The organism is Rhodococcus pyridinivorans, assembly GCF_900105195.1.
Lineage (GTDB): Bacteria > Actinomycetota > Actinomycetes > Mycobacteriales > Mycobacteriaceae > Rhodococcus > Rhodococcus pyridinivorans.
Genome location: NZ_FNRX01000001.1, coordinates 57,672 through 115,342, shown reverse-complemented (window position 1 = coordinate 115,342; position 57,671 = coordinate 57,672). Strand labels below are relative to the sequence as shown.

Here is a 57,671-nt window from a genome sequence, read left to right as displayed (position 1 = left end):
GCTCGGTTCATCAGCTCCCGCAGCTTGGCCAGGGTGTCGGCGGGGATGTCCGGTCGGTCGGCGGCGAGATTGCGGAATGTCTCGTCGAGAATCCGGTCGGTCCACCGGGCGTGCACCAGCCCGGTCTGCGCCAAGCGAATCAGGACGTCGCGAAGCACGTTCGGGTACAGCACGTTCGCGTCGTAGAGGACGGTGAAGGTCACGTCAGTATAGTCCGAGGTCTTCGGACAGGGCGGCGAGGTCGTCGGCGGCCCGCCGCGCATCGCCCTGCTGGATGCGTCGGTACTCGAGCAATGAGGATGCCAGGATCCGGCGATGCCGGCCCACCAGCCGATACTGGATGAGGCCTTGGTCGAGGAGTTTGATCACGTGTGGGCGCGAGACGTTGAGCAGCTCGGCGGCCTGCTGGGTGGTGAGCTCGGCATGCGCAGGGACCACGGTCACGCCCTGGCCGGCTGCCATGTTCGCCAGTACGTCTTTGATCAACTCCAGGGCGGAACTCGGCAGGTGCACGGACTCCGACGTCCCGGCGACGGTGACGTCGAACGTGTCGGTACTCGGTGTCACGTCCCGGAGAGCGTTCAACGCCTGTCGTGCCTGTTCCTGCTCCACGGCACTGGGATGTTCGATCGCGGACATACCCACCTCCTCTAAGTGAAATATACGCAGCAAACGAAACAAACGCAAAAGTGGGCGGTGTTCGTTCCGCAAGTCCGCCGTGGTGGAAATCTGCCCGGCCCGCTGTGTTCGGGTTCGCCTTTGGGGTGTGCTGTTTGACGATCCCCAAACAACACACTCGAAACGGCCTGGCACTCGATCACATCCTGCCGAATCGAGTCGCTGGACCGTCCTGTTTAACCGTCCTGCATTTGGATCTCGTATCGCTGACCCAAACAGTGCGGTGGTCGCCTCAGGGTTGGAATCCTGATCGGATATGCCCGATGCAGCACCGCGGGCCAAGATCTGCGAGCCCAACGCACGGCCCTCAAACGCTTCGGAGCCCGCGACGACCGGATCTACACCGACAAGGGCTACACCGTCGCCGACGCTCACACCTACGCCGTCCGCAGCTAGAGTCACGGCGTCGAAGGGGCCGCGACTGCTCGAACCCGGTGATCCCCCAGGTTACCGAGTTCGGGCCGAGGCCCCGCGAGGGATCCTCGGACCGAGTGTTGGGCAGTAGCGGCCCCCGGACTCGCTGGACAGGACTGTAGCGCACCCGCCGGACACCACCGACCATGATCACGACGGGTGGACTTCGGTGTTGTTGGCCCACCTCCGCCGCGCTGCCTCCATGGGCCACCGAGCGGGCTCCGATCCCATCCCCGGCCCCGGCCGCCATTCGAGGGCAAGCCAGCGCGCAGCGGTGGCGCGGCAGCACCGGATTCAGAGGCCGGCCGATCCGAGTCCGCGAACGAGGACGTGCGTGCCGCTCGTGGACGCCGCAGAGCCGCGGCCAGGACGAACAGTGATGCGATCGCCGCGAACCGAGACCTGGGCCGGGTGAGCCGGCCGCAAGAAACCACGCCGCCAACAGTGCGTCGAGCACCGCCAAGACCAGACAGGTACCGAATCCCGCACGACCGATCAGCATCTCTGTACACCCCCATCACTCCCCATCCCGTGGCCCGTGTCCGGCACCTCGATGCCGGACACGGGCCACCTTCGGTGTCCACCGGAACGAGCGTCGCTGACGCGCCGCCCTGCACAACAACACCGAAAAGGTGCCCTTCTGACCATCCGATTTTGACCTGCGGTCCGCTTCGCACAACCCCCGGCGCTGCGCGGCCTGGTGGCCCGGAAAATTCTTTCCCCCGCTTCGCTCCTCGAAAGATTTTTCCGTCCGGGGGTTGCACTCCCGCGGCCCTGTGCAGGTCGTCATCTCCTTGCCAGAAGGGCACCAAGAACAGGCGGGCCGAGCAGGTCCGCCCCGACACTGAGGAGGCGGCTCATGACCGAGCCCATCAAGATTGACAACACCGGCGAGATGATCGCTGCCATCCCGGCCATGCTGGGCTTCGTGCCGTCGCAGTCGGTCGTGCTGGTCTTCCTCGCGGGCAACCGGTTGTCCCACATCGCCCGGATGGACTTCGGCGAGATGGACCATCTGCTCGTCACCGCCGCGATCAGCCGCTCCAATGACACCGAGGGTGTGTACGTCATCGTGATCGCCGACAACCGCACCTTCCATCAGGTGCTCGACGAATCCGAGCGCGTGATCGCGATGCTGCTCGGTGCCGGAGCCGATGTGTGGGGCAGCTTCTACACCCCGAGCATCCGCGGCGGCGAGACCTGGACCGACATGCGCGGGCTGTTCGAGACCGGCACGGTCCCCGACCCCGCCACCACCGAGGTGGGCGCCGCGACCGTCCTCAACGGCCGCACCATCGCCCGCGACCGCTCCGAGCTCACCGCCCGCTACCGCCGCAAGGACTCGGTGACCGTCACCGATCGTCAACGCGCCCGCGCCGCGAAAAAGACGATGGGAGAGGAGTTCGCGAGCAGCATCATCCGCGAGCTGGCCGAGCTGGTGAGCACCCGCACCGACCCCGATGCCGCGCTCGCCGCACGAGTCGGGTTGCTGCTCACCACCGACATCCACGCCCGTGACGCCATCTTGGGACTGGCGGTGATCGACCCGAACGTTGCCTCCGAAACGATGGAAGCGATTGCCAGCAAGCTGCGCACCCGTGAGCGTGTGGCCGCGTTGACCGTCGCCGGGTTCTTCGCCTACGTGAACTTCCAGGGACCGGCCGCCGGAAGCGCGTTCACCGCCGCGCGAGAGGAAGTGAGCCAGCATCCGCTGTGCGACACCCGGATGCTCGGACTGCTCGAGGAAGCACTCACCGCGGGGCTGCACCCGACGTTGATTCGCAAGCTCGCAGGCACCGGGGTCGGTATCGCCCGTGAGAAGTTCCGTGTCGAGCTTCCCGCGCCCAGTGGCGACTGGATCTGACACCACAACACGGGCGAGGCCCCCGGAATCGGTAGTTCCGGGGGCCTCGTCCGTTGCGCAGGAGCGTCGATCAGGCATCGAGCCTGACCGACGCTTGCGCACGTCCTACCGAGCACAGCATAACCACGCGCACGCCGTCAGAACTCGTCGCGCTCCGCATCGTCGGGGAACACGAAATCGACCGCCGGCGACGGCGACCGGGGAACACTCTCGCCGCCCACGATCGCTTCGAGCTCGCTCTCGTTCGGGCGGATGCCGTGCTTGATCGCGTCGTACAACTGCTTTTCGATGTGTGACCGTTCCACCATGGTTATCTCTCGGCTACCCCGCACCCGACCCAGGAATCCGGGCCTCGGTGTGTGGTGGTGGGGCAGCACCGGGACGCCGGTGTTGCCCGGCCACACCGCGACCATGCGAGTGCTGGCCTCATGCAGCGCGTTGAGTTCATCGACGACCAGACGCAGGAACTCGGCCGGCTGCTGCAACGGATCGGGCAACGGCGGGTAGCGGTCGTTGTCCTCGAGGGGATCCAGTGACGGATTCCCCGGATGGGGGATGTCCACTTTCGCGGCCCACGAGAGATACACCTCGCCGGTGACGCTGTAACCGACAACGAACTCGTAGTCCTCTATCCCCACGGTGAAGATCAGCTCGCCCCAGACGGCGTGGTCCCAGGTGATGACCTCAGCTTCAATAGCGTCCTGCACCAGCCAGTGTCCAGTCGAAATACCGGGATGCGGGGTCAGGCGATCGAAGTGCTCGGTGTGCAAGGTCAGCAGCGGCGGTGTGGTCATCTATCGATCCTTTCGCGGGTCGGGCGAACCGTAACCGACTGCGCTGACACGACGAGCGGAGACGTCAACGGCGGCGTACCGCTCATAGCGTGAGCGTCCCTGTCCGTCGAGGAGTGAGTGACCGGATAGCCGGCCGAGAGCGATCGCGTAGCGCACGTTCTCGCTGTGTGTGGACTCCACGAGGTGTCCCGTCCCGACGCGCACGCACAGTGGCTCGTTGCACTTGTGCTCGCACACCACATCCGGTGTCAGAGGCCCGTGCACCAGCTCCACCGAGAAACGATGCGCAAGCATCGTGCGTTGCCGGTTCTCGCGCTGGAAGTTGAACCGCCCGTACCCATCGGGCGCACTGATCGCGCCGACCCAGTACCAACACGTCGGGGACTTGACGACCTTCGACCAGAACGCCGCGATGTTCGTCTTCGACGGTCGCAGCGAGTTGTCCACGACCCGGACCCGCGGCCGCTCCTCCGACTCCTCAGTGACGATCTCGACGTCGAGATCCGGGAACCCGATGTCGAGCGCGGGCTCCACATCGTCACTCATGACCGCAGCATCACGACGCCGCAGGCACCGTCTGCTGGTCGTCCTGCTTGTCGTCGGACGACGGTGCAGCCGACTCGGCGGCACCGGCGACACCGAGATCTGCCTTGGCTTGCATGATGAGCGTCTTCGCTTCGCGGGTGCTCACGCCGAGCAGCGGTGCCAGCTCTGAGGCCGAGGCGCTGCGGCTGAACGTCACGATTGCTTCCGCGTACTCGCGCAGCAGCGATGATTCCTGCTCGCGCTCCTGCGGAGTCAACGTCTCCGTGCCGGCTTCCATCGCCCGCTGGATTTCGGCGATCTTGGCCGCGTACTGCTCTTGGATCTTCTTGATGCGACGATCGCGGGTCTGCTCGAGTCGCTCGATCTTTTTCAGTGGAGCCTGTGCCCGCGAGGCGACCGTTGCTTCGAGCTTGGACAGCTTGTCCGTCGCTTCGTGGATGGGGCCGGCCAACGTTTCGAGCTCTGCCTGACGAGCGAGCAGTCGCTCCCGTTGACGGCGGGCGTTTTCCCGAACGTTCGGTGTCGTGTGCGGACGAAGTGAGCGGCGAGACGCCGATTGGGAAGTCGAGGCCATAGGCCGGAAGTGTAGCGGCTCGCGCCGACCGCGGGGAGGCCGACGACCGGAATCGAGGACGCTCCATCGACGTCCGGATCCGATCACCACACCGACAAACCGTGGCGCTCACGCGCCTAACACACGCAGCTCCGCTGCTCGGACAGGACCATCGAGGTCCTGTCCGACCCTGCACCGAACTCCGTTCGCCAGAAAAGTCTTTACACACCTCATGCACTAAAGGTGCGACATGGCATAATCGGCGCCGTGATGACCGTCCACAAGCTCAATGCTGGGGACGGCTATGTCTATCTGACCAAGCATGTTGCCAAGGGCGACGCCACCGAGTCCCGCAAGCCTGATGCGGTCGAGTACTACCTCGCGAAGGGAACCCCACCCGGCATCTGGTGCGGCAAGTTGGCTGAGAAGGTCGGCGTCGAGATCGGCACCGAAGTCACCGAATCGGCGATGCGGTCGGTGTTCGGTGCCGCCCGCACGCCTGATGCATTCGACACGCGGCCGAACGCGGACGCCCCGCTCGGGGAGCGGTTGGAGTGGTCGCGGCGGACTGCTCTGGGTCGTGCATTCTCGTGGTTCCAGAAGAGTCAGGAATACGTCAACGACGTTGAGGAATTGTGCAGTGCCTACAAGGCGCAACACGGCGACTACCCCGACACTCAGACCAAGAGGGACATCCAGTTCTCCACCGCCCGTAAGCACCTTCATCGCGTCAACGGTGAGCGCGCCGCCCTGCTCAGCGACGACGACATCTGGCAGTTCATCACCGAGCAGTACGGCAAGACTCGCACCTCGGTAGCCGGCTATGACCTGGTATTCACTCCTGCCAAGTCCATCTCCCTGTTGTGGGGCCTCGGAGACCAACGGATCAAGGCAGCGGTCGAGCAGGCACACGCGCAGGCGGTGTCCGAGACGCTGGAGTGGATCGAAAACGAGGTGATCTACACCCGCCGCGGCGCCGGCGGTGCCCGCAAGATCAAGACCGAGGGTTTGCTGGTGGCCCGGTTCGATCACTACGACAACCGCGCCGCGGACCCGAACCTGCACACCCACTGCGCCGTGCTCAACCGGGTCTTCGCCGAGAGCAAGTGGACCACCATCGACGGCACAATCCTCTACAAGGCGAACGTCGCCGGGTCAGAGAAGTACAACACCCGGGTCGCCGATCTGGTCGCCCGGCAGCTCGGTGTCACCTTCGTCCCGAGGCCCGATACACCGGTCGGCAAGCTGCCGGTCCACGAGGTCGATGGCATCCCGCTGACGCTCATCGAAGAGTTCTCGCGCCGCTCCGCGATCGAGGCCCGCCAAGAAGAACTAGCGCGTGAGTACAAGGCCAAGTACGGCAAGAACCCGCCGAAGAAGGTGCAGTACGCCCACGCGCAACAGGCCACCCTCGACACCCGCAACGCCAAGAATCCACCGCGTTCGCTGTCCGAGTTGCGGGCCGAATGGCGCGAGCGGGCCGAGGCGATCCTCGCTGGCGGCGATCCCGGCGAACTGGTCGATGCTGTGCAGGACGAGCGCGATCGCCGCCCCGATCTGTCCCCGGATCAGGTCCCCGCCGTGGTGGAGAAGACGGTCGATACGCTCTCGCGCAAGGTGGGCACCTGGACGGTGTTCTCCCTGTCCGCGGAACTCGATCGGCAGCTACGCGAGTTCAGTTTCGCCCACGACGACGAGCTACGGGCGATGTACGACAACGCCCTCGAACTCGCCCTGCGGGACTACTGCCTGCCGACCTTCACGGAGGAGCATCGCGGACCGGAGCGCATCACCGAACGCATCGAACGCGGCCTGGTACGTAGTCATCTCGTGGACCGCGCCGAGATGCGGTACACCGCACAATCAGTCCTCGACGCCGAGGACTTCGTGCGCCGACAAGCCGAGACCGGTGATGAGCGCACCGTCTCCGACTTCGTGATCCGACGCCAGATCCGCCGCGCCGAGAAGAAAGCCGGCCACAGCCTCGGCGGCGACCAGATCGCCATGATCGAACACTTCCTCACCGCGAAGAAACGCGTCGCGGTCGCAGTCGGAGCGGCCGGCGCCGGCAAGACCACCGCCGCGACGGTGATCGCCCGCGCATGGGAGGCCACGCACGGACCAGTCGTCGCCCTGGGCCCGTCCGCCCGTTCCGCCGAAGTGCTCGGAGAAGAGATTTCGGTGCAGGGCCGCACCATCGCCGACGTGCTCACCCGCCACCGTGCCGGTATCGCGACCGGCATCGAGAAGGGCAGCTTGCTGCTCGTGGACGAGGCGGGCATGGCCTCGGCCCGGGATCTGGCAGACCTGACACGCATCGCGGTCGACGCCGGTGCGGTGGTGCGCCTGCTGGGTGATCCGCAGCAGCTCGCCTCCGTCGAAGCCGGGGGCGTGTTGCGCGATCTCGCCGATCTGACCGGCGCCCCGTTCCTTGAGAAGGTGCACCGGTTCGCCACCGACGGCGAAGCCGACGCGAGCCTGCTGCTGCGCAGCGGCAACGTCGACGCCCTCGACTGGTACAAACGCAATGACCGCATCCGCGAAGGCATGGCCCACGAGCTGGCGGACATGGTGTTCGACGCCTATGTCGCCGACGTCGAGGCCGGCCATGTCACGTTGATGGTCGCCCCGACCAACGATCTGGTGCGCGAACTCAACGAGAAGGCCGCCGCCTACTACCGCGCAGGCGGCACCGTCACCGGCCCCGGTGTCGTCCTCGCCGACGGTCTCGAAGCCGCCGTCGGAGACGTGGTGGTCACCCGCAAGAACAACTCCAAGTACGTCGTGAAGGACTCCGAGGGCAACAAATCTGGTCGAGTGAAGAACGGCGATCTGTGGACCGTGGCCGAGATCGGCACCGACGGATCGCTGCGCCTGCGCAACAACATCAGCTCAGGTGAAGTCACCGTCGCCGCCGACTACATCACCGAGAACGTGCAACTCGGGTACGCGACGACCGTGCACCGCTCCCAGGGCATGACCGTCGGCCACTGCCACGTGCTCGCCGCAGCGAACATGGATCGGCAATCGCTGTACGTCGCACTGACTCGCGGCAAACTCGCCAACATCGTCTACGCCGCCCACGACGAGCTCCCCGACTGGGACTTCGAACATGCCCAGGACGAGCACCCCGGTGCGATCGGATTGCTGGCGAAGATCCTCGAACGCGATGGTTCACAGCGCACCGCCCACCAAATGATCGAACAGGCCCAGCGCAAGGCCGCCTCGTGGTCACAGGTCACCGAGGTCTACGAACTAGCCGTGTCCACGCTGTACGAGGACTACACCGAGCAGCTCCTCGGCCGAATCCTCACCGAACGGCAGTTCGGCTGGGTGCACGACCTCGGGGGCTGGGAAGCCATCGTCAAGTCCGTCGCCCAGGCCGAAACCTTCGGCTGGGACACCGAAAGCCTGCTGTGCGACGCCGTCGAGGTGATGCGTGAGCACGGCCGCGCCGGCCGCCTCGACGACGGCGCGAACGCTCCCGGTCGTGTCCTGGCCGCAGCGCTCAAGGACCGCATCTCCCCCACCGACGGACCGGCATTGCCGCGCACCCGCCGCGACGATCTGGCGCACTACAAGGTGCCGGCCCTGACGGACGCGGCGGCCCAGATGGACCCGATCCTCACCACCTATGCCCGCGCCCACCAGCAGCAGATGCACGCCTTCATCGACTCCTACCTCACGACCGCGATCGAACAGAACCTCCCGTGGCTCGCCGCCGTCGGCACCCCCAGCGACGATCCACGGCGAATCAAGCTGTGGAACACCACCGTGCGCGACATCGCCATCTCCCGCGTCGTCGCCGATGCACCCGACGACCAACACGACCCACTGGCCTACCTACAGGGGACCCGTCGCGAGAAGGCCGGAGCAGCGATTGCCCGGCTGACCACTCCACCGTCCCAGCGCCGGGGTTCGGTGACGCCGGCCGCACCGTATGCCCGCTACAGCGACACTGAACTACGCGCTGCCCGCCAGGCGAGCCTGCAACGGCTCTCCGAGGACCGGATGCTGCTGGCTTTGGCGCAGGAGGAGCTTGACCGCGTCAGCGGCACCGACTCCGCGATCACCGCCGTCGACGAACGTATCGCCCAGGTCGAGCGACAAGACCAGCAGATCCAGGCGGTCCGAGCCTCCCGCGCTGCTCTCGACCGGCTGCGCACCGATCCGGCCGCCACCGCAGAGCAGATCACGGCAGCAACCTCGGCGGTGGCGGCGGCCGAACACGCCGCACCCCTGGAGCGGGACTGGCCGATCATCGAACGCTCCGCACAGTTCAACCGGGCCGCGGCCTCGCGCTACGACCGCGCCCGCGTCCTCGACGACCAGGCGATCGGCCGGGTCCGCGACCGCATCACCCGACTGGGCGACGGCCTGCGCACCGAAGAGAACATCCTCGGCCAGATCGACGCCGAGATCACCCGACGCGACCGCGAAGGAACCCCGTCTGACGCCCGTCGGCGCAGCGAACCCGAGCAGGTATCGCAGCCGTCGGCGAACCCGCACCCCGAGCTGGACCCGATACAGCGAGATTCCGGCCCCGAGGCGCAGATGTGAGACCGACCTACGAGTACCGCGAGATGACGACAAGCGAGGACACCTGCCGATGGCTGACACCGACCGCACCCGCCGATTCCGCCGGACCCGCCCCCAGATGGCCACGGAGGATCCGGCCGCGTACATCGACGCCCGTGCTGGCCGCCATGGAACACCGCGCCAACCCACAACGGCACAAGCACCACGGCCCGCACCGGCACAGGCACGACAGGATGTGGTCGACGTAGCGGCGTTCATCCGCAAAGTCGACACCGAACGCAGCCAGGGCCGGCACGCACCACGGCCCCAGCCGATGCAGACCATCCTCGGCGCCTTCCACGGCTCCCCGGCCACCCAGACCACCGTGCAGATCCTCGCCGCCGCCGCGACAGCTCGACACTTCGGCGGCGAGAACTCCACCGCTGCCCGCAAGTGGGAGAAGCTCGCCCAAAACAACGCTGCCCGCCTCGACGCGGTGCGTGCCCAGCAGTACCGACAGGAACAAACCCGCTACGTCGAGGCGCAGCTGCCTCCCGAGGAGATCGACCGGCGCATCACCGAACGCCTCGCCTCCGACCACGAGACCGACAAGCGTGCCTTCGACGCCGCCGGTGCCTTGGCACTGAGCTACGTCGCGGTCAAGAGCCTGCCCCCGTTCGACAAGCTCGCCGACCTGTCTCGCAAACACCTCACCGCCGACGAGACACCCACTCCCTCCAATGACGTGGCGTCCAGCATCAAAGAGCAGTCCCCTGGAGCCCAGACCGAGGAAGTTGGGGCGGATACCGGGATCGACCTCGCCAAGTCCCCTGACGTCGGCGATACCGCCGACGAGATCGGGCGGGAAGTTCGGGCAGAGACAGCGGTCGAGGCAGAGTCGGACGCGGACGTCTCCGACCAGCTGGAACAGGTAACCCAGCCTGCCCAGAAGACGTGGTCCGACGTGAGCAAGATCGGGTCCGTTCTCGAGTCGGCCAGTCGAGGAATCACCTCAGCGATCGGTCCCGTCAACGGAGACGATGAGGTGGCCCCGGCGCTCTCGCCCGTCGATGTGAATCAGCTCAGTCAAGAACTGTTGTCCGCCCTCGGTGCTGCGATGAGCGGCCATCCTCGCTCGGTGACCGAGATGCTCAACATCGAACGCCAACCCGACCACACCAACGAGACAGTGTTCGAACCCGACCTGGGACTCGAAAGCCGCCAGGAGGCAACCGTCGGGTACTAACCCCTCCTCCGTCTGCGCCCATTCGTCCTGTTGACTTGGCGGTAAGCGAGGGCGTCGTTGCGATGCGCAATGATGTTCTTGCGATGCAGCGGCGGCAACCGGTGTGTCACCCGGTCGGATGGCGCGTACGTGTTCGTACGGGACGTCCGGGTCAATAGTTGAGTAAGCCTTGTAAAGGAGCCTTGTGAGCACCCTCGGTAGCTTCATCTGGTCGATCGCCGACCAACTTCGGGGTCCTTACCGCCCCAACCAGTACGGCAACGTGATCCTCCCGCTCACAATCCTGCGCCGGCTCGACTGCATCCTCGAACCCGACCGGGACACAGTGCGCGAGCTGGCGGCGAAGTACGACAACCCGAACCGTCTCAAGGTCGAGGTCAAGAAGGCTACCGGACGGCCGTTCTACAACACCTCGAACTACTCCTTCGCCAATCTCCTCCAGGACGCCGACGGGTTGGCGGACAACCTGGCCGACTACATCGACAGGTTCTCACCCGATGTCGACGTGTTCGAGTACTTCGACTTCAAGAAGGAGATCCTCGCTCTGGAGAAGGCAGAGCTGCTGCGCGAGATCATCACTTCGTTCAAGGCCATCGATCTGCATCCGGACGTAGTTTCTAACGCCGACATGGGCGATGCGTTCGAGTACATCATCCGCAGGTTCAACGAGGCCGCGAACGAGACCTCCGGTGACCACTACACCCCGCGGGACGCGATCCGGCTGCTGGTGGATCTGCTGTTCGCCGAGAAAGACGTCGATCTGACCGAGGCCGGGATCGTCCGTACGCTGTACGACCCCACCGCGGGCACCGGCGGCATGCTCGCCTTGGCCGAGGAGCATCTACTCGCACAGAACCCCGACGCGAAGCTGAGCCTGTACGGCCAGGAGTACAACCCGCAGTCGTACGCGATCTGCAAGTCCGACCTGTTGGCCAAGGGGCACGACGCGACCAACATCGCCTTCGGCAATACGCTTACCGACGACGCGTTCACGGATCGTCACTTCGACTTCTGCATGTCCAACCCGCCGTACGGTGTGGACTGGAAGCAATACGCCAAGACGGTCACGAAAGAGCGCGACGAAGCGGGTCCTTACGGCCGGTTCGCCCCCGGTCTGCCGGCGACCTCGGACGGGCAGATGCTCTTCCTGCTCCACCTGGCTCACAAGATGCGAGCACCCGAGGACGGCGGCGGCCGTGTCGGCATCGTCATGAACGGCTCGCCGCTCTTCACCGGCGCGGCGGAGTCCGGCCCCTCAAACATCCGCAAATGGCTGCTGGAGAACGACCTGGTCGAAGCAATCGTCGCCCTGCCGACCAACATGTTCTTCAACACCGGGATCGCCACGTATATCTGGATCCTCGACAACACCAAACACCCCGACCGCAAGGACCTGGTCCAGCTCATCGACGGCACTTCGTTCTGGACCAAGATGCGCAAGAGCCTCGGGTCAAAGAATCGCGAGATCAGCAACGCCGACCGCGACCAGATTGTGAAGTTGTACGCCGACTTCACCGACGCCGACCCGCACTACTCCAAGGTGCTGCGCACCGACGAGTTCGGTTACTGGACCGTCACCGTCGAGCGTCCCCTCGTCGACGAGGACGAGAAGCCGATCGTCGATCGGAAGGGCAAGCCCAAACCGGATGCGAAGAAGCGCGACACCGAGAATGTCCCGTTCACCTACGGTGGCTCGACCGCTGGCGCCACAGCCAAAACCGAGGTGATCCAGGCATACTTCGACGCCGAGGTGAAGCCGCACGTCCCCGATGCCTGGATCGAGTGGGGCAAGGTCAAAACCGGCTACGAGATCCCCTTCACCCGCCACTTTTACAAGTACGTTCCACCCCGCCCCCTTGCTCAGATCGATGCCGACCTGGAGAAGCAAGTCGCCAAGATCCTCGACCTTCTCAGGGAGGTCGAGCAGTGAGCGTCCTTGGGCCGTATCCGTCCTACAGGGATGAGAGGCGCCAAACGTTCGCCCGCGTTCCGGAGCATTGGGAAGTTGTCAGAGCGCGTCACCTTGTCCGCATCCGAACAGGGAGTGGCGACACTGTTGATGCGGATCCTGAAGGTGCGTTTCCTTTCTACGTCCGGTCTGACGCTCCGCTTCTGTCAGACAAGTGGGAGTTCGACACCATTGCGGTGCTCACTGCGGGCGATGGGGCAGGAGTCGCCAAGGTGTTCCACCTCGTCGCTGGTCGATTCATGGCGCACCAGCGCGTGTATGTACTCGACAACTTTCGACGAGTGACCCCGGAGTTCTTCTACTACGCCTTCAGCAACCTGTTTCATCTGATGGCCTTGGATGGGAGCGCCAAGTCGACGGTGGACTCAGTCCGCAGGTCGATGATCGCAGACATGCCATTCGCCATTCCTTCGCTGAACGAACAGCGCGCGATCACCGACTACTTAGACGGTGAGATCGCCCGGATCGACACGCTCATCAAAGAGCAGCAGCGTCTGATCGAGATGCTCCACGAACGTCGACGGGCGGTAGTTGAGGAGGCTGTTGCGACTGTCGATACCTCGGGGATGCGACTAAAGCACCTGATCAGGTCAATCAGACAGGGGTGGAGTCCGCAATGTTGCTCTTGGCCGGCCGATGGTGTTGAGACTTGGGCCGTCCTCAAGGCTGGAGCGGCGAACGGTGGTCGCTTTCGTCCGATGGAGAACAAGGAGCTGCCGGAGGACGAAATACCACGCCCGGAGATCGTTGTGGCTCAAGGTGATCTCCTTGTGTCGCGCGCCAATACCCGAGAACTTGTTGGCAGTGCAGCGGTGGTTGATGGAGAGTTCCCGCGCCTCATGCTGTGTGACAAGCTCTACGCCTTCACAATCGATAAGCGCCGAGCCGATTCGCAGTTCGTAGCGGCAGTGCTTGGAAGTCGTAGATGGCGCGATCTGATCGAATTGATGGCCACCGGTGCGAGCCAATCCATGGTCAACATCAGCCAGTCCGACATCGTGAATCTCCCGATGCACCTACCTTCTGTGGAGGAACAGCGCCGGCTAATGGCGTACTTGAAGAGAGAGACAGCAAGGATTGATCAGCTTGTGGCCGAGACGGAGCGATTGATCGAGCTCGCTAGTGAGCGCCGGGCGGCGCTGATTACCGCCGCCGTGACGGGACAGATTGACGTGCGAGCGACGGCGTGATGGCCGATCACAACGAGGTCGTCTTCGAGTCCGAGATCTGCGCGTACCTGGCTGACCATGGATGGCTCTATTCAGCAAACGACACCGGCTACGACCGGGAACGGGCGCTCTTCCCAGAGGATCTATTCGCCTGGCTGCAGGAGACCCAGCAGGCGGCCTATGAGAAGGCGTTGAAGGCTGCGGGTTCGAAGGCGAAGTTCCTCGACGTGCTGACCGCGGCGCTGGACAAGCCACTCGAACATGGTGGTGGGACGTTGAACATCCTCCGCAACGGGGTGCAGTACATCGGCGGTGGCCGGTTGAAGATGGCACAGTTCCGCCCCGAGACCAGCCTGAACGCGACCACCAACGCTCAATACGCGGCCATGCGGGTACGGGTGATGCGGCAGGTACATTTTTCCACCGCCGATCAGCGCTGTATCGACCTGGTCTTCTTCGTCAATGGCATCCCGGTCGCCACCGTTGAGCTCAAGACCGACTTCACCCAGTCCCTTGACGAGGCGATCAACCAGTACCGCAAGGACCGTCATCCGCTGACCAACGGCCGGCCCGAGCCGCTGCTGTCGTTCGGACACCGAGCGCTGGTGCACTTTGCTGTATCCAACGACCTGGCCGCGATGACCACTCGCCTCGAAGGCGAAAAGACACACTTCTTGCCGTTCAACATGGGATACAAGGGTGGCGCGGGAAACCCTCCCGCAGAGGGCGGACGATCGGCGACCGCGTACCTGTGGGAACGGGTCTGGGAAAAACACGCCTGGCTCACCATCATCGGCCGGCTGATGATCGTCGAAACCAAGCAGGAGTGGGACGTCGCGACCGGGACGTCGGTACGGCGAACGAGCATGCTCTTCCCCCGCTTCCACCAATGGGAGGCCGTGACAAACATCGTCGCTGCGGTGCGCGAAGAAGGCGTGGGACAGCGTTACCTGATCGAACACTCCGCCGGATCGGGGAAAACCAACACCATCGCCTGGACAGCTCACCGCCTCGCTCGTCTGCATATCGACGACGAGAAAGTGTTCGACTCGGTGATCGTGGTCGTCGACCGCACCGTGCTCGACGGGCAGCTCCAGGAGGCGATCCGGCAGATCGACGGGTCAGGGAAGATCGTGGCCACGATCAGCCCGGAGGACGTCCGTAAGGCCGGGGCGAAATCGAAATCCGGGCTGCTGGCGACCGCGCTCAAGAACGGGGAGCTGATCATCGCGGTGACGGTGCAGACCTTCCCCCACGCCCTCCACGAGATCCGGGAGGAATCGTCGCTCAAGGGACGACGATTCGCTGTCATCGCAGACGAAGCGCACTCTTCCCAGTCCGGCCAGATGTCCTCCAAGCTCAAAGCCGTCCTGACTGCGGAGGAGGTCAAGGAGATTGAAGAGGGCGGTGAGATCGATGTCGAGACGATTCTCGCCTCGGAGATGACCGAGCGGGCCGAGTCAGAGAACGTTTCCTTCTTTGCGTTCACGGCCACACCGAAGAACAAGACCCTTGAGCTGTTCGGCCGTAAAGGTCCTGACGGGAAGCGAGTCGAGTTCCACCTCTACTCGATGCGCCAAGCGATCGAGGAGGGCTACATCCTCGATGTGCTCAAGGGTTATCAGACCTATGACACCGCGCTGAAGATCGCCGGCAAGGCCGAGAGCGGCGACGGTGGCGACGTGGAAGAATCCGCAGCACGTAAGGGACTGATGCGGTGGGTGAAGCTGCACCCCACCAACATCAGCCAGAAGGTGCAGATTATCGTCGAGCACTTCCATACCAATGTCGCCCACCTGCTCGAAGGCAAGGCGAAGGCGATGGTCGTGACCGACTCGCGCAAGGCCGCGGTGAAGTACAAGAAGGCGATCGACGCCTACATCGCCAAACGGGCCGCTGTGGACGCCTCGTACAACTACCGCACCCTGGTCGCCTTCTCCGGCTCGGTGACGATGGACGAGGACGAACAGTGGGCTTCGGACTGGGGACCGCAGCCAAGCAAGGACGACGAGTTCACCGAAGCCAACCTGAATCCCGGGGCCGGCTCGGATCTGGCCGCAGCATTCAAGGGCGAGACGTACAAGATCATGCTGGTTGCCAACAAGTTCCAGACCGGTTTCGACCAGCCCCTGCTGTCGGCGATGTACGTCGACAAGAAGCTCTCCGGGGTCACCGCCGTGCAAACGCTCTCTCGGCTCAACCGCACCCATCGCACCGCGAGTGGGGAGCAGAAGCGCAAGACGTTCGTCATCGACTTCGTGAACAAGCCCGAGGACATCCGGGCTTCGTTCGAGCCGTACTTCACCAATGCGACTCTGGAGACTGAGACCGACCCGTACGTCGTTGTCCACCTCGCCACGAAGCTCGATCAGGCCGGAATCTACGCCCCGGAGCAAGTACGCGAGGTCGCCGAACTGTGGGTTACCCGCAAGGGCAACAACGCTCTGTCGTCTGCGATGAGCAGTCCCAAGCACGAATTTGCTCGCCGTTACGCGGCGGCGCTTGAGGCCGACGACAAAGTCACCCTCAACACCCTCGACCTGTTCCGCAAGGACGTCGCCACCTACGTCCGGCTCTACGACTTTATGAGCCAGATCGTCGACTACGGCGACCCGTACATGGAGATGCTGTCGATTTTCCTGCGGCTGCTCGACAAGGTCATCGCAGAGTCCTCCTGGGCCGCGGAGGTCGATCTTTCCGACGTGGTTCTGGTTGGGGTCAAGCACACCAAGGCGGACGTAATCGATATCTCCCTCACCGGCGACGGTCAGCTCAAGGGCATCAGTGCTGCCGGCACTGGAACCCGGAAAGAGCCGAAGTACGTTGCGCTCCAGGTCGTCATCGACAAGATGAACGACCTGTTCGGTGCCGAAGTCTTCACCCAGTCACAGATACGGGAGTTCGTGCATGGACTGGTGCAGCGGCTGCTCGACTATCCGGACCTGGTCAACCAGACCAAAGTGAACTCGAAAAAGCAGTTCATGGAATCGCAGGACTTCCAAGCCGCGGTCACCGAAGCAGTCGTCGACAACCAGGAAGCCCACAACACCATGGCCGACTATTTCTTCAGCGACGGACCCGCCATAAATGCTGTCATCATGGCCCTTGCGGATGCCTTCTACGAGGCGGCGATCGATCAGTAGCCAGCCAAGGATCGCCGCCGCGATCGAACCGGGCTCAACGCCGACAACGAGGTGGCCTCGCCGCTCCCTAGTCGCTGATATCCGCAACGTGTGCTTCGTTAAGCAGGGAACAGCGAGGAAACATCATTCATTGTCAGGAGCTTTCCGTGCGAGGGGCTAAGAAATGAGCCCAGCCATCGGGCGTCGGGTAGGCGAGCTTCCACCGCGGTACGAGCAGTACCCCGAGCATCCGCACTGTCATCTTCACAGAGAGAGTCGTACTGGATAATTCGGTCAGCCAGAAGGTCGTACAGCCTGAGTACAGCATCGTGATTTATCAGTGCAATCTTGTCGCGTGCTGCTTCCTGGGCATCAGGCGTCACCTCGGTAGAGGGGGTCAACAGACACCCCAAGACACGAGCGTTCGGTGACCGCGTCGTGTCGACCTGAATCTGCCCAAGTAGTTGATTGACGTCGCCTCGACTCAGGGGTGAAGGGGTACCGTTCGGTACGGTCTTCACTTCCCAGACTCGTCGCTCCGATTTTTTCGTCGTAGACCATGTCCAACGACAGTCGGTGGCGCTCTGTTCGTTCTTGGGAGGCAATTCGCCTGTGGCACCTGCCAACCGCGCCAAGACACGCAACCCTTCACACTGTTGGTTGTGAGTCCCTGCAAGAGAAACACGACCTTGCGAAAGCGTTTTTTGCAGACGTGGTCCTGCTTCACGTCGCCATTCATCCCAAACTAAGAAGAGCCGATCGCTATCGTCGGCCGGGCCGCTCTGACCTTCGAGATCGGCGATAGTACGCCTTAGGCGCAGGAACCAGGTCGTGCGCGGACCATCTCGGGTTGCGTCTTCTAATGCTGCACGCGTAGCGACGTAGTCCTCGCCAACGAAGTGCGCGTGAGCCTCAACGTATCGCCAAAAGGCGGCATGCTCCGCTTCGCCAGCCTCAGCCAACATGGCTGAGGCCTCGCGGGCCTTTTTAGCTGCCTCTTTGTAGTCGCTGAGCCACAGGTCGGCTACAGCGGTGACCTCATGATCGGCACTCGATACGGTGCTGCTTCCTCCGGCGTTTCGGCCTGGCCTTCGTCTACGCGACGGCCCCGATGGTGGAATCATCGGCCCAGTTGTTACGGTCTGGGACCAAAATTCGTTGCACGCCTCTTGCGTACCGGCCCAACCAGTCTCGTAAATTTGCAGCGCTTCTCGCACGATCGGGGAAGCTCCGTCGGGGATCGATTGCCGGACTGTTGGATCAGCGAGGATCTGTGCAAATAAGGGATCTAAGCCTAAGTACATCGATCGGTCCGTAGGTTCTCGGTTTGCTCGTCCGAGAGCCTGGGTGACACGTTGACCCACCCGATGTCGCATGAAACTTGCATCACCGAGGTAGGCGACAACGAACCGCTCGAATTCACTGCTCGCTTGAGGCACAGTCGGGATGATGACCAGCTTGCACAGGTCCCCTGCGAAGTCGAGTCCGTCGTAACGGCCGGCTGTAACGAGGTGCCCGTCAGCGGCCCGAGTCCACGAATCGAACTGCGTGTCATCACCCGGCTTGAGGCGGTAAACGCTCATCCCTTCCTCGACCAGCTTCTCTTCTAAGGTCTCGGCTTCCGGATGGCTGGAACACAACCATGCTGCTCGTCCGCCGGCTTTCTTCGACTGTTCCAACGCCCAGGCGAAGACCTGCGGAGCGAGTGCATCCTCCGAGCTCGGGTTTAACAAGAAGATCCGATCACCAGTTGCACCGCTCTGCAGAGGCTCAACGGTGGACAGACGAGTGATCGGTCGTCCACCCACACGTCGTTGTAAGTCGTCCATAGTTCCGAGAGTCGCCGACAGATAAATCCGTTGCTTCGCCTGCGAGTACCACTTGTTCAACGTTGTTGGTGGGTGGTACGGACGGATTTCAATGCCGGAAGGTCCGATCAGTACGCCACATCGCGAGAGTCGATCCCGAATTATTGGCCAAACGTACTTGACCTCCTTCTTCTCGATGAACGGGGATGACTCGATGGCGGCCCTCGTTCGATCCTCCAGTGTCTTCCAATCCTTGAAAGACAGCAGCTCGGGTGGGGTACCGGGTAGCGCGGTTCCGTCCTGCATAGCACGTAGACCTGGGTAGGAGTCGGTATGAGCGATCACCAAACCGCAGATCATGCGGTAAAGATTGCGGGCATCACCTGCCTTGTCAGGAATGCGAAGTGTTTGGATGCTGCTCACGGGCTGTTCCGCCAGGTGGGCGTCATCAAGGATGACAAGATCCGCAGGCTTTGGAACAGGACTTGCATTGAAGTACACCCAGTAGTTCATGACGCCGACGACTTGGGCTTGGTGATAATCGTCGAGCTTCGCTCCGCCGTAGTCTTTGCCTGCGAAGCGGACTACATCGAGTCCTAATGCCTCGGCTTCGGTTGCGACCCGTTCCGCAAGCTGACGAGTGCCCGTTAAGTAAGCCGCGGAGTAACCTCGATCGAGTGCGTAGTCGGCGATCATCAGGGCGACTAGAGTCTTGCCTTCGCCAGTTGGCATCTCAATAGCTAGGTCTGGCGTATCCCGGTGATCTGCTGCGTAGGCTGCAAGCACCTGACGCTGACCAGGGCGTAGCTCGGTAAACCGCGTCGATTCGAATGCAGCGAGTCGCTCGTCGAAATCTAGTGCTTCGTCAGGTGCCGTCAACTCTGCATAACCTTCCACTCGCTTCAAGAAGTACAACTGTACGGGCAAGTGGAAGTCGAACGTATGACGTGAGGCAGCAAGGCGACGAGGCTCTTTCGAGGAAAATGCCTATGCCAAAACAATCTCTAGTTCCAGGCACTTCCGCAACGGGCCCTACCGGTGCAGGTTAAGGATCTTGTTAAGGACGTTGGGTGGAGCCGGGTCGGCGGGCATGGCCGGCCAGCCCGTGAAGCTGCGGTCTGATTTGGCGTTGGCCATCGGGCCGGTGTCGCCGTCGAGGATGACGCGTAGGTGTGGTTCGAGGTGTTGGATCCACCACACCGACATCGCGGACATCGAGTCCGAAGCTCGTGCTTCCTCCCATGCCTGATGCAGGGCGGTCAGGCGGGCGACGACCTCCGGGTATGCCCACCATCGCGGGTCCCAGGACAGGCCGCCGTCGTTGTCGCTGATCCGGCGTCGGATCACCGGCAGGAAGAATCCGTTGACCCATTCGATGACGTTGGCGAACTTCGGTTCCTTGGTGGGAGCCGCGTCCGCCTCGTCTTCGTACTTATCGGCGGCATCGTCTGTCTCGTGTTCGTGTTGGTCCGGCTGAAGCTCGCTGTCGTAGTCACTCTCCGACTCGAACTCGCCGTCGTAGTCATCGCTATCGGGTGCTTCGTTGCTGGTGTCCCACTCGTCGGACGCCGCGATGTTGACCTCGACCATGTTCAGTCCTTTGCCAGAAATTCGGAGTGGAAGAGCCGGTCGGCGCGAGAAGTCTCGGGCGTGGGCTCGAGGGGAATAGGTGAAGTGTCAGCCTGTTCCTCGGACGGCACCACCATGTTGGCGACTACAGCAGGCCATTCGGATTCACCGACTGTCAGGGCCTTCTGCTGGGTCGGTGCGTGTTGCTTGCTCTCTTGTTTGGATTGGCGAATCGCGTCGGCGAACGGTGAGTTGCCCCAGAACGCTTTGCGGACCAGGATCGGGGTGGAGCCACCAATGGTGACCAACGCACGGGTTTTCGGCAGTGCCCGCAGATCCCGCTTTTCGAAGATGTTCTCCTTCTGCCAGTTGTTCGACACACTCGCCTGGCTGCTGGAGGAGAAGCCGGTAGGGCGGCTGCGGGATTCGGTGTCGACGTAGTGGGTGCCGATGGCATCGACCAGGCCGGACAGGAAGGCGTCGTCTTCGACGTTGCCGCCGTACCAGATGACGCTGCACGCATCGACCATGGACTTGAAGGCTTCGCGTCCCCAGACCTTCTCGCCCTGGGAGGGGGACTGGAAGAAGGTGATGAGGATGATGCCGCGGCCACCGAAGTGCGAGTACCAGCGCGGCAGGTCCTCGATCTTGCAGATGTTGGCGGCCTCGTCGAGGACCGCGGTCAGCGGGATCGGCATCCGCTCTGATTCCTGTTGCTCGGAGTATTCCTCGGCGCAGGTGAGGATCTGCCCGACCAGGGCACTCGAGATCGCTGAGGACGAGCCGGGGCCGTCCTTGGATAGCGCGTACATCGTGTCGGTGCGGCGGGCGAACTCGGCGGAGATGAACTCCGGCAGGTCGTGGACGTGCTGGCCGGGGGTAATGGTGACTCGGCCGTGGGTGTCGGTGCCGATCACCACCCTTCGGTTCGGCAGAACTGCTTCGGCGTATCGGGGCTCGTCGAGCGGGGAGAGGAAGCGGCGGGCCATGTCGTAGAAGCCGTCGCGTTGTTTGGCGTTGACGGACTGCTTGCCGCGCATGGTGCGTGCCAGCTCCGGGTAGCCGTGCTGTTCGAGCACGGCCGGGGGGATCTGTGACTGGGTGTTGGTCAGCCACTCGACCACATGCCGGATGTCCCCGCCGGCCAGGGCAGCGGCGAGCAGGTAGGAGGCGAACAGATCGCGGGCGTTGCCGTCGAAGTAGGCATCGACACGGGCACCGGCGTCGGTGGCAGCGGAGATGAAGTAGCCGCACACTGCCGCAGCAGAAGGCAGGTCGGTGACGCCCCGCAGCGGGTCGAACCAGAAGCTCGCCCGCTGCTGCCGGTTACCGGTGCTCACCCCTTGCAGGTCGAATACCCACACCCGCCCCGTTTCGCGGCGGATACCGACGGTGTGCGAGTACACATCGCCGCGATTGGACGCCACCAGCGCCGCTCCGGGGGCGTGGCAGATCGCGGGGATAGCGAACGATGCGGACTTGCCCATGCGGGCGCCGGCGAAAGCGATCGCTACGAATTCCCAGGTCATATACAAGGTGCGACCCCCGACCACGGTGTTGCCGAGGGGGATACCGAGATAGCCGGGATGAGTCTGCGAGATGGCGGGGGCGAGCCGGTCGGTGGAGGCGGCGAGGTACTTCGGGTCGGCCTCATCGACCTCCTTCGGGTCGACCATCGTGCGGGCGAGGCGGTCGATGCGCTTTTCGAACTGCTTGCCCTGCACTGTCTCGATGACCCCGAACCGGCGCAGCGCCCACCACACGAGTACGGCGAGCACCGCGAGCAGGACCAGCTCGACACCGAGGATGATGGTTGCCCCGGCCGGCCAGCTCGTCGAGCCGAACCCCAGGGCGAAGAACAAGCCGATCGGGTTCCAGGTGGGGTCTGCTCCCCCACCGGTGTTGTAGGCGATCGTCGGCAGATAAGCCGCCACCAGCAGGGCGGGGAGCGCCTTGAGGAACATCTCGTCGGCGCCCGAGGAGGTGCGGGGCCGGTCGCGTCTCGTGTGTGCCATCGTGTGTGTGCCCCTTCTACGGCTGGAATCGGTAGTCGGTCAGTCGCCACCCGTCATCGGTGCGGACGATGGTGGTGCGCCACAGCTGCGGGGTCAGGCGGGTGCTGCGCCCGCTGGCGTGCAGCACCGTCTGGGTGCAGATCACGTCGATGACCACGGTGCGCATCCCGGCCGGGGCGACCGGGGTGGTGTCCGAATGGGCGCACACCGCTGTCACGGCGTCTTTCGCCGCCGCCCACTGCTGCCAGTCGGCATCGGGCCGGACGTCGGCACGGCTGCCGGATTCGGCGACGGCGAGCAGGTCTCCGCCGAGATACGGTGTGGCTCGGATCAGGGCGTCGGTCTTGCTCTCGTCGATCGCGGGTTGCCAGGACAAGATCATCTGCATCGCGGTGATCGCCGTGTCGTCGGCGTCGATCTGCTGGGGTGAGAGCGGCTCGATCACCTCGTGGGCGTCGCTGCCCACGTGGACGTGCTGCTCAGGTGCGGGGCCGCTGTTGCCGCAGCCGGCCACTGCGACGGCGGCCGCGGTGCATACCGCCGCGACGGTGACTCGTGTGATCTGCACGGGCGTGCCTTCTTTCACTGGTTGCTCATCGCCCGGTACTGCGGTTCGGCGGCGATGATCTTGTCGGCGTAGGGGCGGGTCTGCACCACGTAGTCGGTGTGCCCGGTCGGGAACCCGCCGGAGTTCAGGACGGCGCCTTCGCCTGCGTTGTAGCCGGCCAGATACAGCTCGGTGCGCCCGTTCGGTGCGGAGACCACCCCGTCGGCGATCCAGCCGTCGATGGTGGCAGCGATGGTGCACATGTAATGGCCCTGGGCCATGACGGCATCGCCGATGCTGTTCACATCGACCCGGCCGTCGCCGTCGTAGTCGCGGCCGTAGCTCGCCCAGGTGCCCGGCATGAACTGCGCCGGTCCCATCGCCCCGGTGACCGACACCGGAGCGGAGTCTCCGTGGCGGAAGCCGTTCTCGGCGGCGAGCTGGGCAGCGAGCAGCGACGGTCTGATCTGCGGGCAGATCGACCCGGCCCGCTCGATCCACACCGCGTACTCGTCCGGCACGGTGCCGTCGGCGAGGTAGTCGCCCACCCCGTCCCCGGAGATGAGGCAGTCCGCCGCCATCGTGGTGGTGTTGCCGCTGCCCCCGGGCAGCGATCCCCACGACACCACCCTCTCGTCGGTGCCCTGACCGTGGACGCTGATGTGCACGTGGTCGTAGTGGTTCTCGGTCTCGCTGCCGCGGTCTTCCATCAGACTCGGGGCACCGCCGACGGGGTAGTAGGTCTGCCGCCAGATCACGTACTCGACATTGAAGAACTCCGCATTGGCCAGCACGTAATCGGTGATCTCGTCCCCGAGAGCCACCCCGTCACCAGAGCGATAGTTCGCGATCATCAGATCCACAGCCCGACCTTCGGTGTGATCGCTGGCGTAGCCACCGTCGGCGCGCCACCCCCCGATGCTCGCGATCCGGTCGCCGAAGCGCAGGTGCAGAGCGCGGGCGAGTTTCTTCGCATCGACCTGCAGGCCCTGCTCGGAGCCGGCCGACGGCGGCAACGGCTGCGCCAAGTTCCCTTGGGGCGGGGTGGACGGCACCGGCGTGATCGGCCCGGCCGACGTGTCCCCGGGTGCAGGGGCGGATTCGTAGTACGGCAGTGGGTCCACCGCCGCGGTGCCCCAGCCGCCGGGCCAGATTTCCCAGTGCAGGTGCGGGCCGGTCGATTGACCGCGATTGCCCAGGGTGGCGATCTGCTGACCGGCACGGACCTGCTCGCCGACGGCGACGGTGTAGGTCTCGATGTGCCCATACACGGTGGATACGAGCTGCCCGCCCTGCACGTGGTCGAGCACCACCCACTGCCCGAACCCGGAGGCGGGGCCGGCATGACGCACCACCCCGTCGGCCGAGGCGTAGATCGGAGTGCCGATGGCCCCGGCCAGGTCGATGCCCTGATGCTCGGTGCCCCAGCGCTGGCCGAATCCGGAGGTGAAGGTGACGGTGGAGGGATCGACCGGCTTGATGAACGAGCCCATCGGTGCGAGCTTGTCGCCGGATCCGAGGCCGGAGCCGGGTCCGAGGCAGCTCGTGCCGGCGCGGCGGTCTTGTTCGTCCTGAATCCCCATCACGAGGACGAGGATCAGGAAGAACGGAATGAGTGTGAGCGCCAGGATGAGCGCGATCAGGCCGGTGCCCCCCTTGGAGTTCACCGCAGGCTCAGATCCTCGATCACGACTCCGTGCTTGCGTGCCAGCGCCCGGTTCAGCTCCTGTGCCAGTGCCAGCTCCGCTTCCAACGCGGCGACTTCCTGCGGGGTACGGCGAGGGCGACGGCCGGAGCGGTTGACCCAGCCCCGCACCGTCGTCTCCGCGACGTCGAGCTGCGCCGCTGCCGCTCGCGTAGCGGCGGTGAAGCTGTCCCCGGCCTTCATGCGCCCCAGGACCGTCTCGATCGCAGCCTCACGAGTGAGGTCATCGACCACGGTGTACCGGCGACGGCCGCGACGCTCCCGCCGGCTCATGCGGCGAACTCCTTGGCTCGATCCTCATCGGCGGCCCGCAGACGGGCATCGGTGTCGTGAATCCCGGAATCCTTTTCTGCCTGGGGCACCCACACCTTGAACGGGGTGCCCGGTGTTGCGCCTTCGCCGAGCTTGAGCAGGAAATGCCCGACACCGGCGGCGGTGCGCTTGCTCTCGACCGCGCCGGTGCCGTTGTCGCCGGCGATCTTGCGACGCGCCTGGCGCAGTGCCTTCTTCTCCTCCACCGAGGACGTGGTGTCGTTGGCCCAGCCGGTCACCATCACCCGCTCAGCGCGGGAGAACTTCATGAACCGGCCGAGCCGGTCGAGTTCGGCCTCGGGAACCGGGCCGACGATCCGGGCGCGAGAGCGCTCGATCATGCCCAGCGCCCCGACCTTCTCGAAGTCCGCGAGCGAGTGGGTGACCATAGTCATCGCCACGCCCATCGACCGCTGCAACCGCTGCACCGCATCCAGCCGCGCCACGGCCGAGCTGCCGGTCTGGATCACCTGCCAGACTTCGTCCAAGATGATGTGGGCGGCAATCGACTTCGCTCCAGGCACCTTGTTGTCGGCCAGGATGTGCGCCGCCTCCACCGCCGCGAACGCTTCGTTCCACCCGGCCAGCAGCACCGCAGCGCGCATCAACTCATCGCCGGGCGGGACCGAGGACATATCCAGGTCCACCATCGGCTTGGTGATATCGATCCGCACGGTGCTGTGCCGGTTGAAGGTCTCCCCGAACCGGCCCTTGACCAGCGCTCTCAGCGAGCGCAGCAGCGGCTTGATCTGACCCCGGTATTCCTCGTCGGTGTCGGCCACCGCATCGTCCTTCAGTTCCTCGGGGCCGGCCGCGATCAGCGTCAGCAGGTCCTCGATCCGAGCTGCGTGCGTAGTGGTGAACTGCGAGTCCGGGGCGTAGAGCAGCCGGATCGCCGAGGCGAGCAGGGTTTCCTCGAAGTCCTTCAGGGGGCCGCGGCGGACGATCTCGAGCAGCGCACAGATCATGTTCAGCTGGCGGGCGTGCAGCGCGAACTCGGCCTTGTCCCGTTCGAGGGAACCGGCGGGCAGTTGCTCGATCGCATCGCCGATCGGGCCGCGGTCGAGCGGGTTGATCGCGCCAGTGCCGTAGCCGACCTCGCTGACCTGCCCGCCGACCTGCTCGGTAAGCACCCGCAGGTCCGGCTTGACGTCACCGGGCACGAGCACCAACGTGCCGCGGGCGATGTCGCCGAGGGCGATCCGGCGCAGCAGCGTCGACTTGCCGAAACCGTTGAGCGCGCAGATGAAACACGACGGGGCGGTGATCGCCTTCATCTTCCAGGCATAGAGCGGATCGAACCCGACGGCCGCGCCGGTGGTCAGATGCCGCCCCAGCGGAGTGCCCAGCAGCGGCGCTTTCGCGCCCACGATCCACGGATAGATCCCGGCGACCTGAACCGAGGTACCGCGGTATTCGACCGGGGGCATCACCGTCGACATCCGGCCCCCACCGGCCCCGTCGAATCCGCGGGCATCGAGCTCGGCGAGCGGGCGGTCGAAGCCGTCGGAGTTGATCCGAGTCAACCGCTCGACCGTCGCCCGACGGCTGTACTGGCGGTTGACCAGGCTTTTCTTCCATGCCTTCTTGATGCCGGTGGCCGAGGCCGCCTGCTCCTCGAGAGCGGACAGGTCCTCGTCCGACAGCAGGGTCTTGGCGATCTTCTCGGCTTGCGCGATCCGGGTCGAGGTCGTGGCTTTACCCATGACAGCGTCCCCCTCCTAGTTGCTCAGGAACGACGGGATGGTGGTGTGGTCGGGGGCGATGACCCCCACACCGAGAGAGGCGGCGAACGCTGCGCCCTGCCAGCACCACGAGCGGCGGATCGTCAATCGGCTCTGCCGTGAGAGGTCCTCGACCAGGGCGTCGATCTTCGGCACATCGGAGCTGCCGGCCGGTTCGGTCACGGTCACCAGCACCCCGAAGCGCACCATCCCGGCACCGCGGGCCTGTTCCATGCGGGCCTGGGCCGTGGCCGCCAGCTCGATCTGCGACTTCGCCGAACCGATCGATCCGTTCTTGAGCGACCCACCGTGCGCTTCGGCCATCGCGTTGCGGTAGTCGCTATCAGCGATGTCGGTGGCTTCCCCGGCCGAATGCGGGCGGTAGATCACCGAGACCCGCTTGAGCGGCACCGCCTCGTTCGGGGCCAGCAGTCGTTGCAGTACCCGTTCGGTCACTGCTCCCTTGGGGGCTTCGCGCATCTCCCAGGTCACCGACACCGCGCCGTCGTGGACGTATTTGCCGCCGTCCGGGCTTTCCAAGGCGGTCCGCGGACCGCAGTCCTCCCAGGTCAGCCCGGTGCCCTCGCCGGAGTACACGCCGGCTTCGACATCGACGAGCGAGGCCGGGTCGTAGGAGCGGCGCACGAACGCCATGATGTCGTCGGCATCCATCGGCGAGCACGGCACACCGGCCCGTGCCGCGGCCGCGGTCAGACCGGGCAGACGCCGGCCGAGTTCGACGGCCTGTTCGGAAGGGTCCTGTTTACGTTCGGTGGTCTTGGCCTCGAAGGTGATCGCGATCCTCGCTGCGAGGCGGATACCGCCGGAGGTCAAGCCGGTGGCGAGCTGGTAGGCCGCATCGCGGGCCAGCTGCGGGGCATCGGCGCGGGTGTTCTGGTGCACCGTCTCGTACAGCTCGATGCCGGTCTCGGGCAGCGTCTCGACGGTGGTGACCACTGCAAGGATGTCCGAGGTCTCACCGGCCCCGGACAAAAACTGTGCCCAATTGCCGACATAGTGGTCGATCACGTCCTGGTCGACAGCCTCGGCACCTTGGGGATAGGCGTCGAAAACGACGGTGTAGGCGCTCTTGCTGGGCATGTGGATCATGCCGAAGGTGCGCCCGTCGGAGTCGATGCCTTCGTAGAGCTCGGTGTCGCCGAGCACGCCGGGAAGACGGTAGGCCCTCCCCGGAACGCGGGAGAACGTGCCCGAGGCGTAGGCGTGTTCACCGCGGCGGCGGCCGCGCCAGAACTGGAATCGCATCAGTGCCCTTTCGTAGCCGGAGCGGCCGTCACGGGAGATGACCAAGGGGATGAAGCAGACGATCACCGGGATGGCCAGCAGCAATGCGACCGTCATGCCGAGGAACAGGCCCGCGATGATGACGACGGCTGCGGCGGCGATCCCTGCGATCGAGGTGCCGAAGGTGGCTCCGAGCAGGCCGGTGCTGCGGGGTCGGCGCCAGTTGCCGTAGGTGTTGAATGTCGGCTCGTTGCTCACTGTTCGAAGCCCCCTCGGTTGAACTGGTGGCCGGCCCCCGTCGCCACAGGCGCATCGGAGCCGGTGTTAGCGGACCCGCCCGCGCCGGAACCGCCGGAACCACTCGAAGCAGTGCTGCCGGGAGTGCCCGCGCCGTTGCCTTGGGGAGCCATGCCGCTGCCCTGCGGAGTTCCTTGCTGATTGCCTTCGGGGTTGCCACCTGCCGTACCCCACCCAGCGGGTGCGCCGGTGGGCTGTGCGCCCGCACCGCCGCCGGGTGGCTCGTCGTCACCCTTCGTCTTCGACGCAGCGAATCCCGCTCCGGATGCCGCGCCGCTGGCACCTCCGGTGGCGACCATCCCGGCGGCTTTCGCGCCCCCACCGAGCAGACCGACCAAACCTGCGGCAGCAGCGAGGCCGCTGCCGCCGCCTCCGAGTGCGCCGATGTTCGGGACGATCAGGCGCATCAGGGCGGGCAGCACCAGCGCCGCGGCACACAAGGTGATGACCCCGGACAGGGCCATGAACCCGTCGCCGTTCTCGGGGTCGGTAATGGTCGGGGTGGCTTCGAGGAACAGGATCGCCGAGACCCCGATCACGAACGCCCCGACCGGTTTGACCAGCAGGAATGCGATCGTCCAGGCCAGCATTTTCTCGTATGCCTGGCTGCCGACCTTGGTGCCTCCGGCTGCGCCTGCGATCGGCAGCGCCGCTGCCATGAGTACGAGGATGCCGGTGCGCAGCAGCATCAAGAACGCCATCATCAACCCGCCGAGCATGCCGATGATGCCGATCAGGAACAGCAGGCCCACACCGGCCGGACCGGAGTACAGGGTGATCGAGACCATCGCTTCGGCCAGGCGGGACGGGTCGGAGCCGACCGCACTGTCCATGAACCAGGCCGAAATCTGGTCCGACAGTTCGGTGCCGAGCACGATCAGCGTCGATGCTCCCCCGGCGAGCACCGCCGCACGGGCCATCTGCTTGAGGCCCTCTTCCGAGGTGTCGCGGATCGCGCCGGATCGGGCCAGTGCCAGCCGGCCCCCGAGCAGGATCAGCGACAACGACAGGGCGGCGACCTGGATGTAGAAGGTGTAGTCGTTGACCGTCGCCACCGTCGTCTGGAAGGTGTCCCCGTCCATATCGGTGCTGGTGATCCACCATCCGAGCGCGAATTTCAGCACCGCGACACCCGCGTTGCCGATCCACAGCGCCGTCTTCTCGACCGCACCCTCAGCGACGCCCCCGGCGACATCTTCGATCGTGCCGATACCTGCATCGACCGCGGTGCCGACCGCGTCCCCGCAGCTGGGCAGGTCCACGTCGCCGATCTGATTGGCGATCCAGCCACCCACGGTGCCGGCCAGCATTCCACCCGGGGTGCAGGTCAACGTGCCGAGGGTGGTCTCCAGCTGCTCGAAGCCTGTGCCTTCCTCGTCGACGACCTGGGACGAGTCGTCAGTAGCCGGAGTGAGGGAGGAATCCGCCTCCTGCGCTGCTGCGGTGTGTGCTCCCACGAGGGCGAGGACACCGACAACACACGTCACGGCGACAACCTTGATCAGTGCTGTCCACAAGCTGCGGGTCACCACCATTGTTGCCACCCGTCCGCCGAGAGGGATTCGTACTCGACACCGAGAGCGGTGGAATCGGCCTGGAGCACCCAGCCGGTGCCCTCACGCCAGACCATCGGGATCTTCGAGACCGCGATCTGGGTCGAGCCATTGGGGCGTTCGACGGTGTAGCCGAACTTCACCAGAGTCAGATCAGGGTTGAACAGCACGTTGACCATCGGCATCACCGACGCCGGCGTGTCGTCAGCAATCCCCAGAGCGGAGAACTCGCCCTTCGGGTCCGACACCAGTCCCGCCTCGGTCGCCATCTTCAGCCGGTTCCCGCCCGCGTAGGCATAGCCGAAGTAGTGGGCTGCTGCGAGTGCCGCTCCTTGCGCGGTGCGAGAGAACCCGGTGGCGACACCGTTGTCGGTGAACGCGGTGGGGCCATCGGAGGTCGAGAACGGAAGGTCCATGTTCCCGTGGATGCGCTGGAGCATCACCCCGCTAGGGGCCTGGTCCGCCGGACGGTTCGAGCTGGCCAGGGTGTCGGACAGGATCACGCCGTGGGGCTCGAGCGGCACGTAGATAACACGGTTGCCCTTGTCGAAGACCGGGTCCGGCTCGAACAGACCGTCCTTGTCCTGGGCGGTGGCGCTACTGCCGGTGGTCGGATCGAGAGAGACCAACGGCTCTGCGTCCTCGCCTCGGAAGACCATCACCAGGCTGACCACGACACCGACGACGACGATGATGGCCACCGCCGCCAAGCCGATGGTGAGTTTGGTGGCCGACGATGCGCGTTCGTTCTCGGCTTCGAGTGAGGGAGTGTTCTTCTCGTTGGTCGAGTCGGTGGTGTTCTGCTCGGTCACTTGCGGGTCTCCTCGAGATCGACCAGCTCCGACGGCACTTCGTCGAGAGCGGTGATGGTGGCGGCGGTCTCGCTGGACAGGTTCAATCGCCAGTCGTCGTCGACCCACACCACCTGGGTGATCGAGGATGCGAGCGAGTCATCGGAGAAGCGCTGCACGACACCGACGGTGGCAGCTTCGTCGCTGTAATCGGTGATGGTGTAGCCGACGATGGTCGGCACCATCTCGGGATCGGTTCCCGAAATCTCCACCAGCCCGCGGTGGGCGGCGTACAGGTCGCGGCCGTCGCCGGGTGCGGCGACACCGGCCAGGACCTGAGGCCAGGTGCGATCGGAGGCGGTGGACAGCTGCACCGACTGGGTGATCGCCGCCAGCGCCGCTCCCTGTGGGGTGTGGCTGAATCCGGCGAAGGGTTCCCATTCACCATTGCTGGGGCCGTCGGTGGTGCCGATCGGCACCTCGATCCCGCCGAGCGTGATCCACCGGCTGATCTGCGGCGGATCGGTGATCGACAGCTCGGACCCGGGGGTGTGCGATCCTCCGCAGCTGGTGGCAACCAGCGCCACCGCGACCACCGTTGCTCGCGCCCACCGACGCATCATCGTTCGTTCTCCTCGTTGCCGGATTGCTGTTGCTGTTGTCTCTGTTCGAGCTGGTCGATGACCGTCGGGGAATGGCCGCTTCCGATCTGCTGGGCTTGGGGCCCCTGGGCGGTGGCCAGCAGGATCGTGGCGATGGTCGCAGCCACGCCGCCGGCGAGGATCGCACCGACGTTCGCCGCGACGAACTCTGCGGCGGTGGGGGATTCGATGCCGGCTCCGTGCTTGTGGTCCCAGGCCAGGCGTCCGCCGACGAAGATCACTTTGGCCACGCACAGGATGAAGACGATCCCGGCCGCGTAACCGAGCAGCGTTTGGAAACCATCGACGACCTCGCCGGGAAGCGGAACGACCCCTTGGGCGGATACCTGCATCGCTTGACCCCCGCCCTTATGCCGCAGAGGTGACGGCGCCGAGGATCTGGTTCGCCGAGATCGCCACGATCGCGCCGACGAGCGAGCCGACGAGCATCTTCGGCGAGTCCCCCGAGCCGTGCTGCCACTTCTCCCATGCGAACTTGCCGCCCGAGAAGATCAGGGCCGCAACGCAGGCGAGCGTGACGCCCCACAGCAGCCAGTTCAGCAGCTTGAGCAGGCCGTTCGCGCCCGGAGGCACTTCCGGGTTGATGTCGAAATTGACGGCACCCTGCGCGAGACACGCGGTATCTACAACCGTCTGGATCATGAATTGTCCTCCGTGCTACTGGCCCGACCACAAGGTCGGGAGACTCGATTGGATTGCTGTGACGATGCCGACGCCGGCAGCGATCACGTCCTCGGGAACGTCGATGACCGCTCCCTTGGTCTGGATGGGCACGCCGTCGAGGGCGCGCCAGGTGGGAAGGCTCGATCGGGCGGCCGAGGCCAGGAAGCGGTGCCAGCCGATCGACCAGTGCGCAGCCACTGCGCCGGTGACGATCGAACGCAGTTGGCGCACGTCCTTCGGCAGCGGACCGGCCGCGTTGGCCACGGTGACCAGACCGAGCAGTTCGCAGGCCAGATCGCGGTTGCGGTGTTCGAGGATCAGATCGTGGGCGCTGGACAGGCCCTGGATGGTTTCGCGGCAGACGACCACGGCATAGGGCGATTCGATCTCTCGGGCATTCCCGCACGGCCATTGACGCTGCGCGTCGTCGGCGAAGTCCCAGTACTGGGCCAGGGTGGAGACCCCGGATCCGCCGTGCGCGCCGAGCAGCCACACCGCCGGTCCGGGAGTCGGCACCGTGTACGGCTCGATACGAGCGTCGACACTGGTGCGTTCTCTGGCGGTCATGCCAGCTCCCCCGTCCCGACCCGATCAGCGGTGTCGTTGTCCTGGTGGCCGGCCTCGATGCGGCCGAAAGCGTCGAGTACATCGGTCCAGGCGTCGATCGTCGCGACCGACAGATGCCGGTGATCGACGGCGCCGGGACGCGCCAAGTTCGCATCGAAGGGCACTTCGACGAACGCGGCGACCAGTGGGGACAGTGCGTCGCGGATCGGGGTCAGATCGACCACGCTCTGCGGGAGCTGGTGTGAGATCGCCACCACCGTGTGGGAGAGCACGTCGCGTCCGTAGGTGCCCACCAGCCAGTCGAGGGCGCCGCGCATCCGGGCCAGCGGTTCGGCACGGGGCGGCACCGCGACGACGATCGCAGCCCCGGCCTCGATCAACGGAGCCACACGGCGTGCGCGCAGGGCTGTTCCGACATCGTGGATGCGGGCGAGGCTGCGGTCGGCGAGCAGGCTGTCCACCAGGGCCGAGTCGGTGGCTTCGCCGTGACCGACTACCACCGCCCCGGCACTACTGACAGCCATCCGCGAGCCGAGCTGGCGGACCGCCCGCGCAGAATCGATCGGTTCGACCCCGACACGGGCGAGCAGGTTCCCGCCGTCGGTGGTGCCGTCGATCGCCGCGACCTGCGCATCGGCACCGAGGCGCAGAGCGGTGGCCAGGCCGAAACAGGTCGTGGTCACGGCCGCTCCCCCGGAGCCGGCCACCACGATGGCCGAGAGGTGTTCGGGCTGCTCGATTTTCGGGCTGCGACGCAATGCAACAACGTTGTTCATCGGTTCTCCACGTTCGCGATCTTCACGCCGCCGTCGGCGGGCATGGTGGTGATCCACTGCTTGTGGATTCCTTCGTCTCCCACGGGCGGGAACTTCAGCAGCACATCGACCGACCAGCGGTTGGGGTCCTCGGTCGGCAGCACGGTCACGCAGTGCTCAGTCCCGGCCGGAACACCGTCGATGAAGCTCTGAATATCGTTGCCGGGCAGGACCATCAGCTCTGCGACGGCCTTGCCGTCGCGCTGGACGTAGTAGGCGTGCTCGAACGCCTGGATCACCGCCGGACCGGATTCGCGTCCACCGGGGCCGTTGCCGACGATCCGATCCGGCTCGGTGACCGGGGCGCACCACGCCGGGGCTGCCACCGCCTCGGTCGTGGTGGGGGTCGCCGACGATGAGGCCACCACCGAAGAGGACGGCAGCGGCGGCGCCTGTGGTTCGTCGGTGCTGCCGGTCATCGTGGTCACCACCGCAGCGGAGACCACTGCGAGCACAGCGACACCGCCGCCGACGAGCATCCAGGTGCGGGACCGATCGCCGTCCCGCTTCGCCGGAGCAGCAGCAGCGGTGTCGGTGACCGGCACGGCGGGGGCCTCGGCCGACTCGGGGGCCGGAGTCGGCCGGGGAGGACGGGCACGGCCGATCGCGGACTTGAGACCCCCACGGCTGCGCTGCGAGATCACCAGCGGACCTCGCGGAATGTGGGCGCGCACCCAGTCCGGGGCATCGGCATAGGGATCGACCTCGGCTGCGGCCTCGCCGTTGTCGGCAGGGTTGTGGGCCTCGGGATCGGGGAGAGAAGGTGCGGCAGGGTTGGGCTCGCCGGTGGTGTCGGCGGTGAGAATCGGTTCGAGTTCGGTCTGGATCACCGCGTCGGCAGCGACCGGTTCGAGGTCCGAGGAGGCGAGCGCCGCATCGGCGATCGTCTCGTCCGGGATCGGGAAGTGCACCGATCCGGTCTCGGTGTCTTCGATGGGAGTCGGTTGCGGCCCGTAGTGCTCGGTTACATCCGGGAAGAGTGTTCCTCGATTGTCGGTCGACAAAGTGTCCTCCGTCGTCGGGTGGTGGGGGCGGGGCGTGCCCGCCCCCACCGGAAAACTGTTCAGGCAGCTCAGGCAGGCACGATGCCGTCGCCGATCGCGGTGGAGATCATCTCGGCGGCAGTGCCGGCCGAACCGCCGAAGAAGGTGTCCAGTGCGTTGTCCACACCGGCGATCACGCCTTCACCACCGGGCTGGACCTTGACCCACTCACGGACCTGGGAATCGACCTGCGGAGCGGTCTGCACGACGTTGCGGACTGCGTCGGCGGCCGCCTGTCCGACCGGGCCGGAGGACTGCCACTGCTCGACCGTGGAGTCGGCCTGCTCGGTGAGCACGTCCTCCCCTACGTCCGGCAGTTCCACCTCGATGGGCTGACCTTCGTCGTCACCGGCACCAAAGGCGGTTCCGGCAGCCAGGCCGGCCGCGCCACCGAGCACTGCGCCGGGGACCGCACCGACCGCAGCGCCGATCGCTGCTCCGGCTGCGGTCCCGGCGACCCCGGTGGTGACCTCGGGCAGCACCGGAATCGGCAGCGGCACCACACCACCGGCGGTGGCACCGGCGATACCGCCGATGGTGCCGCCGATCAGGGCACCGGGAACGGCACCAGCGGCAGCACCGGCTGCCGCACCGGCCACCGTCGCGCCGATCTGAGCAGCAGCGACACGATCGGCACGGCTGGCTTCGATACCGATCGACTTGTAGAACGTCGCCACATCCGAGCGGATCAGACCGGCGGTGTTGTTGGTGCGCTCCCGGTCGTCGTCGGTGACCCAGTTCGGCTGGTTGAAGTGGAAATCGCCGATCATGATCTTCTCGGGCGGAGCGATGTAGATCGGTTCCGGCTCGACCGGCTGCGGGGCACGCAGCTCCAGCGGGTTGATCGGCGCCGGAGTGGACTGCCGCTCGTAGCGGTTGGTGTCGTAGTTGTAGTCCGGCAGCGGCGCATACTCGCGCTGCTGCGCCGGCGGCGGGGTCCAGTAGATCTGCTTGGCCGGTGGCTTCGGTGCGTTGGTGGTACCGCCCTGAGTGGACGGTGCCGGGGTGGTCACCCCGCCCTGCGAGGGCAGCTCCACCGGATCGGCCGAGGCCAGACCGCTACCTGCTGCCACGATCGCGGCGGCCGTGGCGGGCACGACGCTCACCTTGGCGATACGCGAAGCCCTGCGATGCTTGCTCATAATCGCTTCTCTCTCTTGTGTCGAGGCGTGAATTTCAGTTGAGTGCTGCAGCCGAGACACCGCCCTGATCGAGCACCGCCGGACCCGAATCGACCACATTCGTGGTGCTCACAGCCGGTTCCGAGGTGGTGAAGGTGACCGTCTGCGACGGCGTGGTCGAGGTGGCCTCGGTGGTCGTCTCGGCGGTGGTGCTCGGCCGGGTCGTCGTGGAACTAGGAGCTGTCGAGGTGGAGGTCCCAGCCGAGGTGGTAGCGGCATCGAGGTCGGCCGCGACAGCAGCGAGCCAGGAGGCGACGAACCGCGTCGGGGCCTGACCGCTCGCCGTGGCCGGAACCGAGCCGTAGGAGCCGTGTTCGGCGGCGACATTGCGCACCGTCGTCATCGCCACCAGGTCGAACGCATCCTGGTTGGCCTTGACCTCGTTCTGCACGATCTGGAAGGTCTGCCGCACCAGCCGCTGCGAGGTCGCCGGCGGGACCAGCTCGGGCAGCACACTGACCGTCTTGGCGGCGAGCACACCGAACGCCGCGGCCGGATTCGCCAGCCCGGCCGCCGCGACCGCCGTGATCGTCTCCGGGGTCAGCACCTTCTTGACGACCGTGACCGCCGCGTTGATACCGATCAGCCCGACCTTCATCAACGCTGCGGTGACTTCCTGCCCCGTCGGCGGCGTGGCCCGAGGATCGGATGCCTCGGCCAGGCGCTGCGAGATGGTCTTCTTCGGCTGGACCGAGATCGCCGACAGCGCGTTCTTCGGCGCCTGAATGTCCTGGTTGACCACATCGACGGCGGTCTTGAAGGCCGTCGACGCCAGTGCCCGTCCGACCGTGGAAATCGCGACGAACGGATCCCCGCCGACCTCGACCTGACCGGCGACGTTGACCACCGCCCGCACGACCGGGGCGTTCGCCGGCGCATCACAGGCCAGATCCCCGCCCTGGCACCAGGACGACACCCGCCCCGACAGGCTGCCGTAGCTGCTGGTCAGATCGGCGACCGGCCCGATGCCACCCCCCTCGGGGGCGGTGAACGACACCGCCGACAGCGCCTTGACCGCCTCACCCCCGGTGCCGGGAACCGGCGACGGGGCCGTCTGCGAGGTCCCGGGGAACAGTCCCGATCCGGGGCTGCGGGTCGGTGCGCCGAACAGGGCACCGGCTGCGACCGAGCGGGCCGGAACGACCCCGCTGCCCTTGCCGACCGACCGCAGGAAATTCGACGCCGCGTGAGCGCCCTGGGAGAAGCCGACCACGGCGAGCTTGGCCGAGGGGCACTGCGAGAGCACCTTATGCGCCGCCAGGGACAGGTTCTCCTCCCCCGCGGTCACCGACTCGACATACGACTCGGTGCCACCGGGCGTCAGGCCACCGAACGAACCCGGATACGGCACATACGCCCGATCCACGCTCGCGCCCAGCTCACGGGCCTGATCGAGCAGCGGACCCATGATGTTCGAGAGCATTCCGGTATCGACCTTCACCGGCGCATCGGGCGAGGTCTCGGTGGTGCCCTGCATCCCGAGCACGTACAGGTCCGGGCAGTCCGAGACCAGCTCACCGAGCCAGTGCGGTTCATCGCCCGTGCTCGACTGGGCATAGGCCGGGGCGGTACCCAGGCCGGAAGTAGCCAGCACAGCTGCCGAAAATGATACGGCTGCAAAGCGTTTGGGCCACGCGCTCATATTCCCCTCCTTCACGGCTACGACCTTACTTCAGATCGAAGTTATTTCCCACAGTTATTTCCTACAGAATGTCGGCGGTGATTTCCACCTAGCTGCGCATATGCGGCAAAGTTGGTGCGAGAGTTACCGGAGTGGACCCGAGACGGAGGTGAGTGTGCCGCGCCGCGCCCTGTACGGGTTCGATCCCACCCGGCTCACCGAGGTGCGCCGTGAACGGGGCCTGTCCCGCTCCGACCTCGGACGCCTGTCCGGGGTCACGTACAACACCATCCGAAGCTGGGAGACCGGCGAGGGCGCACCGAGTCCGAGCGCGCTCGAACGTGTGGCTTCAGTCCTCGACGTCGCAGTGAGCGAACTTGCTGTCGTGCCGGACGAGGTACAGACCCTTGCGAGCTGGCGGACCCGACAGGGCTTGGCGCAGGCCGACATTGCTCACGAACTGGGATTGTCGAAGTCCACCTACTCCCGTCTCGAACGGGGCGAGCGCCCGTTGACCGATGCCGAATGCCTGAAGCTGGCGCGACTCTTCGACACGACCGAGGAGCAGGTGAGGGCGCTGTGGATGCGCGCTCACCGACGGTCGGGCAGACCGGCGCGGTAACACCGCCGGCACATTCACCCGCACTCCCGCGTTTCGCCGACCATCCGATCGGAAACCCCCCGAAGGCCAAAATCACGATCGTAATATTACCGTGGTGATAGGCGATGGACGTGGTGGAGCCCCCCCACGGCGGCGAGTCGGTTCACGCATGGGGGTGGTTGTAAATTTGACGAGCCCGGTTCACCTGGCCGTTGTCGAGATTCACGAGGAGGTCCACCGTGGCGACGTTCGCCGAAAAGCTCCGCTACCTGATCGACAATGTCCACCCCAAGGACCGAGGTCCGTTCACCATGAACGAGATCGTCGATGGCATCCGCAGCAACGGCGGATCCATCACCCAGGGTTACATCTCGATGCTGCTCAACGGTCAACGCCCCAATCCGGGCCTGAAAGTCGCCCAGGACCTCGCCGACTTCTTCCGCGTCCCGCTGCAGTACTTCGCCGACGACGACTCGTTCGAAAAAGCCGTGCGGTACATCTCGTGGGTGCAATCCCTGCGAACCGAGGACGTTGAAGCGGCTGCTCGCACCTACAATCCCTACGACGACGAACCCACCCGACCCTAATAGGGGAAGTTGACGATCGCGAGATACGTCAGCGGCGCGATGACCAGGCCGGTGCCCGCGCCGACCGCGATTTCCTTCCCCGTGTGATGCTTCAACCGCATCCGGGACCAGGCGATCGCCGGCGCGAGAACCAATCCGGTCCACCACCAAGCAGACAGTGCGACCGCGAGGACAGCGACAACGCCGCACCACACCCCCATGTGCACCGACGCTTTGACACCGACCCCACTGGTCCAGACCCCGATCCCCACCAGGGTCACCAAGCCTGCACACGTCAGGGCAATCATCTCCGTCGGCCCCTGCGCCACGAGCTGCACGACCAGGGCCACGAGCACCAGACCGAGAATCGCCCCGATCAACCCATGACGCTCCGAATGCTCCGTCACGTGATGGTCCCCGATCCGGTCACGGACCATCCCCCACACGATCAAAGCCATCGGCAGCACACCGGCGAACAGCGCAACGAACGCACCCCAGCCCGAATGACCGATCGCGAAACCGAGGATCAGACACGACGCGATATTGACTGTCCACGGCGCAGCGATCTCGGTCAGCGCCCTGGCCACCAGGTCTTTCACTTCCGTATCTCCGCCTTATCGCAGAGGTGAATATCCTGGAACGCCCTACCGACGGCGCGCACCCACTTCACCGCATCGAACCCCACCGGGGGCCGCAACCCATCGACCCCGATGCCCCCGGACTCGCCGGTGTCCACCCACCGCGCGATCGACTCCGGAGTCGCCGGCACCCCATGTTCGGGCAACTTGTCCGCATCGGCCTGCATCGACAGCGCATCGAGCACCTCACTCGCCCGGTCCACGGTGCGACGCGATGGATCGAATGACGTCCACGAGTCCCGAACCACGCCGGGCCAGCGTTCCTTCACCACCATCATGTACAGCTCCGCGAAGTCCCGACGCTGCTTCTGACTTCGGAAGACCCCCTCGATAGAGGACCACAGCAGACCAAGCGTCGTCAGAACCGCTCCGATCAGAGCCAGCTGGGTTGTCAGATCCAGCGCATACGTCGAGGTCTCGACCCACCCGAGGCGCGCCGCGACGATGTATCCGCCCCGTATCCACGCATACGATGCCAGCACAGCAACCCCACAGGCCAGGATCGCCAGCCCCCGCCCGGAGGGCGTGCCCAGGTCCCAACCCAGCAACACGACCACAGTGATGACGGTGCACAGAACCGCTGCCACCCCCATCACGAAGGCGGCGGATTCTGCATAGCCCGGCAGATGCACGTAGAGCTCGTCGAACTGGTAGCCATCGGTCGCCTGAGGAGCGTCCTCCGCCGAGAAGAACAATGCGACCGCCACCGCGGTTGCAGCCGTCGCCCCTGCCGACAGGGGCGCGATCCACCGCCGCTGGCGATCCACGTCGGGCACCCGAAGCGCCACGATGATGATCGACGCGCCGAGACAGATTCCGAAGAAGATCCCGTGCTTGACCGCCGACGTCGCGTTCGCAACCCCCACTGCCTCGCTGATGAGCCGATCGACCGCACCGATATTTACCGTCGTGTGCAGCGCCATAAAGATGAACACCACAGCGGTACCGAGCGTCAGAACCGAGCGCGAAGTGCGCCAACGCCACAACCGAGTGAGAGCCACCCACCACAACAAGACCGACACGACGATCGAAGCGAACACCGCTACAACGCCTCGTTCAGCAACGATCGAATCCGAGCCGACCGAGCCCCACCTGCCCCGGCAATCCGCCGACACAACTCCGACGCGAACGCCTCCGCCTCCACCTCGAGGCGCCGCCGAGGCTCGTCGAGACCGTCGAGCTGGCCACACTCGCGCAGCATCAAACTGGCCATGTCATGCCACTCCGGGGGAAGCGTCCGTTTTGCAGTCTCCAACGCGGGCACCCCCCTGTGCCCCAGCAGCATGTGCCCGAATTCATGAGCAACGGTCCGATCGGGAGTCGCGACCCACGGGGCGTAGTGAATCTCGTCCCGTTCCGGATAACTGCGCCAGACCCCGAAGACGCCAGGGGCGAGATGGTCACTACGGACCACCTGCAAGGGACGGTCACGGAGCCGCTCGATCGTCGGAATCAGCCCGAAGACGGACGCTGCTTCATGTCCCCGCGCATGTGCAAGTAGTTCGCTCACTGCACCCACTACCGGGTCCATAGACGCCCTCCCACTCCTCGGCGCCTCACATCGCTCTATAAGAACTCGGCACACAACAAGTCGAGGGGTCGCAGCGATCGCGTCGACAGCCGACATCCCCCCGACGGAACATCGGCGAATCCGGAGATTCGACCGTGGGCATCGTACCGAGTTCTACGGGTTCAACATGTGATATGTGGCACCACGTATGCAGATGCGCGCACGACGATCGCCCCTCCCCCGCCACCCGTCGTAGTAAGCGGCCCTACCCATCCATCCCGGAGAAGGTCAGCAATGCTGGCCTACCTTTTCGTTTCTTCTGTTGGCCGGCCTTGTCGGCAATGCCATCGACCCTCTCCCATGAAGGATCGGGAGGAGCGGGTGATCAGGCCCTTTCAGATCAGCATTCCGCGTCTCGTGCATGCACTGCGTGCAATGCGTGTACGTCACGCAAGTAGGCTGCGCGTGCAGAGCGATCATTGCGTGCATTGCATGTCTCGCGCGCATTGCGTGCATTGCGTGCACGCAATGCATATTTTGCGTATGTTGCACGGCGTGTCTGCAACGCAAGCCACGCGAGATACGCAAGGATTGCACTGTCGGCACGCCACGCACGGCACGCCTGCAACGCAAGCCACGCGAGGAACGCAAGGATTGCACTGTCGGCACGCCACGCACGGCACGCCTGCAACGCAAGCCACGCGAGGAACGCAAGGATTGCACTGTCGGCACGCCACGCACGGCACGCCTGCAACGCAAGCCACGCGAGGAACGCAAGGATTGCACTGTCGGCACGCCACGCACGGCACGCCTGCAACGCAAGCCACGCGAGGAACGCAAGGATTGCACTGTCGGCACGCCACGCACGGCACGCCTGCAACGCAAGCCACGCGAGGAACGCAAGGATTGCACTGTCGGCACGCCACGCACGGCACGCCTGCAACGCAAGCCACGCGAGGAACGCAAGGATTGCACTGTCGGCACGCCACGCACGGCACGCCTGCAACGCAAGCCACGCGAGGAACGCAAGGATTGCACTGTCGGCACGCCACGCACGGCACGCCTGCAACGCAAGCCACGCGAGGAACGCGCCGTGATGCAACACGGACTCGGATCATCGACTGAAAGGTGCGCAATGCAACCACGCAAGATCGCCATTGCCAATCAGAAGGGCGGCGTGGGCAAGACTGCAACAGCACTCGGCCTGGCCAGTGCTGTGTCAGCGAAAGGGGGCAAGGTCCTTGTCGTCGATGCCGACTCTCAGGGCAATGCCACCAACGGCCTCGGTGTGACCGTCGAAGGCGACATGCTCACCACCTACCACCTGATGAACCAGACCGTCGAAGGTGGCGCGGCAAATGCCGTCATAGCGACCGACTGGGGCGGAGTCGACCTGATTCCCGCAGACGAGGAGCTCGGCAAAATCGAGTCCGATGGCTCAAACGACCTGGTTTTCCGCCTCGATGTCGCCTTCGAAGGCCTGGATCTGAGTCCCTACGACGTCGTGCTGTTCGACTGTCCACCAAGCTTGGGCAAGGTCCTGTTCGCCGTCCTCATCGCTTGTGACGGGGTGGTAGCTGTCACCGAACCGACGATCGACAGTGTGCATGGCGTCGAACGCCTCGACGAAACCATCCGTACGGTGCGCAAACGTGCCAACCCTCGCCTCAACTTCGACAAGATCGTTCTCAGCCGCCGCCGCGGCACCGCCGAGCACAACTTCCGGGAGACCGAGCTGCGGGAGGTCTATGGCGATCTCGTAGCCCGCACGATCATTCCGGAACTGGCGACTCGTCAGGACGCGCACAGCGCACGGACACCGATCCATCAATTCCGAGGTGGTCGCGCGATTTCTCTTCAAACCGCCTACAGCGATCTTCTTGCCGAACTGTCTCTCACCACTGGAGGTGCATCGTGACCGCACAACGTCAGCCGGCGATCCGCAAGACCCACCCCGCCGAAGAACTGCCCGAACGCCCCACGCGCATCGAGCAATCAACGCCCGCGCCGACCCCAGTACCTGCACGTTCGGTCACGCCGTCAGTGACGGGAAGCGACACCGATCCGGCAGAGGGCCTGTCGGCGACGCACAACACGCGAATCCGTCCGAGCATCAAGGCGCGGCTGCGTAGGGGAGTGGACAAACTTCGCTACGAGACGGGAGACCGAACCATCAGCGAGGCGTCGATTACCGACAAGGCGCTGCAGGAGTACCTCGACAAGCACGGACTCTGACGTAGCACTACGACCCCCAGCACTGCGTGCGTTGCAGGCCCGCGACGCACGCAGTGCAGGTCCCCTACGCGGCTGCAACTGCAAGGGGACCGTTGACCAGGACTACCACCCGTCAGGAAGGACACCATCCGGTCATGCCCGACGATACAACCCCGCCCGCAACCGCGTTGCGAACTGAGTTGCCCGTGAGCCGACAGATGACACTGTCGTTGGTGACCGTGGCCGCCATGACCCTGTTCATCGCAGCGCTGTCCTTCATCCTGTCGTTCGATGCACTTCGAGCCCTGGCGATCGAGGTCGGTGTGCAACCGGGACGAGCATGGATGGCGCCGGTTGCCATCGACGTTGCCCAAGCTGCTGCAACCGCCGGCTATGTCATCTTCCGCATCTCCGGCCGCGGCCGATACACCCTTGCGTACTGCGCCACGTTGGCCGTGGTGACGGTGTTGTTGAGTGTGGTCGGCAACGCCTTCCATGCCTGGCAGACAGCTGAGCGCAACCTTGCCCGAGTTGCAGCAGGGGAGGACCTCGGGTTCGTTCCGCAGGCCCCCTGGATCGGAGCGCTGTTTGCCGCGATTTTCCCGCTGCTGTGGCTTGCGTTGTTCCACTTGTTCGTGATGATGATCCAGCGCAACCAACCCTCTCCCGGTACTCCGGCGCTTACCAACACCGTGACACCCGCTTCGACTGTCTCTGCCACCGCGCCTCGGATCGCGGTGCGTCCCGAGCCTCATGCTCCCGGAGACGGCGCAACCGCTGACGGCGGTCTGGCAACCCCTCACAGCGCCGCGCACGCACCGTTGCAGGGCGGGCCCGTGACCGAACAGAGCGATGCAACTGCTTCGGGAACACCCACCTTCGCCTGCAACTCGGTTGTCGAGCCGACAACAATGGGACAACCTGCGGTGTCCGTCACGCGCAACGGATATGCGCAGACCCAGGAGGGATTGCTTCGATTCCTCGCCGACTCCGAGTTCCACGAGACCGTGCAAGTCGTGGCATCGATGATGATCAAGTCCCCGCAACTGCGGCAGATCGATGTTGCTCACCGATTGCAGATCGACAAGTCCACCGTCAGCCGGCGGTGGCGGCAGTTCTGTCAGGCGGCCGAAACCGAAGGGTTCCTGGTCCCGCCATTGCCTGCAATCGAGACCGCTGATCCGGTGAAAGAGCCCTCCCTCGTCTAGACCTCCGTATCGGAACCTTGCCTCAAGCGGCGGCGGAGAACGCTGTCCGCCGCCTATGCACTGCGACCGGCAGATTGTGCGGAAGGTCGGGACGGTGACGATGAGGATGGAGCTGGAATGCCGAAAGGAGATGCCGTGTACTTCATCGACGGCCGTCGCATTCGGTCGCTCGAGGATTTTCTCTCTGTTGTGGGCGAAGCAGTATCGGGGCTCGGTGGGTATTTTGGTCGCAATCTGGATGCCTTCGCTGACTGTCTGACCGGCGGATATGGCACACCCGAAGACATCTTCACTGCATCTCGACAACAACTGTCGAGATGCAGTGAAGTTTGACAGGACACGCCGCTACAGATTGACAGAGGCTCGGTGAGACGAGAGCGCTGGTCAAGGCGCCATTCCGGGAAACCGCAGCTCAGAGCCCTTATAAGCTGCTGCCGGCCCAGTTAATCTGCCTCGCCGATCTCGCTCGTCTTCGCTGCATCTCAACACCTACAACCACGCAAAACCGCACGATAAGGCAACCCGGCCACTCGTCACTCACGGTTTGCGCGAAGTCAGTGCTGCTAATTGCCATTAGCGCACCATCGCCCCCGAAACACCTGTTGAGCGCCTTTTCCTGCTCGAGAGCGTCGGTGCGGGACGGTAGGCTCCTGTTTCGTGCCCGATGACCTGATCAGCCACCGTCCGGACGACGTTTCCGTGCCTGTGCCGACCGAGTCGGCCCCAGCTGCGCCGTCGGTGCCGGTGTTGCCGACCGAGACCCTCGTGCAGGTGGCCGGGACAGCGGGGCGGTCGCGGTCGGAGTCGACCCGCCGCAACTACGCCGCCGACTGGCAACGCTTCACCGCCTGGTGCCAGCGCGAAGGACACGCCCCGCTGCCGGCGCATCCGCTCACCGTCGCCGCCTACCTCCACGACGCGGCATCGACGGTGTCGGAGGTGGGGGAGCGGGCCTACTCACCCTCGACGTTGGCCCGCTGGGTCGCCGGGATCGGCTTCCACCACCGCCGCGCCGGCCACCCCGCCCCCGGAGCGGACGAGCTGGTCACCGCGACCCTGTCCGGGATCCGCCGGGACTATGCGGCGGCGGGGGAGCGGCCCCGCACCCCGCGGGCGCCGTTGCTCACCGCCGACATCGTCACCATCGTCGAGAAGATGCGCGCCGATACCGGCAGTTGGGCCGCGGAGGTCCTCGAACGCCGCGACTCCGCCATCTTCTTGGTGGGCTTCGCCGGGGCGTTTCGCCGCAGCGAACTCGTCGCGCTCACCTGTAGCGACGTGTCGCTGCACCGGCTCGACGGGCTGCACATCAAACTCCGGAAATCGAAGACCGATCAGGAAGGGCGGGGGAGTATCCGGGCCCTGCCGTTCACGCACAGCCACGTCAGTTGCCCGCCGTGTGCGTGGATGCGGTGGGCGCAGGTCGTCGCCGCCTTCGACACCGGGGGCCGCCCCGCCGTCATCCGGCTGCTCCGCACCGCCGAACCCTTCGAGGCGCACGTCTGCCGGGGATCGCGACCACGCATGGCGCCGTCCTCGCCGTGGTTGCGGGCGATCCGCAAGCACGGCAACCTCTCCGACACTGTCCTGTCGGGGGCGGCGGTACACAAAGCGATCCGGCGCCGCGCCGAACAGGCCGGCTACGACCCCGACATCGTCAAACAGCTCGGTGGTCATTCGTTGCGGGCCGGATTCGTCACCCAGGCCTTCCGCAACGGCGCCTCCGCGCACGCGATCATGCGCCAGACCGGTCACACCACCCCCGCCATGCTCGAGACCTACGCCCGCGAACACGCACCACTCATCGGCAACGCCGTCACCAATCTCGGCCTGTGACCGTGAGCGCCAGCGCCGGACGAGAGTTCTTCCGCAGCACCGATGTTCACGATGCCGACCTCGACCTGCGGATCCCCGCCCGCTACCGCCATGACTGGGCCCTGTTCACCGACTGGTGCACCGCCGCCGACCACCATCCCATCCCCGCCGCACCCGAATCCCTGGCGTTGTTCCTGCACGAGCACCCGGCCGTGGTCGCGACGCAGCGGCGCCGCTTGTCGGCGATCAACGCCGTCCACACCGGGCACGGCTATCCCGCCCCGGGGCGGACCGAGATGGTGCGCCGGCACCTCGACACCACTCGTGCTTCGCGTCTCGACCGGCTCGGGCGCCTTCTGGTGCAGCGGGCGGCCGAACTACCTGTCGAGGGATGGCCGAGCGGACTGTTCGGCCGCCGCGACGCGCTCCTGCTGGTCCTCGCCGCCACCGGCATGACCTTCACCGACCTCACCCGGCTGCGCCGCCGCGACCTCCGCCTCGACGGCAACACCCTCGTGGTTACCACCCGGACCGGCGAAAGATTCCGTCTCCCACCGGATTCCGAGACCGGGGACAACCCCGCGGTCGCGATCTACCAGCGGTGGGCGCAGATCCAGGCGTTCCTCGACCAGTATCCCGGCACCCATCTGCTGCGCCATCACCTCACCGACCCGAGCGAGATCATCACCGATCCGCTCGATGCGGAACAGGCTCGGCAACCGCTGTTGTGTCCGATCGACCGCTGGGGACACCTCCCACACGCGCAGCCGATGACCCCGCAATCGGTGTCGGCGCTGACCCGGGCGCACCTGTCCGGCCGGGCCCCGGTACGGAAGGTGTTGCCCGTTCCCCCGCAAGACGATGTCGACGCTTGGGTCGAGCCTGAGATCGACCTCGACGCCGGCTACTACGACCGCGGTACCACCGCCCGCCGCCGCGATCACCAGACCCTCGAAGACCTCACCGACGTCTTCGACGAGATCGAAGCCCGCACCGATGCGCTCCTCGAGGACCTGATGGGGGTGCTTGAGGGACTGTGAAGGGAGTCTGATGGAGTCGCCCGCTGGACGTGCACGCATGCCGTGCATTCATGCAGTTGTCGTCGGTCTTGATTCTCTCCGACGCATCCCACAGGAGTGCGCCAGAGCCACAGTTAACGAGCGCCGTCGATCAGGACAAGGCAGAACCGGATCCCGCCGAGCCGGTCGCCACGCCCGCCAACCACAGTGCAATGCACTCCGGCGTAAAGCGCTCCCACTTGCACAAGTTGAGGGCAGGCACGGGTGGGGCGGTGTCCGCAGCAGCGGTACCCATCGAACCCGCTCCGAGCGCGGCGGTCACAGCGGTCACGACGACGAACTTGCGCAGCATCAGGTGCCTTCCATAGACGTACATTCTGTGACATCGGAGATGGAGCACTTCGTTACCACAGTATCGATGCGGTCACCGAGGGAAAACCGATGCCATGCTCTTCGAAATCGGTGACCACCTGAAGCAGATGAGACAGGTGAGCGTCGAAGGTGGATTCGGCCAGATGACTAACGGTGGCGAGGTCACACGTGCGCAGCGGAACTGTGTCGGTCTGTGCGGACAGCACGGCGCCATTCGGTCTCTCGCAGCAATCGCAGTCCGTTGAGACCGACGAGGATGGTGGAGCCTTCATGACCCGCCACTCCCAGCGGCAGCGGCAGCGTGCCGACAAGGTCCCAGGTCACCAGGACCACGATGACCGAGGCGGCGATGACGAGGTTGGCGATGACCAGGCGTCGAGCCCTCCGGGCCAGGTGGATCACCGCAGGGATGGCGGTGAGGTCGTCACGGACGACGACCGCGTCGGCGGTCTGCAAGGTCAGATCCGATCCCGCGCCACCCATGGCGATACCGACATGCGCAGCGGCCAGCGCGGGAGCGTCGTTGATGCCGTCTCCGACGACGACCACTTTCGCTCCGTCGGCCTGCAGCGCGCGTACGGCGGCGACCTTGCCGTCGGGCAGCAGCCCGGCCTGCAGGCGCAGCGGCTCAGCGATCAGATCGGCGACCTCGGAATAGGTCTAGCTGCCGAAGAGCGTGTCGAACTGGCGAGTGCTGCCTCTGTCGACCGGCTGGGCCGTGGACGCTGTACGGGTTGCTGTTCACGATCGTGCTCCTATTCGCGCTCCAGGGCGAACAGATCACGTCGCAGCCATGGGACGTCGTGCGCATCGCTCTGCCTCTGCTCACCTATTTTGTCCTCATGTGGGGCGGCGGGTTCCTGTTCGGCGCCGCGATCGGTCTGGGCTACGAGCGCACCACCACCCTGGCGTTCACCGCCGCGGGCAACAACTTCGAACTGGCCATCGCAGCCTCGGCGACAGTGACCGTAGGATCGAAGGAGCTGCAGCGTGCGCCGTGTTCGTCCCAGGGACTCCTGGTGGGTCTGTGGAGGTCACCACGAGAGTTCGCGACAGCGTCCCTCGCCGTCGTGGGGTTCGACCTGCAGGGTGGCGTGTTCGAGGCCGAAGCGTTCCGCCAACAAGGTTTGTGCCGCTGTGAGCACGGCTGTGGAGTCCGCGTCGGATTCGGTGACCAGATGTGCAGAGGCCACTTCCATGCCCGAGGTAAGAGTCCAGACGTGCAGGTCGTGGGATTCATGGACTCCAGGAAGGGCATTAAGGGCGGCGTTGACCTCGGTGATGTCGATACTCTTCGGGGCTTGTTGGAGCAGTATGCCGATCGCGTGTCGGCCGAGATTGTAGGCCCGGGGCAGGACGAAGAGTCCGATGGCGACACCGATGAGCGGGTCGGCGTACCGCCAGCCGAACACGATGGTCACCACACCGCTGATAAGCACGCCGACCGAACCGAGCATGTCGGCCAGGACTTCGAGGTAGGCCCCGCGGACGTTGATGCTCTCCTTGGCGCCGGCGCGCAACAGGAGAAACGAAATGACGTTCATGGTGAGGCCGACCACGGCAACGATGGTGACGGGCAGGCCGGGGACTTCGGGTGGGGCGGACAGTCGTTGGAGGGCTTCGTAGAGAATCCAGAGGGCGACGCCGAACAGCAGGAGTGCGTTGAGCAGGGCGGCGAACACTTCGGTGCGGTACAGGCCGAAGGTCCGGTCCGGTCGGGTGCGGGCACGCTGGGCGACGGTGATAGCGGTGACGGCCATCAACACGCCGAACACGTCGGTGAACACGTGCGCGGAGTCGGAGAGCAAGGCCAGCGACGAGGTGGAGAGTCCGACGACGACCTGGAGCACAAAGGTCACCAGGCCCAGGGCCACGGCGATCCACAACCGTCGGACGTGTCGGCCGGAGGCGCTGGTGGCTTGGGCGGGCGAGAGGCCGTGTCCGTGTCCGTGGCTCATCGTTTTCCTTTCTCAAGACACCGACATCATATAGTCATATGCGCATGAATATATAGGATGGTCGCGAAAATTGGATCGGCACGATCAACTATCCTTCATAGTATTTCGGCGGCGAGGCGCGGCCTGCAGGTTCGGCCGGCGGGAACGGGCGAACAACGGACGAGGTGAGGTTTTCCGTGGCAGGTACCAGTAGAGCTGTAGTCGGCATGATGGTCTCTTGGACGGCAGGCGCGGCCCTGGTGGCGGCCGCCCTGGCGGCCGTGTCGAGCAGCGAGGTTCTGCGGTTGCTCGGGCTGCCGGATCCAGGAGTGCTCACGAGATACGGACTCCCGGCCGCCACCGCGATAGGGGAAGTGGCGGCGGTGGTGATGATCGGGTCGTTGCTGGTGGCGGCGGTGCTGGTACCACCACAGCGTTCCGGGCTGCTCGATGTCGACGGTTACCGCGCGGTGCGGACTGCGGGCGCGGCTGCAGCGCTATGGGCAGGATCGGCGCTGGTGCTGATTCCTCTGTCGTTGTCGGACACCTCCGGCCAACCACTGAGCACCGTGTTCGCCGATCCGGTTCCGTTCGTGCAGTCGGTGGGGCAAATCGAGGCATCCACCGCCTGGCTGTGGACCGCGTGTATGGCTGCCGCGGTGGGGCTGGGATGCCGCCTCATTCTGCAGCACCGGTGGACACCGTTGTTGCTGGTCCTGGCGGTAGGGAGCCTGATGCCACGCGCGTTGACGGGACATTCCGCCGGGGGCGGATCGCATGATCTTGCCACCAACAGCCTGATACTTCATCTGGTGGCGGCCGGACTGTGGGCCGGGGGATTGGCAGCGTTGGTGTTGCACGCCGTGCGTGGTGGCGGACATCTCGATGTCGCCACACGCCGGTTCTCCGCGCTGGCGACGGTGGCATTCGTGGTGATGGCTGCGTCGGGAAAAATTAATGCTCTGGTGCGGGTTCCGCTTCGGGAGTTTCTGTCCGGCCCCTACGGACTTGTGGTCCTGGCCAAGGTCGTCGCACTCGGTGTAGTGGGGTGGCTGGGCTGGCGCCAACGGACGGTGGCGATCACGGCTCTGGCCGCCGACGCGTCGAATCGGGGGACGTTCATACGCTTGGCGGTAATCGAATCTGCGGTCCTGACGGCCACGATTGGACTCGGGGTGGCGTTGGGCCGTACTCCGCCGCCATTGGGCGAACGTCGCGAACCCAGCCTGGTCGACGAAGTCTTGGGGTACGGGTTCGATGGTGCCCCGACGCTGGGCAGGTTGCTGACGGAGTGGCGGTTCGATCTGTTACTGGGAACCGCAGCGGTCGTGCTGGCAGCGCTCTACCTGCTGGGAGTGCGGAGGCTACGTGCAGTGAGGCAGCCGTGGCCGGTCCGGCGCACCGTGTCCTGGCTTCTCGGCTGTCTAGTGTTGCTTCTGGTGACATCCTCCGGGGTCGGGCGCTACGCCCCGGCGGCGTTCAGCGTGCACCTGCCCGCATCCGCAGCGCTGGCGATCGTGGTGCCCATGTGCTTGGTTCTGGGCGCTCCGCTCACCTTGGCGGCCCGCGCGGTTCGCTCCGGCCCCAGCGATGCAGTTCCAGGAGCCCGCGACTGGATGCGGGCGATTTTCGCCAGCACCGCACTGCGATGGGTGACCCATCCCCTGGTGGCCGCGGTGGTGCTCGTGGGCACCTTCTACCTGTTGTATCTCGGAGGACTGTACGACGGCGGCTCCTACCCGGGACGCATGGTGCTCGATATGTGGTTGCTGGCGGTGGGGTTGGTCTTCTTCTGGGTCACCGTCGGGATCGATCCTGTCCCCGTGCCGCAGGGACCGTTGACGCGCGTGGGAGCAGTGGCGGTCGCGCTGGCCGGCTACGCGTTCTTTCTGGTCGCCCTGATCATGGCGGATTTTGTGATCGCCGCCGAGTTCTATACCTCACTGCAACTGGGTTGGTTCGACGACTTGGCTGCCAATCAGCGACTCGGTGGAAACCTGGCGTGGGCCGTCGGCGAGCTACCGCTGCTACTGGCCACCGTGCTCGCGCTCGTGCGATGGAGTTCGATCGAAAACCAGCGTGCCCGGAAGCGGAACGACCAGGTCGACCGCGAGGGAGATCGCGAACTGGCCGCGTACAACGCGATGCTGAACGGACTGCACCCACACTCTCGTACCGCGGCAGCAGCCGACGCCGCTGACTCCGGCCACGACCCCAAGCGCGAATCGGAGACCGGGTAACGATCCGGTATTGAAACTATGCAGAATAGTAGTAACGTGTCGGTGTCCGTCACCGTTTCGTTATCACGCGAGCGGGTGCCTTCTTGAGGATGCGATCTTGGCCCGACACCGTAAACCAGAGCCCCAACTCGTCGTTCCCCGCCGCTCTGACTGTAGTACTGCAGCGTGGCCTGTTCCCGAGCCGACCGATCCCATCGACGCAGGTCGCGATGACGCTGCTTTCCCGACGACAGTGGCTGTCCTGGACCCGGTAGAACGTCTCGATATCGAGCATCGGGATGCCCTTGCCGAGCATGCGGACGCCCTCGCCCCGAGGCCGATCCGAAGCAAAGGCGCGCATCGCCGAACGAGCCCAGGAACCAGCGGACGCGTGCTGGCCGTGTCGGTAGCGGCAGGCGCGCTGCTGGCAGCAACGACCTCGAGCGCCCATGCCGCCTCGGTCCCTCCCACGGTCAGCGACGAGATCGAGGCCGCGTCGCAACCCTCAGCCCCTACGGATGTGCTACCCCAGGCCCCCCAGGTGTTGCAGGCCGTGCAGGTGCCGATGCTGGCAGACTTCGCGGATCAACTCGACCGGGCACGGATCCGGGAGGAGCGCCGACTCATGCAAGAGGCCGAGGCGCGCCGCCCAAAAACGCTGATGCCTGTCAGTGGCACGCTCACGTCGAACTTCGGACCCCGCTGGGGCACGAGCCACTACGGGCTCGACATCGCCAACTCGATCGGCACCCCGATCGTCTCGGTGACCGATGGCACGGTACTCGAGGCCGGTCCCGCCTCCGGCTTCGGACTGTGGGTACGAATCCTGCAGGACGACGGCACGATCGGGGTGTTCGGGCACATCGATCAGGCCTTGGTTTCTGCAGGTCAGCGCGTGCGAGCCGGGGAACAGATCGCCACCGTGGGCAATCGGGGACAATCGACCGGGCCACATCTGCACTATGAAGTGTGGGGACCGGACGGCCAGAAGGCCGATCCCATGGCATGGTTGAACGCACGAGGGGTTCAGATCGCGTCAGATGCACGCACATAGATAAGGGATAATCGGCGAATGTCTGCGAGGGAAGCCATACACAGGTTGGGGGGTCTCGAAGCCGAGGTGATGAACGAACTGTGGTCGACCGACGAGCCACAGTCGGTCCATGGCCTGGTCGAACGGCTTCGCGATCGCAAGGAATTCGCCTACACCACCATTTTGACCGTGGTCACCCATCTGTATGAGAAGGGCTGGGTGCAGCGAGAAAAACGCAGTCGCGCCTACTACTATTCGCCCTCACGCAGCCGGGAGGAAGCCACCTCCGAGGCACTGCGCGCCCTGCTCGACAGCAGCACCGACCCCAGCGCGGTGCTGCTGCATTTCGCCAAGACGGTCAGCGACCGCGAATACGATGCCCTGCGCCGGGGCTGGACGGGCCGGGCCGCCGACCAATGACATTGGCCCTGGTCCTGTTGCTCGGCGCCGCCCTGATCTCGATGGCGGCCCCGCGAATGCTCGGTCCGCTCGCCGCCACCTCCGTGCCTCCCGGAGTCCTGCTGGCGGCGTGGCTGGGCAGCATAGCCGGGGCCTTGTTCTTCGGCGCCTCCGCGGTGGTCACCTTGGCCTGGCCCGACCATGCGCCTGCCGAGACCGCGGTCGAGGCCGTGGTGCGGTGTCTGTCCGCGGTTTCCCACGCGATGCAGCCGTGGATCACCGAAACCCTGGCCGCTACCGGAGCCCTGGCCCTGCTCACCATAACCGTGCGAGCCGTGATCCTGGGTCGGCGGTACACCAGAGAACAAACCCGTCTACTCGACTACCACCGTGATGTGGTCTCCATCGTCGCCCACTCCCGCGACGACGGTGTGATGTGGCTGGCGCACCCGATGCCAATGGCCTACAGCGTGGCCGGCCGACCCGGATTCGTGGTGGCTACCGACGGGCTCTCGCAGTGTCTGAGCGGTTCCGAACGCGATGCTGTCCTGGCCCACGAGCGGGCACACCTGCGAGGCAGTCACCACCTGATCGTCACCACATGTGACATCTTGGCCGCGGTGCTTCCGGCAGTGCCGTTGTTCGCCGCCGCCCCGGCCGCGGTCAAAACCCTGGTCGAACTGACCGCTGATCAGCACGCTGCCCGCGCCACCAGCACGGCGACGGTGTGCTCGGCGCTGACCGTGGTCTCCGCTTCGACATTGCCGCAGCCGGCCGGGACCTTGGGGTTGAGCAACGAGATCTCGCTGCGACTGCTCAAGCTGCGCGTGAGCTGGCGGACGCGGTGCCCGAAGGTGTCGTACGCCACAGCTGCGGCGTTGTCGATGGCTATGCCTGTCGCTACCGCGCTGGTCGGGCTGGCGGCGACCTCCGCGGCCGTGTGCCTGACCCTCGCTCAGGCATGATCCGGCACGGGCGACCGAACCGACCCTAATTACTATGCAGCATAGTAATTAGGTACGCTCGAGGGCGTCTCATCACCGTGCGCTCGCGCGAAACTTCGGATCGGACAGCACATGACCGCTCTCGCCCCGCCACCCTGGCCTGCCGCTACCCGCCCCATGCCGGCGCGGCGCGGCCCCAAGGGTGCGTTCATCCACAAAATGATCACCACGACCGACCCGAAAGTACTGGGTCAGATGTACCTGGTGACCGCGTTCGCGTTCTTCGCTATCGGAGGCCTGATGGCCCTGATCATGCGCAGCGAACTGGCCGCGCCGGGTCTGCAGTTCCTCTCGAATGAGCAGTACAATCAGCTGTTCACCATGCATGGCACGATCATGCTGCTGATGTACGCCACTCCTGTGGTGTTCGGCTTTGCCAACTACATCCTTCCACTGCAGATCGGCGCGCCCGATGTCGCATTCCCCCGGCTGAACGCCTTCAGCTACTGGCTGTATCTGTTCGGATCCCTCGTTGCAGTCGGCGGCTTCATCACCCCCGGCGGCGCCGCCGACTTCGGCTGGACCGCGTATGTGCCTTTAAGCACGGAAGTGCACTCCCCCGGCATGGGCGCAAATCTATGGATCGTGGGCCTGGCCATCTCAGGACTGGGCACCATCCTGGGCGCAGTCAACTTCATCACCACCATCGTGTGTATGCGAGCCCCCGGCATGACGATGTTCCGGATGTCGATCTTCACTTGGAACATTCTCGTCACCTCCATCCTGATCCTCATCGCCTTTCCGCTGCTGACCGCAGCGTTGATGGGGCTGCTATACGACCGGGTACTCGGCGGTCACCTCTTCGATCCCGCCACCGGCGGAGTGATGCTCTGGCAGCATATGTTCTGGTTCTTCGGTCATCCCGAGGTCTACATCATCGCGCTGCCGTTCTTCGGCATCGTCTCCGAGATTTTCCCGGTGTTCTCCCGGAAGCCGATCTTCGGTTACACCGGCCTGATCTACGCCACCCTCGGCATCGCGGCCCTGTCGATCGCGGTGTGGGCGCACCACATGTATGCCACCGGCGCGGTGCTGCTGCCGTTCTTCTCGTTCATGACCTTCCTGATCGCCATCCCGACCGGAGTGAAGTTCTTCAACTGGATCGGCACCATGTGGAAGGGGCAGTTGACTTTCGAATCACCGATGTTGTTCTCCGTGGGTTTTTTGATCACCTTCCTCTTCGGCGGCCTGTCGGGCGTGATCCTGGCCTCCCCTCCTATGGACTTCCAGCTGCACGATTCGTACTTCGTGGTGGCGCACTTCCACTACGTCGTGTTCGGCACCGTGGTGTTTGCGACCTATGCGGGTATCTACTTCTGGTTTCCGAAGATGACCGGTCGAATGCTCGACGAGCGCCTAGGCAGGTGGCATTTCTGGTTGACATTTCTGGGCTTCCATTCCACCTTTCTCGTCCAGCACTGGCTGGGCAATGAAGGCATGCCCCGCCGGTACGCCGACTACCTGCCCTCGGACGGATTCACCACCCTGAACACGATTTCGACGATCGGATCTTTTGTCCTCGGTGCCTCGGTGTTGCCATTCGTGTGGAACATCTTCAAGAGCTACCGCTACGGGCAGATCGTCACTGTCGACGACCCCTGGGGCTACGGCAACTCGCTCGAATGGGCGACTACCTGCCCGCCGCCGCGACACAACTTCACCGAACTGCCGCAGATCCGCTCCGAACGGCCGGCGTTCGAGCTGCACTACCCGCACATGGTCGAACGCATGAGGGCCGAGGCACACGTGGGTTTCGGTGGTGCGCCCAGGAGCACCGAAATCGCTAAGCGTGAGCTTGCCGAACCGCGGAGCACCGGCGAGGCCTCGGCACGCACCGATACGAAGGAATAAATCGTTCGCCGTCTCGGCGCCGAAAGATCGGAAAATACCGTTGAAGACCAACATGCCGGTGGTGACCGTGCCGGCAACAGACCGAGCCACCGCGGCATTGGCCGACTGGCTCATCCGAGACCTGACCGCCGTGACGCTCGAGCATGCAGGGCTTCCGGATCCTCAACGGTTACGTCGCCTGCCGCCGATCACCGCCGCGCACATCGGCAAGCCGGGTAAGTTGCGCCGACATGTGCGTGCGTTGGAACATGTTCTCGGGCAGGTGGATCGGCATCTTCGTGCCGGTGCGCACCTGCGCGAGCATGGCCTAGGAACCGAGTCGGTACCGGCCGTGCCGACAGAGCTCTTCGACGTGGCGGCGGACCTGGCCGGCACCGTCGTCGAGCGTGGCAGTCCGGCTGCGGCACTGGCCAATCGGGCGGTGCTGCTCGCGGCCGGAGTTATCGGCCGGGGGCTGGGGGTAGTCGATGCCTCCGCGACCTGGTCCGCTACCGCGGGGTCGTATTGCGCGATCATTGCGCAGTTGTGGCGGGACGAGCCCCAGGCACAGGTGCTGGTCGATCCCGGGTAGAGGGCTGGTGCCTGGTCCGAGGGGTGCGGGTACCTGCGCCGGTCGGTCCTCGGACGGATCGGGCTGGATCCATCCGAGGGCCGACCGGTCTGCTCCGCTTTGGACGGTCGCGGTCACCGGAACATTTTCCCAGGGCGGAGGTCGAGTTATGAGCGAGTCGGGTGACCGTAGTGATCCGGACGAGGTACAGCCCGGCGACGAGTCGACTGTCTACCCCGATCCGGTCCACCGTCGACAGGAGCTGGCGGCCGCCGAAAAGAGGGTCGCCGGACAGATCGATCCCGGGATGCGTGCGGTGGTGGTCGCTGCAGTGGTGGTGGTGGTGGCGGTCTCGTTCTCACTTCCGCACAACGGTGGCGCCAACGGCTGGCAGGTGCTGGCCGGCTCTACGGTGGCACAGGCCGAAACCATCACCCTTCCTTCGCGGATCTTTTTGGTGCTGGCAGCGGTGTTCGGGATCGTGCTCTCGATGCTGGCGCTGGTGACCCGACGATGGGTGCTGGCCTGGTTTGCCAGCGCCGGGTGCACGCTGGCGATCGTGTTCGGTGTGCTTGCCGTGTGGTCGCGGCAGACCCTCGATCCCGTCGCCGGTGGGGCCGGCCCGGGCATCGGCTTGTTTTTGGGGTGGGGAGCGATGACCGTCCTGGCGTACCACTGGATCAAGGTGGTTTGGGCGCGGTCGTCGCAGATGGTCGAGGCCGAGGCTGCCCGTCGGGCTGCCGAATCCGAGCTGCCCGAGCAGTACCTGCACCGGCTTCCTCCACCACGCGAGGACGGCACGTAGTCGTCCGAGCATTCCCGCGCGCCTCGCAAAAGGTACCTCGCGATGGGGAGAATATCGCTCGATGCGCCGTGAGTGAGCGGAGGCTGCCGCTACCCGGAAACTTTTGTCAGATCAGGGTCTGCCAGTACGGCCAGAAGGCGTGCGCTACCAGGGCGGATACAGTCAGCGTCCAGACGGTGGGGACCACTGCATGCAGCCGGTGCAGCCGCTGCCATGACCGCAACGGTCGATGTTTTTGCACCGCCTCGAGGTGCAGCAGGCAATACCACCAGCCGAGCACGCTGACCAGCCACACCACCATGCAGTACGGGCACAGCGCTTCGATCCGGTAGAGGCTCTGGAAAATCAGCCAGTGCACGAAGGCGACCGCCGCGGTCAGGCCGGCGAACAGGCCGTTCCAATACCAGCGGGGCACGCCGGCCCCGGCCAGGACCGCTACGGCGGTGGTCAGTACGACCGTGAAACCGATGACGCCCAGCAACGGATTAGGGAAGCCGAACAGTTCCGCTTGCCACGAGGTCATGATCGACCCGCAGCTGATGACCGGGTTGATGCTGCACGAGGGCCGATAGGCCGGATCGGCCAGCACGGCGAACTTTTCGACGGTGAGTACCAGCGAGGCTAGTAGCCCCGCTGCGCCGCAGACAACGAGGATCCAGCCCACCCCCGTGCTGCCGAGCGTCCGACCCGACGCCTCGTCGGTGGCAGGCGCCGCCGGACGCGTCGGGGCGCTCACTCGGCCAGCGCCGCGTCGATCCGGGCCCGTAGCTGTTCGTAGGTGGGCATGGGGGGCAGCTCGACGCCGTTGAGGAACAGGGTGGGTGTGCCTTGTACACCGAGGGTAAGACCGTCGTCGAAGTCCCGGTCCACGCGCGCGCTGACGGTGGGATCGTTGACGTCCCGCTCGAATGCGGCCATATCCAGGCCCAGTTGTTCGGC

At 65.2% G+C, this 57,671-nt stretch carries 50 protein-coding genes and 3 pseudogenes (2 of these 53 cut by a window edge); 23 read left to right on the top strand and 30 right to left on the bottom strand.

Features of this window, described 5'->3' with window-relative positions:
* Both BLV31_RS00540 and BLV31_RS00535 read right to left on the bottom strand, forming a co-directional pair.
* Positions 1 to 203 carry the start of a PIN domain-containing protein gene (locus BLV31_RS00540; protein WP_064061752.1) on the bottom strand. 349 nt of this gene lie to the left of the window's left edge, so only the first 203 of its 552 coding nucleotides appear in the window; it begins with the start codon at positions 201 to 203; the stop codon falls past the left edge of the window.
* Between the two features lies 1 nt (position 204).
* Complete coding sequence (locus BLV31_RS00535) at positions 205 to 639, bottom strand: helix-turn-helix domain-containing protein (protein ID WP_064061751.1); 435 nt, start codon at positions 637 to 639, stop codon at positions 205 to 207.
* Positions 640 to 921: 282 nt separating this feature from the next.
* On the opposite strand from BLV31_RS00535, the gene BLV31_RS25280 reads away from it, so the two are divergent.
* Together BLV31_RS25280 and BLV31_RS00525 are read left to right on the top strand one after the other, a co-directional pair.
* Entirely contained in the window at positions 922 to 1,074 is a 153-nt protein-coding gene (locus tag BLV31_RS25280; RefSeq protein WP_081263510.1) for a recombinase family protein, read from the top strand.
* Between the two features lie 877 nt (positions 1,075 to 1,951).
* Positions 1,952 to 2,956: a DUF4192 domain-containing protein gene (locus BLV31_RS00525; protein ID WP_064061750.1), complete on the top strand. Its 1,005-nt coding sequence runs from the start codon at positions 1,952 to 1,954 to the stop codon at positions 2,954 to 2,956.
* A 137-nt stretch (positions 2,957 to 3,093) separates the two neighbouring features.
* On the opposite strand, the gene BLV31_RS00520 is transcribed toward BLV31_RS00525, so the two are convergent.
* The 3 genes from BLV31_RS00520 to BLV31_RS00510 are packed head-to-tail and all read right to left on the bottom strand — an operon-like array spanning position 3,094 to position 4,747.
* On the bottom strand, positions 3,094 to 3,750 hold the full coding sequence (locus BLV31_RS00520; protein ID WP_064061749.1) for a hypothetical protein: 657 nt from the start codon (positions 3,748 to 3,750) through the stop codon (positions 3,094 to 3,096).
* Complete coding sequence (locus tag BLV31_RS00515; protein ID WP_064061748.1) at positions 3,751 to 4,296, bottom strand: HNH endonuclease family protein; 546 nt, start codon at positions 4,294 to 4,296, stop codon at positions 3,751 to 3,753. It abuts the gene before it with no gap.
* Between the two features lie 10 nt (positions 4,297 to 4,306).
* Positions 4,307 to 4,747, bottom strand: a complete 441-nt coding sequence (locus tag BLV31_RS00510) for a hypothetical protein (RefSeq protein WP_248846305.1) — start codon at positions 4,745 to 4,747, stop codon at positions 4,307 to 4,309.
* A 372-nt stretch (positions 4,748 to 5,119) separates the two neighbouring features.
* On the opposite strand from BLV31_RS00510, the gene mobF reads away from it, so the two are divergent.
* The 5 genes from mobF to BLV31_RS00485 all read left to right on the top strand — a co-directional run bounded on the left by mobF (position 5,120) and on the right by BLV31_RS00485 (position 16,894).
* Positions 5,120 to 9,409, top strand: coding sequence for a MobF family relaxase (mobF, locus tag BLV31_RS00505; protein WP_064061746.1), 4,290 nt, complete (start codon positions 5,120 to 5,122; stop codon positions 9,407 to 9,409).
* Between the two features lie 49 nt (positions 9,410 to 9,458).
* The gene (locus BLV31_RS00500; protein ID WP_064061745.1) at positions 9,459 to 10,613 is read left to right on the top strand and encodes a hypothetical protein; all 1,155 of its coding nucleotides are present in this window, start codon (positions 9,459 to 9,461) and stop codon (positions 10,611 to 10,613) included.
* A gap of 184 nt (positions 10,614 to 10,797) precedes the next feature.
* A complete protein-coding gene (locus BLV31_RS00495; protein WP_064061744.1) occupies positions 10,798 to 12,543 on the top strand; it encodes a type I restriction-modification system subunit M in 1,746 nt (581 codons plus the stop codon).
* Positions 12,540 to 13,772: a restriction endonuclease subunit S gene (locus BLV31_RS00490; RefSeq protein WP_064061743.1), complete on the top strand. Its 1,233-nt coding sequence runs from the start codon at positions 12,540 to 12,542 to the stop codon at positions 13,770 to 13,772. Before BLV31_RS00495 ends, BLV31_RS00490 begins: the two co-directional genes overlap by 4 nt.
* A complete protein-coding gene (locus BLV31_RS00485) occupies positions 13,772 to 16,894 on the top strand; it encodes a type I restriction endonuclease subunit R (protein ID WP_064061742.1) in 3,123 nt (1,040 codons plus the stop codon). The genes BLV31_RS00490 and BLV31_RS00485 overlap by 1 nt, the downstream gene beginning before the upstream one ends.
* Before the next feature lie 98 nt (positions 16,895 to 16,992).
* Here the strand turns inward: BLV31_RS00485 and BLV31_RS00480 are convergent, their stop codons facing one another.
* The 18 genes from BLV31_RS00480 to BLV31_RS00395 all read right to left on the bottom strand — a co-directional run bounded on the left by BLV31_RS00480 (position 16,993) and on the right by BLV31_RS00395 (position 37,012).
* On the bottom strand, positions 16,993 to 19,578 hold the full coding sequence (locus BLV31_RS00480; RefSeq protein ID WP_254778491.1) for a DEAD/DEAH box helicase: 2,586 nt from the start codon (positions 19,576 to 19,578) through the stop codon (positions 16,993 to 16,995).
* Positions 19,579 to 19,713: 135 nt separating this feature from the next.
* A complete protein-coding gene (locus tag BLV31_RS00475; protein ID WP_064061739.1) occupies positions 19,714 to 20,271 on the bottom strand; it encodes a DUF4913 domain-containing protein in 558 nt (185 codons plus the stop codon).
* A 2-nt stretch (positions 20,272 to 20,273) separates the two neighbouring features.
* A complete protein-coding gene (locus tag BLV31_RS00470) occupies positions 20,274 to 22,265 on the bottom strand; it encodes a type IV secretory system conjugative DNA transfer family protein (RefSeq protein ID WP_064061738.1) in 1,992 nt (663 codons plus the stop codon).
* 16 nt (positions 22,266 to 22,281) lie between these two features.
* Complete coding sequence (locus BLV31_RS00465) at positions 22,282 to 22,833, bottom strand: hypothetical protein (protein WP_064061766.1); 552 nt, start codon at positions 22,831 to 22,833, stop codon at positions 22,282 to 22,284.
* A 14-nt stretch (positions 22,834 to 22,847) separates the two neighbouring features.
* Positions 22,848 to 24,479 (bottom strand): M23 family metallopeptidase, encoded by a 1,632-nt coding sequence (locus BLV31_RS00460; RefSeq protein ID WP_064061737.1) that lies wholly within the window; start codon positions 24,477 to 24,479, stop codon positions 22,848 to 22,850.
* The gene (locus BLV31_RS00455) at positions 24,476 to 24,790 is read right to left on the bottom strand and encodes a hypothetical protein (RefSeq protein WP_064061736.1); all 315 of its coding nucleotides are present in this window, start codon (positions 24,788 to 24,790) and stop codon (positions 24,476 to 24,478) included. Before BLV31_RS00455 ends, BLV31_RS00460 begins: the two co-directional genes overlap by 4 nt.
* Positions 24,787 to 26,535: a putative type IV secretion/conjugal transfer ATPase gene (locus tag BLV31_RS00450; RefSeq protein WP_064061735.1), complete on the bottom strand. Its 1,749-nt coding sequence runs from the start codon at positions 26,533 to 26,535 to the stop codon at positions 24,787 to 24,789. The genes BLV31_RS00455 and BLV31_RS00450 overlap by 4 nt, the downstream gene beginning before the upstream one ends.
* A 15-nt stretch (positions 26,536 to 26,550) precedes the next feature.
* The gene (locus tag BLV31_RS00445) at positions 26,551 to 28,056 is read right to left on the bottom strand and encodes an SCO6880 family protein (RefSeq protein ID WP_064061734.1); all 1,506 of its coding nucleotides are present in this window, start codon (positions 28,054 to 28,056) and stop codon (positions 26,551 to 26,553) included.
* Positions 28,053 to 29,630 carry a hypothetical protein gene (locus BLV31_RS00440; protein WP_064061733.1) on the bottom strand — a complete coding sequence of 526 codons (1,578 nt, stop codon included), beginning with the start codon at positions 29,628 to 29,630 and terminating at the stop codon, positions 28,053 to 28,055. The genes BLV31_RS00445 and BLV31_RS00440 overlap by 4 nt, the downstream gene beginning before the upstream one ends.
* On the bottom strand, positions 29,621 to 30,460 hold the full coding sequence (locus BLV31_RS00435; RefSeq protein WP_033098880.1) for a DUF8175 domain-containg protein: 840 nt from the start codon (positions 30,458 to 30,460) through the stop codon (positions 29,621 to 29,623). Before BLV31_RS00435 ends, BLV31_RS00440 begins: the two co-directional genes overlap by 10 nt.
* Positions 30,457 to 31,062 carry a DUF8175 domain-containg protein gene (locus tag BLV31_RS00430; protein ID WP_081263505.1) on the bottom strand — a complete coding sequence of 202 codons (606 nt, stop codon included), beginning with the start codon at positions 31,060 to 31,062 and terminating at the stop codon, positions 30,457 to 30,459. The genes BLV31_RS00435 and BLV31_RS00430 overlap by 4 nt, the downstream gene beginning before the upstream one ends.
* Positions 31,059 to 31,433, bottom strand: coding sequence for a hypothetical protein (locus BLV31_RS00425; protein WP_064061732.1), 375 nt, complete (start codon positions 31,431 to 31,433; stop codon positions 31,059 to 31,061). The genes BLV31_RS00430 and BLV31_RS00425 overlap by 4 nt, the downstream gene beginning before the upstream one ends.
* A 16-nt stretch (positions 31,434 to 31,449) precedes the next feature.
* On the bottom strand, positions 31,450 to 31,743 hold the full coding sequence (locus tag BLV31_RS00420; RefSeq protein WP_064061731.1) for a hypothetical protein: 294 nt from the start codon (positions 31,741 to 31,743) through the stop codon (positions 31,450 to 31,452).
* Positions 31,744 to 31,758: 15 nt separating this feature from the next.
* Positions 31,759 to 32,331, bottom strand: a complete 573-nt coding sequence (locus tag BLV31_RS00415) for a hypothetical protein (RefSeq protein ID WP_064061730.1) — start codon at positions 32,329 to 32,331, stop codon at positions 31,759 to 31,761.
* Positions 32,328 to 33,107, bottom strand: coding sequence for a hypothetical protein (locus BLV31_RS00410; RefSeq protein ID WP_064061729.1), 780 nt, complete (start codon positions 33,105 to 33,107; stop codon positions 32,328 to 32,330). Before BLV31_RS00410 ends, BLV31_RS00415 begins: the two co-directional genes overlap by 4 nt.
* Positions 33,104 to 34,150 (bottom strand): DUF8176 domain-containing protein, encoded by a 1,047-nt coding sequence (locus BLV31_RS00405; protein ID WP_064061728.1) that lies wholly within the window; start codon positions 34,148 to 34,150, stop codon positions 33,104 to 33,106. The genes BLV31_RS00410 and BLV31_RS00405 overlap by 4 nt, the downstream gene beginning before the upstream one ends.
* Positions 34,151 to 34,218: 68 nt before the next feature.
* Positions 34,219 to 35,286 (bottom strand): insoluble domain protein, encoded by a 1,068-nt coding sequence (locus BLV31_RS00400; protein WP_081263509.1) that lies wholly within the window; start codon positions 35,284 to 35,286, stop codon positions 34,219 to 34,221.
* Positions 35,287 to 35,365: 79 nt separating this feature from the next.
* Entirely contained in the window at positions 35,366 to 37,012 is a 1,647-nt protein-coding gene (locus BLV31_RS00395; RefSeq protein ID WP_064061726.1) for a cutinase family protein, read from the bottom strand.
* Positions 37,013 to 37,160: 148 nt separating this feature from the next.
* Here BLV31_RS00395 and BLV31_RS00390 point away from each other — a divergent pair, with 148 nt between their 5' ends.
* Both BLV31_RS00390 and BLV31_RS00385 read left to right on the top strand, forming a co-directional pair.
* Complete coding sequence (locus BLV31_RS00390) at positions 37,161 to 37,613, top strand: helix-turn-helix domain-containing protein (RefSeq protein WP_162273078.1); 453 nt, start codon at positions 37,161 to 37,163, stop codon at positions 37,611 to 37,613.
* Between the two features lie 218 nt (positions 37,614 to 37,831).
* Entirely contained in the window at positions 37,832 to 38,179 is a 348-nt protein-coding gene (locus BLV31_RS00385) for a helix-turn-helix domain-containing protein (protein WP_019287537.1), read from the top strand.
* Here BLV31_RS00385 and BLV31_RS00380 read toward each other — a convergent pair.
* Together BLV31_RS00380 and BLV31_RS00375 are read right to left on the bottom strand one after the other, a co-directional pair.
* Positions 38,176 to 38,757, bottom strand: coding sequence for a hypothetical protein (locus BLV31_RS00380; protein ID WP_228045306.1), 582 nt, complete (start codon positions 38,755 to 38,757; stop codon positions 38,176 to 38,178). The genes BLV31_RS00385 and BLV31_RS00380 overlap by 4 nt on opposite strands.
* The gene (locus tag BLV31_RS00375) at positions 38,754 to 39,836 is read right to left on the bottom strand and encodes a hypothetical protein (RefSeq protein ID WP_081263504.1); all 1,083 of its coding nucleotides are present in this window, start codon (positions 39,834 to 39,836) and stop codon (positions 38,754 to 38,756) included. The genes BLV31_RS00380 and BLV31_RS00375 overlap by 4 nt, the downstream gene beginning before the upstream one ends.
* 1,605 nt (positions 39,837 to 41,441) lie before the next feature.
* Between BLV31_RS00375 and BLV31_RS00365 the strand changes: the two genes are divergently transcribed.
* From BLV31_RS00365 to BLV31_RS00340, 6 genes and pseudogenes are all read left to right on the top strand, one after another.
* Positions 41,442 to 42,224 (top strand): ParA family protein, encoded by a 783-nt coding sequence (locus BLV31_RS00365; RefSeq protein ID WP_006553233.1) that lies wholly within the window; start codon positions 41,442 to 41,444, stop codon positions 42,222 to 42,224.
* Positions 42,221 to 42,541, top strand: a complete 321-nt coding sequence (locus tag BLV31_RS00360; RefSeq protein WP_006553234.1) for a hypothetical protein — start codon at positions 42,221 to 42,223, stop codon at positions 42,539 to 42,541. The genes BLV31_RS00365 and BLV31_RS00360 overlap by 4 nt, the downstream gene beginning before the upstream one ends.
* A 134-nt stretch (positions 42,542 to 42,675) precedes the next feature.
* The gene (locus BLV31_RS00355) at positions 42,676 to 43,728 is read left to right on the top strand and encodes a DUF2637 domain-containing protein (protein WP_081263503.1); all 1,053 of its coding nucleotides are present in this window, start codon (positions 42,676 to 42,678) and stop codon (positions 43,726 to 43,728) included.
* Positions 43,729 to 43,845: 117 nt separating this feature from the next.
* Positions 43,846 to 44,013, top strand: a pseudogene (locus BLV31_RS00350) (barstar family protein); the annotation flags it as partial.
* Between the two features lie 372 nt (positions 44,014 to 44,385).
* The gene (locus BLV31_RS00345; protein WP_033098744.1) at positions 44,386 to 45,564 is read left to right on the top strand and encodes a tyrosine-type recombinase/integrase; all 1,179 of its coding nucleotides are present in this window, start codon (positions 44,386 to 44,388) and stop codon (positions 45,562 to 45,564) included.
* Positions 45,561 to 46,583 carry a hypothetical protein gene (locus BLV31_RS00340; RefSeq protein ID WP_006553261.1) on the top strand — a complete coding sequence of 341 codons (1,023 nt, stop codon included), beginning with the start codon at positions 45,561 to 45,563 and terminating at the stop codon, positions 46,581 to 46,583. The genes BLV31_RS00345 and BLV31_RS00340 overlap by 4 nt, the downstream gene beginning before the upstream one ends.
* Positions 46,584 to 46,713: 130 nt before the next feature.
* On the opposite strand, the gene BLV31_RS00335 is transcribed toward BLV31_RS00340, so the two are convergent.
* Both BLV31_RS00335 and BLV31_RS00330 read right to left on the bottom strand, forming a co-directional pair.
* Positions 46,714 to 46,914: a hypothetical protein gene (locus BLV31_RS00335; protein ID WP_006553262.1), complete on the bottom strand. Its 201-nt coding sequence runs from the start codon at positions 46,912 to 46,914 to the stop codon at positions 46,714 to 46,716.
* A gap of 182 nt (positions 46,915 to 47,096) precedes the next feature.
* Positions 47,097 to 47,552, bottom strand: a pseudogene (locus BLV31_RS00330) (HAD-IC family P-type ATPase); the annotation flags it as partial.
* 95 nt (positions 47,553 to 47,647) lie between these two features.
* Here BLV31_RS00330 and BLV31_RS25270 point away from each other — a divergent pair.
* Positions 47,648 to 47,911 (top strand): annotated as a pseudogene (locus tag BLV31_RS25270) (arsenic resistance protein); the annotation flags it as partial.
* Between the two features lie 57 nt (positions 47,912 to 47,968).
* On the opposite strand, the gene BLV31_RS00320 reads toward BLV31_RS25270, so the two are convergent.
* Entirely contained in the window at positions 47,969 to 48,892 is a 924-nt protein-coding gene (locus BLV31_RS00320) for a cation diffusion facilitator family transporter (RefSeq protein ID WP_039958313.1), read from the bottom strand.
* 206 nt (positions 48,893 to 49,098) lie between these two features.
* On the opposite strand from BLV31_RS00320, the gene BLV31_RS00315 reads away from it, so the two are divergent.
* From BLV31_RS00315 to BLV31_RS00280, 7 genes are all read left to right on the top strand, one after another.
* A complete protein-coding gene (locus tag BLV31_RS00315; protein ID WP_064061722.1) occupies positions 49,099 to 51,111 on the top strand; it encodes a bifunctional copper resistance protein CopD/cytochrome c oxidase assembly protein in 2,013 nt (670 codons plus the stop codon).
* Positions 51,112 to 51,481: 370 nt separating this feature from the next.
* Positions 51,482 to 52,144: a M23 family metallopeptidase gene (locus tag BLV31_RS00305; RefSeq protein WP_006553267.1), complete on the top strand. Its 663-nt coding sequence runs from the start codon at positions 51,482 to 51,484 to the stop codon at positions 52,142 to 52,144.
* Between the two features lie 36 nt (positions 52,145 to 52,180).
* Positions 52,181 to 52,543 carry a BlaI/MecI/CopY family transcriptional regulator gene (locus tag BLV31_RS00300; protein WP_033098755.1) on the top strand — a complete coding sequence of 121 codons (363 nt, stop codon included), beginning with the start codon at positions 52,181 to 52,183 and terminating at the stop codon, positions 52,541 to 52,543.
* Positions 52,540 to 53,487 carry a M56 family metallopeptidase gene (locus tag BLV31_RS00295; protein WP_006553269.1) on the top strand — a complete coding sequence of 316 codons (948 nt, stop codon included), beginning with the start codon at positions 52,540 to 52,542 and terminating at the stop codon, positions 53,485 to 53,487. Before BLV31_RS00300 ends, BLV31_RS00295 begins: the two co-directional genes overlap by 4 nt.
* A 111-nt stretch (positions 53,488 to 53,598) precedes the next feature.
* Entirely contained in the window at positions 53,599 to 55,377 is a 1,779-nt protein-coding gene (gene ctaD, locus BLV31_RS00290; RefSeq protein ID WP_039958315.1) for an aa3-type cytochrome oxidase subunit I, read from the top strand.
* Positions 55,378 to 55,417: 40 nt separating this feature from the next.
* Positions 55,418 to 55,948 (top strand): hypothetical protein, encoded by a 531-nt coding sequence (locus tag BLV31_RS00285; RefSeq protein ID WP_085989315.1) that lies wholly within the window; start codon positions 55,418 to 55,420, stop codon positions 55,946 to 55,948.
* Between the two features lie 148 nt (positions 55,949 to 56,096).
* Entirely contained in the window at positions 56,097 to 56,732 is a 636-nt protein-coding gene (locus tag BLV31_RS00280; RefSeq protein ID WP_006553272.1) for an Rv2732c family membrane protein, read from the top strand.
* A gap of 106 nt (positions 56,733 to 56,838) precedes the next feature.
* Here the strand turns inward: BLV31_RS00280 and BLV31_RS00275 are convergent, their stop codons facing one another.
* Positions 56,839 to 57,468 carry a vitamin K epoxide reductase family protein gene (locus BLV31_RS00275; protein WP_006553273.1) on the bottom strand — a complete coding sequence of 210 codons (630 nt, stop codon included), beginning with the start codon at positions 57,466 to 57,468 and terminating at the stop codon, positions 56,839 to 56,841.
* Positions 57,465 to 57,671 carry the final stretch of a DsbA family protein gene (locus BLV31_RS00270; protein ID WP_006553274.1) on the bottom strand. It continues 465 nt past the right edge of the window, so 207 of the gene's 672 nt are visible here — the last part of the coding sequence; the start codon falls outside the window, past its right edge; its stop codon occupies positions 57,465 to 57,467. The genes BLV31_RS00275 and BLV31_RS00270 overlap by 4 nt, the downstream gene beginning before the upstream one ends.

What these genes read in the sequence shown, in the direction of transcription:
- BLV31_RS00500 (WP_064061745.1), top strand. Translation starts at nt 9,459, where the DNA reads ATGGCTGACACCGACCGCACCCGCCGATTCCGCCGGACCCGCCCCCAG.
- BLV31_RS00395 (WP_064061726.1), bottom strand. Translation starts at nt 37,012, where the DNA reads ATGAGCGCGTGGCCCAAACGCTTTGCAGCCGTATCATTTTCGGCAGCT.
- BLV31_RS00470 (WP_064061738.1), bottom strand. Translation starts at nt 22,265, where the DNA reads ATGGCACACACGAGACGCGACCGGCCCCGCACCTCCTCGGGCGCCGAC.
- BLV31_RS00425 (WP_064061732.1), bottom strand. Translation starts at nt 31,433, where the DNA reads ATGCAGGTATCCGCCCAAGGGGTCGTTCCGCTTCCCGGCGAGGTCGTC.
- ctaD (WP_039958315.1), top strand. Translation starts at nt 53,599, where the DNA reads ATGACCGCTCTCGCCCCGCCACCCTGGCCTGCCGCTACCCGCCCCATG.
- mobF (WP_064061746.1), top strand. Translation starts at nt 5,120, where the DNA reads ATGACCGTCCACAAGCTCAATGCTGGGGACGGCTATGTCTATCTGACC.
- BLV31_RS00335 (WP_006553262.1), bottom strand. Translation starts at nt 46,914, where the DNA reads ATGCTGCGCAAGTTCGTCGTCGTGACCGCTGTGACCGCCGCGCTCGGA.
- BLV31_RS00410 (WP_064061729.1), bottom strand. Translation starts at nt 33,107, where the DNA reads ATGAACAACGTTGTTGCATTGCGTCGCAGCCCGAAAATCGAGCAGCCC.
- BLV31_RS00315 (WP_064061722.1), top strand. Translation starts at nt 49,099, where the DNA reads ATGATGGTCTCTTGGACGGCAGGCGCGGCCCTGGTGGCGGCCGCCCTG.
- BLV31_RS00430 (WP_081263505.1), bottom strand. Translation starts at nt 31,062, where the DNA reads ATGATGCGTCGGTGGGCGCGAGCAACGGTGGTCGCGGTGGCGCTGGTT.
- BLV31_RS00475 (WP_064061739.1), bottom strand. Translation starts at nt 20,271, where the DNA reads ATGGTCGAGGTCAACATCGCGGCGTCCGACGAGTGGGACACCAGCAAC.
- BLV31_RS00525 (WP_064061750.1), top strand. Translation starts at nt 1,952, where the DNA reads ATGACCGAGCCCATCAAGATTGACAACACCGGCGAGATGATCGCTGCC.
- BLV31_RS00420 (WP_064061731.1), bottom strand. Translation starts at nt 31,743, where the DNA reads ATGATCCAGACGGTTGTAGATACCGCGTGTCTCGCGCAGGGTGCCGTC.
- BLV31_RS00320 (WP_039958313.1), bottom strand. Translation starts at nt 48,892, where the DNA reads ATGAGCCACGGACACGGACACGGCCTCTCGCCCGCCCAAGCCACCAGC.
- BLV31_RS00440 (WP_064061733.1), bottom strand. Translation starts at nt 29,630, where the DNA reads ATGGTGGTGACCCGCAGCTTGTGGACAGCACTGATCAAGGTTGTCGCC.
- BLV31_RS00415 (WP_064061730.1), bottom strand. Translation starts at nt 32,331, where the DNA reads ATGACCGCCAGAGAACGCACCAGTGTCGACGCTCGTATCGAGCCGTAC.
- BLV31_RS00450 (WP_064061735.1), bottom strand. Translation starts at nt 26,535, where the DNA reads ATGGGTAAAGCCACGACCTCGACCCGGATCGCGCAAGCCGAGAAGATC.
- BLV31_RS00355 (WP_081263503.1), top strand. Translation starts at nt 42,676, where the DNA reads ATGCCCGACGATACAACCCCGCCCGCAACCGCGTTGCGAACTGAGTTG.
- BLV31_RS00485 (WP_064061742.1), top strand. Translation starts at nt 13,772, where the DNA reads ATGGCCGATCACAACGAGGTCGTCTTCGAGTCCGAGATCTGCGCGTAC.
- BLV31_RS00455 (WP_064061736.1), bottom strand. Translation starts at nt 24,790, where the DNA reads ATGAGCCGGCGGGAGCGTCGCGGCCGTCGCCGGTACACCGTGGTCGAT.
- BLV31_RS00520 (WP_064061749.1), bottom strand. Translation starts at nt 3,750, where the DNA reads ATGACCACACCGCCGCTGCTGACCTTGCACACCGAGCACTTCGATCGC.
- BLV31_RS00535 (WP_064061751.1), bottom strand. Translation starts at nt 639, where the DNA reads ATGTCCGCGATCGAACATCCCAGTGCCGTGGAGCAGGAACAGGCACGA.
- BLV31_RS00515 (WP_064061748.1), bottom strand. Translation starts at nt 4,296, where the DNA reads ATGAGTGACGATGTGGAGCCCGCGCTCGACATCGGGTTCCCGGATCTC.
- BLV31_RS00365 (WP_006553233.1), top strand. Translation starts at nt 41,442, where the DNA reads ATGCAACCACGCAAGATCGCCATTGCCAATCAGAAGGGCGGCGTGGGC.
- BLV31_RS00280 (WP_006553272.1), top strand. Translation starts at nt 56,097, where the DNA reads ATGAGCGAGTCGGGTGACCGTAGTGATCCGGACGAGGTACAGCCCGGC.
- BLV31_RS00295 (WP_006553269.1), top strand. Translation starts at nt 52,540, where the DNA reads ATGACATTGGCCCTGGTCCTGTTGCTCGGCGCCGCCCTGATCTCGATG.